This window comes from Elusimicrobiota bacterium (genome assembly GCA_041658405.1).
Classification (GTDB): Bacteria; Elusimicrobiota; UBA5214; order JBBAAG01; family JBBAAG01; genus JBBAAG01.
In genome coordinates, this window is sequence record JBBAAG010000011.1 from 1 (window position 1) to 51,201 (window position 51,201).

The 51,201-nt window shown below is 43.0% G+C and carries 36 protein-coding genes, 2 tRNA genes, 3 rRNA genes and 1 riboswitch; of the genes, 38 read left to right on the forward strand and 3 right to left on the reverse strand.

The genetic code is table 11. From position 1 onward, the window contains the following. The 14 genes from WC955_03585 to WC955_03650 form a co-directional block, all read left to right on the forward strand. A partial coding sequence (locus WC955_03585) for an alpha/beta hydrolase (protein ID MFA5858130.1) occupies positions 1–818 on the forward strand: 818 nt, incomplete at its 5' end. Positions 819–822: 4 nt separating this feature from the next. Then, a complete protein-coding gene (locus WC955_03590) occupies positions 823–1,020 on the forward strand; it encodes a DUF6485 family protein (protein ID MFA5858131.1) in 198 nt (65 codons plus the stop codon). Positions 1,021–1,059: 39 nt separating this feature from the next. Beyond that, positions 1,060–1,464 carry a VanZ family protein gene (locus tag WC955_03595; protein MFA5858132.1) on the forward strand — a complete coding sequence of 135 codons (405 nt, stop codon included), beginning with the start codon at positions 1,060–1,062 and terminating at the stop codon, positions 1,462–1,464. 3 nt (positions 1,465–1,467) lie between these two features. Beyond that, positions 1,468–2,412 carry a hypothetical protein gene (locus WC955_03600; protein ID MFA5858133.1) on the forward strand — a complete coding sequence of 315 codons (945 nt, stop codon included), beginning with the start codon at positions 1,468–1,470 and terminating at the stop codon, positions 2,410–2,412. Between the two features lie 91 nt (positions 2,413–2,503). Then, positions 2,504–3,019: a hypothetical protein gene (locus WC955_03605; protein MFA5858134.1), complete on the forward strand. Its 516-nt coding sequence runs from the start codon at positions 2,504–2,506 to the stop codon at positions 3,017–3,019. Beyond that, positions 3,012–3,827 (forward strand): Tad domain-containing protein, encoded by an 816-nt coding sequence (locus WC955_03610; protein ID MFA5858135.1) that lies wholly within the window; start codon positions 3,012–3,014, stop codon positions 3,825–3,827. Before WC955_03605 ends, WC955_03610 begins: the two co-directional genes overlap by 8 nt. Beyond that, positions 3,827–4,237, forward strand: a complete 411-nt coding sequence (locus tag WC955_03615; GenBank protein MFA5858136.1) for a hypothetical protein — start codon at positions 3,827–3,829, stop codon at positions 4,235–4,237. Before WC955_03610 ends, WC955_03615 begins: the two co-directional genes overlap by 1 nt. Before the next feature lie 47 nt (positions 4,238–4,284). Continuing rightward, on the forward strand, positions 4,285–4,548 hold the full coding sequence (locus tag WC955_03620; GenBank protein ID MFA5858137.1) for a Flp family type IVb pilin: 264 nt from the start codon (positions 4,285–4,287) through the stop codon (positions 4,546–4,548). Between the two features lie 41 nt (positions 4,549–4,589). Then, complete coding sequence (locus tag WC955_03625; GenBank protein MFA5858138.1) at positions 4,590–5,114, forward strand: hypothetical protein; 525 nt, start codon at positions 4,590–4,592, stop codon at positions 5,112–5,114. Then, the gene (gene cpaB / locus WC955_03630; GenBank protein ID MFA5858139.1) at positions 5,104–5,925 is read left to right on the forward strand and encodes a Flp pilus assembly protein CpaB; all 822 of its coding nucleotides are present in this window, start codon (positions 5,104–5,106) and stop codon (positions 5,923–5,925) included. Before WC955_03625 ends, cpaB begins: the two co-directional genes overlap by 11 nt. Before the next feature lie 29 nt (positions 5,926–5,954). After that, positions 5,955–6,737 (forward strand): type II and III secretion system protein, encoded by a 783-nt coding sequence (locus WC955_03635; GenBank protein MFA5858140.1) that lies wholly within the window; start codon positions 5,955–5,957, stop codon positions 6,735–6,737. An 18-nt stretch (positions 6,738–6,755) separates the two neighbouring features. Next, complete coding sequence (locus WC955_03640; GenBank protein MFA5858141.1) at positions 6,756–8,915, forward strand: CpaF family protein; 2,160 nt, start codon at positions 6,756–6,758, stop codon at positions 8,913–8,915. A gap of 96 nt (positions 8,916–9,011) precedes the next feature. Further along, the gene (locus WC955_03645) at positions 9,012–11,594 is read left to right on the forward strand and encodes a glycoside hydrolase family 2 protein (protein ID MFA5858142.1); all 2,583 of its coding nucleotides are present in this window, start codon (positions 9,012–9,014) and stop codon (positions 11,592–11,594) included. A gap of 33 nt (positions 11,595–11,627) precedes the next feature. Continuing rightward, positions 11,628–12,422 carry an inositol monophosphatase family protein gene (locus tag WC955_03650; GenBank protein MFA5858143.1) on the forward strand — a complete coding sequence of 265 codons (795 nt, stop codon included), beginning with the start codon at positions 11,628–11,630 and terminating at the stop codon, positions 12,420–12,422. A gap of 15 nt (positions 12,423–12,437) precedes the next feature. On the opposite strand, the gene WC955_03655 is transcribed toward WC955_03650, so the two are convergent. Next, positions 12,438–14,453, reverse strand: a complete 2,016-nt coding sequence (locus tag WC955_03655; GenBank protein MFA5858144.1) for a cation:proton antiporter — start codon at positions 14,451–14,453, stop codon at positions 12,438–12,440. Positions 14,454–14,556: 103 nt separating this feature from the next. On the opposite strand from WC955_03655, the gene galK reads away from it, so the two are divergent. Then, positions 14,557–15,969, forward strand: coding sequence for a galactokinase (gene galK, locus WC955_03660; GenBank protein MFA5858145.1), 1,413 nt, complete (start codon positions 14,557–14,559; stop codon positions 15,967–15,969). A 9-nt stretch (positions 15,970–15,978) separates the two neighbouring features. Here galK and pflA read toward each other — a convergent pair whose 3' ends face one another. Next, positions 15,979–16,689, reverse strand: a complete 711-nt coding sequence (pflA, locus tag WC955_03665) for a pyruvate formate-lyase-activating protein (GenBank protein ID MFA5858146.1) — start codon at positions 16,687–16,689, stop codon at positions 15,979–15,981. Between the two features lie 3 nt (positions 16,690–16,692). Next, positions 16,693–18,963 carry a formate C-acetyltransferase gene (pflB, locus tag WC955_03670; GenBank protein ID MFA5858147.1) on the reverse strand — a complete coding sequence of 757 codons (2,271 nt, stop codon included), beginning with the start codon at positions 18,961–18,963 and terminating at the stop codon, positions 16,693–16,695. 44 nt (positions 18,964–19,007) lie between these two features. Beyond that, positions 19,008–19,112: riboswitch (ZMP/ZTP riboswitch) on the reverse strand. A 129-nt stretch (positions 19,113–19,241) separates the two neighbouring features. On the opposite strand from pflB, the gene WC955_03675 reads away from it, so the two are divergent. The 23 genes from WC955_03675 to WC955_03785 all read left to right on the forward strand — a co-directional run. Next, positions 19,242–20,159 carry an NAD-dependent epimerase/dehydratase family protein gene (locus tag WC955_03675; protein ID MFA5858148.1) on the forward strand — a complete coding sequence of 306 codons (918 nt, stop codon included), beginning with the start codon at positions 19,242–19,244 and terminating at the stop codon, positions 20,157–20,159. A 50-nt stretch (positions 20,160–20,209) separates the two neighbouring features. Further along, positions 20,210–21,958, forward strand: a complete 1,749-nt coding sequence (locus tag WC955_03680; GenBank protein ID MFA5858149.1) for a hypothetical protein — start codon at positions 20,210–20,212, stop codon at positions 21,956–21,958. A 68-nt stretch (positions 21,959–22,026) separates the two neighbouring features. Further along, positions 22,027–22,599, forward strand: coding sequence for a sigma-70 family RNA polymerase sigma factor (locus WC955_03685; protein ID MFA5858150.1), 573 nt, complete (start codon positions 22,027–22,029; stop codon positions 22,597–22,599). Positions 22,600–22,615: 16 nt separating this feature from the next. Beyond that, a complete protein-coding gene (locus WC955_03690; GenBank protein ID MFA5858151.1) occupies positions 22,616–23,245 on the forward strand; it encodes a zf-HC2 domain-containing protein in 630 nt (209 codons plus the stop codon). 93 nt (positions 23,246–23,338) lie between these two features. Then, on the forward strand, positions 23,339–25,966 hold the full coding sequence (locus tag WC955_03695) for a hypothetical protein (protein MFA5858152.1): 2,628 nt from the start codon (positions 23,339–23,341) through the stop codon (positions 25,964–25,966). Between the two features lie 184 nt (positions 25,967–26,150). Then, the gene (locus WC955_03700; GenBank protein ID MFA5858153.1) at positions 26,151–27,413 is read left to right on the forward strand and encodes an extracellular solute-binding protein; all 1,263 of its coding nucleotides are present in this window, start codon (positions 26,151–26,153) and stop codon (positions 27,411–27,413) included. An 11-nt stretch (positions 27,414–27,424) separates the two neighbouring features. After that, positions 27,425–28,243 carry an alpha/beta hydrolase gene (locus tag WC955_03705; protein ID MFA5858154.1) on the forward strand — a complete coding sequence of 273 codons (819 nt, stop codon included), beginning with the start codon at positions 27,425–27,427 and terminating at the stop codon, positions 28,241–28,243. A 107-nt stretch (positions 28,244–28,350) separates the two neighbouring features. After that, positions 28,351–30,189 carry a glutamine--fructose-6-phosphate transaminase (isomerizing) gene (gene glmS, locus WC955_03710; protein MFA5858155.1) on the forward strand — a complete coding sequence of 613 codons (1,839 nt, stop codon included), beginning with the start codon at positions 28,351–28,353 and terminating at the stop codon, positions 30,187–30,189. Between the two features lie 40 nt (positions 30,190–30,229). Then, positions 30,230–30,739: a hypothetical protein gene (locus WC955_03715; GenBank protein ID MFA5858156.1), complete on the forward strand. Its 510-nt coding sequence runs from the start codon at positions 30,230–30,232 to the stop codon at positions 30,737–30,739. Between the two features lie 354 nt (positions 30,740–31,093). After that, positions 31,094–32,635, forward strand: a 16S ribosomal RNA gene (locus tag WC955_03720). A 174-nt stretch (positions 32,636–32,809) separates the two neighbouring features. Next, positions 32,810–32,883: transfer RNA gene (locus tag WC955_03725), tRNA-Ile, on the forward strand. A 35-nt stretch (positions 32,884–32,918) separates the two neighbouring features. Further along, positions 32,919–32,991, forward strand: a tRNA-Ala gene (locus WC955_03730). Between the two features lie 138 nt (positions 32,992–33,129). After that, positions 33,130–36,125: ribosomal RNA gene (locus WC955_03735) — 23S ribosomal RNA — on the forward strand. A 119-nt stretch (positions 36,126–36,244) separates the two neighbouring features. Further along, a 5S ribosomal RNA gene (rrf, locus tag WC955_03740) occupies positions 36,245–36,361 on the forward strand. Together the 16S, 23S and 5S rRNA genes with 2 tRNA genes alongside form the textbook arrangement of a ribosomal RNA operon. 117 nt (positions 36,362–36,478) lie before the next feature. Further along, a complete protein-coding gene (locus WC955_03745; GenBank protein MFA5858157.1) occupies positions 36,479–37,159 on the forward strand; it encodes a hypothetical protein in 681 nt (226 codons plus the stop codon). An 11-nt stretch (positions 37,160–37,170) separates the two neighbouring features. Then, positions 37,171–37,698 carry a 50S ribosomal protein L10 gene (rplJ, locus tag WC955_03750; protein ID MFA5858158.1) on the forward strand — a complete coding sequence of 176 codons (528 nt, stop codon included), beginning with the start codon at positions 37,171–37,173 and terminating at the stop codon, positions 37,696–37,698. A 44-nt stretch (positions 37,699–37,742) separates the two neighbouring features. Beyond that, on the forward strand, positions 37,743–38,132 hold the full coding sequence (gene rplL / locus WC955_03755; protein ID MFA5858159.1) for a 50S ribosomal protein L7/L12: 390 nt from the start codon (positions 37,743–37,745) through the stop codon (positions 38,130–38,132). Positions 38,133–38,240: 108 nt separating this feature from the next. After that, a complete protein-coding gene (rpoB, locus tag WC955_03760) occupies positions 38,241–42,959 on the forward strand; it encodes a DNA-directed RNA polymerase subunit beta (protein ID MFA5858160.1) in 4,719 nt (1,572 codons plus the stop codon). A gap of 53 nt (positions 42,960–43,012) precedes the next feature. Next, positions 43,013–47,911 carry a DNA-directed RNA polymerase subunit beta' gene (gene rpoC / locus WC955_03765; GenBank protein ID MFA5858161.1) on the forward strand — a complete coding sequence of 1,633 codons (4,899 nt, stop codon included), beginning with the start codon at positions 43,013–43,015 and terminating at the stop codon, positions 47,909–47,911. 22 nt (positions 47,912–47,933) lie between these two features. Beyond that, positions 47,934–48,338 carry a 30S ribosomal protein S12 gene (gene rpsL, locus WC955_03770; protein MFA5858162.1) on the forward strand — a complete coding sequence of 135 codons (405 nt, stop codon included), beginning with the start codon at positions 47,934–47,936 and terminating at the stop codon, positions 48,336–48,338. A 63-nt stretch (positions 48,339–48,401) separates the two neighbouring features. Next, complete coding sequence (gene rpsG / locus WC955_03775) at positions 48,402–48,875, forward strand: 30S ribosomal protein S7 (protein ID MFA5858163.1); 474 nt, start codon at positions 48,402–48,404, stop codon at positions 48,873–48,875. A 59-nt stretch (positions 48,876–48,934) separates the two neighbouring features. Continuing rightward, positions 48,935–51,040 (forward strand): elongation factor G, encoded by a 2,106-nt coding sequence (fusA, locus tag WC955_03780; GenBank protein ID MFA5858164.1) that lies wholly within the window; start codon positions 48,935–48,937, stop codon positions 51,038–51,040. 41 nt (positions 51,041–51,081) lie between these two features. Then, positions 51,082–51,201 (forward strand): GTP-binding protein (locus WC955_03785; protein MFA5858165.1); only part of this gene is annotated, 120 nt, incomplete at its 3' end.

Below are 51,201 nucleotides of genomic sequence, written 5' to 3' on the forward strand. Positions count from 1 at the left end.
CTTTGCAGGACATACTTGCGCAGGATGTTACCGTGCTTACCTACGACCGTGCGGGGTATGGGTGGAGTTCCGCAGGAAAGTTTCCACGGACACCGGAACAAGTGGCAGTTGAGCTTGATGAAATACTTAATACATTAAACCTTGCACCGCCGTATATCCTTGTTGGGCATTCAATCGGTGGGTTGTATGCGCGGCAGTACGCAATGATGGCACCTGGCAAAGTTGCAGCCTGCGTGTTTCTTGATCCTATGCCGGTGGAGAATAAACGGTTTGAACAGGAACTCGGGCCTGAACTATACCGGCAATCAGGAGCGGATAAAACAGGGGCAATGAGTACGGGTAAATTTTTTGCGTCAACCGGGCTAGGGAGAGTATTAGCGCCGTTGATACAATCCGCGCCGATGTTTGCCGGGTACAAAAAACTTGGGAAAAACGTATACCCTGTAATATACGAAAATATGGTAAGGGAAGAATCGTATCCCGCAATGCTGAGCGAGTACGTATCCGCGATGGATGATACACAACTGGGATTAGTCCGCGAAAAAAGTAGGTTCCCGGATATCCCTGTAGTCGTAGTGTATCACTCACCGGAACGCGTGGTGGATGAAACTGTGCGCTGGGCTAAACTCACGAAGGAGGATGCTCAGAAAGTTGAAACGTTACGTGAAAAACTTACCCGGGAATACCTGGAATCAGGCAAGAATAAGAATAAGCCGGAATGGGTTGTTATGTCAAACTCCGGGCATTATATGCACCTAGACGAACCTGGGGTTATTGCCGGGATTATAAAAAAGTGTGCTGGGAAGGAGCGGAAATAGTTTTATGCCCAAGGAATGTAATGCTACCCGTAATAAGTCAAAGTGTAATTGTTCATACGAACCGTGCAGCAGAAAAGGTGTATGCTGCGAGTGTATTCAGTATCATCTTGCGATGGAGGAACTCCCGGCGTGTTGTTTTCCGGATGACGTTGAACGCACATATGACCGTTCTTTCTCAAGGTTTGTGAAGCTGCATAAATGACGTGTTTTAGAGTTGTTAAGTATTTAGGAAGATTGTTAGATGAATAACGGGTTTAAAAGTAATGTCAGAATATTTGTGCACTGGTTGATAGTAACAGCGTGGTGCGGGGTAATATTTTATCTTTCCAGTCGTAGCAGTATTGTTCCACAGTGGCATTTCTGGGACCAGGTATTGTCAATAATCGGGCATTTTGGTGAGTACAGCATCCTTGCATTTTTGTTTTACCGCGCTGTAAATTTGTCGTTACCCGCCCTGAAAAACGTGTGGCCGTATTTTGTGTATACATTAATATTTTGCGCAATCTACGCTGCGACGGATGAGTGGCACCAAAGTTTTGTGCCAACCCGTATAGCATCGGTGTTTGATTGGATGACGGATATAGTCGGTACCGTATGCGGTACAGCAGTGGCTGTGTTAATATATAAGTTATATATTAGGGAGTAATTGATGAAACGGTGGCAATGGTACGCTCTGGGCGGGTTATACGTTCTTATGGTACTACTGATATATCTTGTCATCCATAACGTACGGTTTTATTTTGGGTACGGTAAGGAGTTGGAGTCTAAGAAACAGGTATGGGATGCTGTGGAACAGTATGTCACCACCGCGGAAAAGTTTCCATCATCAACCGTTGCACCGGAAGCGCGGTACCGCGCAGCTGAACTTTTACGTGAGAAAGTTAAGGATTACGGCCTTGCATTGTACCAGTACGAACTTATCATCACGAGTTATCCCGAGTCAAAACACGCTAAACTTGCGGTAGGACAGCGTGAGTATTGTTACGATTTTATGCCGGTAGTGGCAGGGCATTTTTGGGCGGAAGGCGATTCTCAAACCGGTGGGCAAAACTATCGTGCGGAGATTGTTTCCGTTGGGAAGTCTAAGGTTGCTGGTCGTGATGTAGAAGTTTTACAACGCAAGGTCTTCGCCGGGAAACAGGTGGTGTCAAATACCAGGGAGTATTATTATTTTGAAGGTAAATCGTTGGTACGGCATGATACTGCGAACCCGCAGACTGTTATGATACAACCGTTATTACTTGACACTCAATGGTTTGCGCGGCAGATGGGGCAGGAAGTGGTATTCACTGTTGTAGCGCGGGGGTTAAACATTACCGTTCGTGCGGGGACGTTTACTAAATGCGCGAAGATACGGCAGGAGTATAAATCATTACCCGGATCATGGAGATACGATTACTATGCACCGGGTGTGGGGCGGATACTGACAACCACAGCAGCAGGGAAAATGCCGGAAACCAGGATGACAGAACTTCTTACCTACCGTGTACCAAAGAAGGTTGTACGTGTGATCAAACCTGTGAAGAATAAAAGTGGAAAATCACAAACACATGTTAAAAAACCTGTAAAAAAGTCTGTAAATAAAAAGAAGTAGGTTGACTTCTTCATTAGATAAAATTAAAATTTAGTTTGTTGAATTCGATATTAATATTCGTAATTGGGTTGGGTGAAGGAAAGATTCTGGTATGGGTGAACAATTGGGTGATCACGGGCAAGCATTAGTAGAAACACTGTTCTGCAGTATAATCCTTACATACGCCGTTCTGGCGGTATTACAAATACTTATTTCCGGGATAAATGTTTTTATCACTACCGATGCGGGGGTTTCGTATACCCGCTGTGTGGCGGTACGTACTGATATGTCCGGGGTTAATTCGCTTCCGGTTCTTGCGTTACTAAAACTTCCACGTAATGTTATACCCGTAAGTTTAAACTCCGTGGAACAGCAGTGCGGGTATGGTGATAAAACTGTTAAACTCGTGAATACCGAGATTAAGTACCTTGAGTGGCAGCCGGTACCTTTTATGCGGGCGCCTGTGGTACCTCCGGAAGCTGCGTTCTTATTTCCTAAAACTTACGGCCTAACCGGTGAAAATGTTGCGTCAATTCCTGTAACACTTAATATTTTGAAATATTCTATGGTGATGCCTTACGAACAAAAGTATTTTGCGGGGACAGAAAAACGGGAAGTAAATGAATAATAAAAGAATGTATACCCGCGGGCAAATCTTACCGTATTTTATAGCACTGTTTCTTGCGGGATTTATTATGTTTGCATTAATGGTAAACCTTGGAATTGTATTGGTTGAACGCGTAAAACTTCAATCCGCAGCGGATGCTGTTGCTCAAAGTGTTGCGTGTATACGTGCGCGTGCATTGAATATGCTTGGGATGAATAACGCTATGCTTGGGTTGGTGCTTACACACACAAATTTCGCGTGGGTGCCGGGTCTTACCTGTTACGATACTGCCGGAATTGTTGAGGCGTTAGCGGGGAATACTGAATTAATCCAGCGGGGGTACGGAGAGGCGTATCCGTTACTTGTAGCGGAAGATATTGCGAAACGTAACGGTGCGGAAAGTGTTTTTATTGACCCGTTTTCTGTGTTATTAGGGTTCGCTCCAAGGAAAGAACGGGTTGTTACGTTCTGGAGTACGGGTAATCTTTTTGGGGTAACGATACCGATGTTGCCGATGATACAAAAGAAGGTAAAAACTTTTCTCGTATGGCCATCTAAACCTTCCTCCGGGGGTAATCATACGGTAAAAGTGTATTTAACTAAAACTATACCTCCGGAAAAGTTGTTGTTCGGGTCTAAGTTTATGCCGGAAGGGAAGGTGACGCTTAACGCTGTAGCTGCAGCTAGGGTGTATAACCGTGACGGTAAAATGTTTCTTACTGACAATAACTCATGGGGTGTAGTGCATACCTGGGAATATATGAAAGCAATGCTTGGCGGGTGGGATGCGCAAATCGTTCCCGTTAGCATCCCGCTGGTGATGCATTGATGAAAAAACACGGGGGTCAGGCAATAATTGAACTATTAACAATATTACCGTTGATAGTATTACTCGCATACGCAGGGACGGGGTTTATCACCTGGATTACCACTGAGGTAAGGTTAATCTTACTCACACGGGATGCTGGGTTTATGATAGTCCACGGCAATTTGGAGGATAAGGAACTTAAGAATTTTGTTAATAACGGTTCTGCTGAATCACAGGTCGTGCAATTGAATATTGCTCGTGGTGATGGACTGACCGCGCCTGTGGAGGTTGAATGTTCCCGTGAACTATTATTCGGTGCCTGGACACAGTATGTTCCTGGTTTTGCCGGGAAGTGGAGGTTGAACCATAAGTTTGTGGTGTACGACGATACATGGATGATATATCCGTGCAGCGGATATTCACGGTCGTGAAGACGTTGATTATTCAGTGACAAATAAAGAGGGAGGGGAATAGCGTTATGGGTGAGAAGAATGTTTGTATTGGTATGAAGGCAAAGAATGGGTATAACGAAAAAGGGCAGACGATGGTGGAGTACGTGTTAATCATCGCGTTGATTGCGATTGCATTGATCGCGTCAATAAAACTTTTTGGTAAGAATGTTCATAAATCCTACAAAGCTGCTTCCGATAAAGTTGAGGATACCGTCGGGGTGTCGTATTACAATAGCCGGCAGCAGGCTGATAGTACCGCCGATGCACAAGTATCGCCAACAGGTGAGTGAACTTAACAAAAGAAAAAAGGTTTGAGAGGGTTGGTGTGTATATGAACAATAAAGGGCAAACTACGACAGAGTATGTGTTATTGATAGGCCTTATCGCAATTGCATTAATCGCGTCATTACGTATGTTCGGGCAGTCGGTCAACCGCGCGTTTATCGCTGCGGGGAATAAGGTTGCGGAAGTTACTAACGCAGCGCCTGTGCAGCAACAGGAGGGGGTAAGTTCTGGTAGTACCGGTACTGGTAATAGTACTACGGATGTGTTTAGTCAGCAGGATTCAGTTGAGGTACAAGAAGATAATAGTTTTGAGATGGATAGTTTTGATGGTTTAGTGGGTAACAATTTTCTTGGCGGGACTCAACAGGGTGTTGTGCAGCAGCAGCCACAGCAACAGCAGCAACCACAATCACAACAACAGGTGGCGGTACCGCAGCAACCGCAGCAGCAGGTGACACAGGCGCAGTCGACACAGGAACAATTGCAGGGGCAGTATCAGCAGTATCAGGATTATTATAACCAGGGACAGCAGGTGTATAACCAGGTGAAAGGATTATTCGGTGGGGAATAAGAAACGGGTAGCTATAGGGCTGGTGCTTGGCTTGTTAAGCGTGGTGCTGCTTAACTTTTACTTATCGTCGGTAGAGAAAAGGTTTAAGGTAACCGGTAAAACCGGTACGGTATATGTTGCAAAAAAGTATATTCCCGCAAATACGGTGGTAACCAGTCAATTAGTTGAACCTAGGGTGGTGCCGTTACAGTTCGTGCAGCCTGGTGCGTTGAAACCCGGGGTAACACTCAAAACTTTAGCTGGGAGGGATGTATATATTACAGCGGTACCTATTGCAAAGAGTGAACAGGTGGTATATACCAAACTTGTTATGGGAAATATTAAAACCGGCCTTGCGGCGTATATACCCGTGGGTTATCGTGCGGTAACGGTTCCTGTGGATGAGGTTTCAAGTGTAGCAAATCTTATCCGCCCGGGTGATTGGGTGGATATTTATGCGTCGATAGATTATGCGCAAAATGGCCTTTCCCGCGGGAAGGAAGTGTTGATGTTTCAGAAAGTAAGGGTTATCGCTGTGGGTAAACGGTTTGGTATTGGAAATAATAATGATACTAATCTTGAAGGGTATGGTACTGTAACATTTGCGATGACACCCGTTGACGCTGCGCGTATAGCGTATACGCATACCCGCGCGGTGCTGACTCTGGTATTGCGTAGTAATGCAGATGATGAAGTTGTGGAAGTACCCGAGGTTACGATGTTGTCGTTATTGACGGAGAATAATGCGGAGTTAATTCAGCCGGTAAAGTCTAAAGTGCCAATATTCCTGCGTGGGATGGAGAAACAGTTGGAGACTCAGCTTGGGAAGTAAATGACGGAAGAAGTGTTTTAGGGGGTAGGGTGAATAGTTGGTTTAAGTTGATAATAACACTTATGGTACTATCTGTGAATTGTAGCTATGCAAACATAACTTTTGCACAGGAACGCGGGGTTAGTAGTATTACCGCTGCAACACATACGGTAACGCTGGTGCAGTTATCCGTGCAGGTAGTGGAAGTACGGGTGAGTGATATTAAGAAGTACGGGCTTGAGTTTGGGAATAGTTTTGTGTTCACTGAAAAAGCCATACCAGCGGTGTTTACCCTCGGGGATATCGCAAGGGTTACACAGTTGCAGGCTACGCTCAACCTTCTTGCGCAACAGGGGCGTGCGAAAGTTTTGGCTAACCCCACATTAGTAGTGATGCCTAACCGCTCAGCGGAAGTGCGTATCGGCGGGGAGATACCTTTTATCATAACACAGGCACTGGGACAGTCGGTGGTTGAGTGGAAACCTTATGGTATTGTTTTGGAAGTAAGCCCTGTGGTGGACTACGAAAAAGGTGTTGTTACCACATCAATCCGTACAATGTTAAGTTCACCGGATTACGGTAATGCTGTGCGTATCAACGGAGCAGTGTATCCTGTCCTCAACACGCGTGAAGCACGGACTGTTGTGCAGGTACATGCAGGGAGTACCGTTGTGATTGCCGGGTTACGCCATGCGGTGGATACAAAACAGGATTCCGGTGTACCGCTTCTAGGGCAATTACCGTTAGTGGGGTATTTGTTTAAAACACGTGATGCAAGGAAGGAAGATACGGAGGTTACTATTTTTGTAACACCGTCTTTACTAAAAAACTGATGGGGTATTGTTGAGTTTATGGAAAAGTTAGGTAAAATCGTTGCGTTTATGTCGTTTAACAACGATACCCGCGAGAAAGGGTTTATCAAACGGTTTGTCCACAAACTTATCCCCGGGGGTAGTGTTGCTATAGTAGATACAGCGGATACGTTTGGGTTTAGCGTGATGGAAAAAATGTTTGGTATTCGTGAACGCAAGGATGTATCAAAGTTTTTGAGGATGAAAACAGAAGTCAGCCGGTATTTATTACACGGATATTTTAATTCCGGCCGTGAGGTGGATATTGTTGTTCCCGACAACGGTTGCTTATTACCCGAAGTTGTTGCAAGTATAGCCGGATTTTATGAGTATGTGGTGGTTAATATACAACCCGTATGCCCATGGGCGGAGGATGTCTTTAAGATCGCGGATATACTCCCTGTTTTTGTGGGGGAAGATATGCTTGATGCGTTGGATAAAGTTTATGAATTTGTTATTAAAGAAAATTGTTTAACCTCAGCGGTTAAGGTTGTTATTTTCAGTGATAACATGAATCTATTGAATGAGCTCAATGTTGGTATAAAGTTTGATATAGCGGGGATACTTTCAGGTAATGATCGCAGAGGGAATGAAAATGAAACAGAAGGCGTCGTTGCAAGTATTGTGGAAGCCGTTAAATCCGTTCCCGGGGGTAATGCCGCAAAATTTGGGGAGCTGTCCTCTTGCTCTATTCCAACAGTTAGTATGACAAAAACAATTACTATCGGGATGAGTGATAATAGAGTACATATGGATCTGTTGGAAGTTGAGTATAAAAAAAGTGTACATAATAAGGTACTGGATGCGCTTAAACGCGAAAACTTGGAAGTAACATCGTTAAATTTGAGGGATGCTGCGGTTAATAATCAAATAGTTAATACCGTACGTTCTGTAGTTGCAGAGGGTGGGACACACGGGGTTAGCCTTTCTTCCTCACAAAGAGAAGGTGTTATACAGAGAGTAGTGAATGATATCGTTGGGTACGGGCCGCTTGAGGAATTAATGGTGGATAAAACGGTGAGCGAGATTATGGTTAATGGTATCGACAGGATATATATTGAACGTAATGGCAAGATTAGTTTAGCTGCGGGAGTGAGGTTTGAGGATGAACAGCATTTACGTAACGTTATTGACCGCATAGTTGCGCAGGCAGGACGCAGGGTGGATGATGCTGTACCGCTAGCGGATGCACGGTTATTTGACGGGTCAAGGGTTAATGTTGTACTCCCGCCATTAGCGTTAAACGGGCCGGTAGTAACAATCCGCAGGTTTATGGAACACAAACTAGGTGTTGCGCAGTTGGTTAATATACAATCGTTGGATAATAATATGGCCTCGTTCTTACGCGCGTGTGTGGAACTAAAAAAAAATGTTGTGATCTCCGGAGGGACGGGAACGGGAAAAACGACTTTGTTAAACATTGTATCCTCGTTTATCCCGGAAGATGAACGGATTGTGAGTATTGAAGATTCAGCGGAACTGAAACTCCCGCATGAGCATTGGGTAAGGATGGAAGCGCGTCCCGCGAATGTTGAGGGTAAGGGTGCGGTTAGTATCCGGCAGTTGGTCGTTAATGCGTTACGTATGCGGCCGGACCGTATCGTTATTGGTGAATGCCGCGGGGGTGAGGCGTTTGATATGCTCCAGGCGATGAATACCGGGCATCAAGGGTCTTTAAGTACTTTACATGCGAATACTCCACGTGATGCTTTAGCGAGGCTTGAGACTATGGTATTAATGGCAGGGCTGGACCTTCCTTCTATAGCAATACGTGAACAAATAGTTAGTGCAGTGGATATTGTTGTGCAAATACGAAGAATGGCGGATGGTGCACGGAAGGTTGTTTGTATCACCGAAGTTGTGGGGATAGAATCCGGGACTATACAGACACAGGATATTTTTGTGTATGGTAATAACAATCACGTTTCTACGGGTATTGTCCCGGTGTTTATCGACGAGATTAAGTATAAATGTAAATGGTTTGACCTCGGGGTGTTCCGGGATAAACAAGCTGGGCAGGTGGTAACGGAGTATGTTATTGTAATGTTAGTTCTTCTGATAATCGGCCTAAGCGCGGGTGCGGTGTTTAATACTGCTGCTATAAAATTGTGGGAGATGTACACCACATACCGCACAGGGATACCTGGGCTTGCGCCATAAGAGTATAAGTGAAGTTTTAGTTCTTTATGGTATAATACTCCTGAGAAACATAATCTTTTGTGCTGTAATAATAGTCAAGGAGTTTAATTTTATACCATGAAAAAAATTGACTTAACTTTCGGATGGAAGTTTATCGGAGTTGACCACCAACCCGTTCCCTCAGCGGAACTAAAAATTCCAACCTCAACTGAAACTGGGTGGGAGGATATCTCAGTTCCCGGGGATGTTAATGCCGCGCTTGTGAACCTCAATAAAATGCCGGATCCTCACCAGGATGATAATAGTCTTAAATGTTATTGGGTTACCTCCAAAGACTGGTGGTACAAAAAAGTGTTTGACCTTTCCTCCACGGATATTCACGCAGGGAATACTGACCTGTGTTTCAACAATATCGACGGAACTGCGGAGGTGTGGTTGAATAATAAATTGTTGGGTACTGCCAAAAACTCATTCCGGAAGTACAGGTTTAACATCAAGGGTTTGCTTAATGAAAAAAAGAATGAGTTGTGTTTGCGGTTCCATTCAATTGATGCGTTAATGGGCGGGAAGCGTATTGACGATTGCCGCGGGTGGGGTACACGCCGTGCATGGGTACGGAAGCCGCAGTTTAATTTTGGGTGGGACTGGGCGTTGCCGTTACCGTCTATAGGTATAGGCGGTGATGTGTGGCTTGAGTATCAAAATGAACAGCGGTTGGTTGATTTTTCAGTGCAAACGTTTACTACAGGACGCGTAGATTTTGGGTTTGAGGTTACCAAACTTGTGAAAGAAAAGGGGTATGATGTCCGGGTTACTTTCGAAGGGTATGGCGTAAATGTTGTGGAATCCATTACCCGTAAATGTTTTAAGTCGTACCTGAGTTTGGATATTCCGGACCCGCGGGTATGGTGGCCTATAGGATATGGAGAAAGTTGTCTATACAATTATACCGTTGAACTTCTCACCGGCGGGGTGGTGGTTGATACACGTAAGGGAAAAGTTGGTTTCCGTGAATGTAATATCTATGAACGGCCGTTTACTAAATCCGCAGGGCCGGGGTATTCGTTTGAGATACAGGTAAATGGGGTAACAGTTTTTTGTAAAGGTGTTAACTGGGTGCCTCTGGAACTATGGCCGGCAATGGCTACTCATGAACAGGCGGAGTTTTATCTCAGAAAAATGCGGGATGCGGGGTTAAACATTATCCGCGTGTGGGGCGGCGGGATTTATGAACCGGACTATTTCTATGATCTCTGCGATGAACTTGGGATTATGGTATGGCAGGATTTTATGTTCGCAAGTTCCGGGTATCCCGTAAATTATTTACGTGATGAAATTATTGCTGAAGCGAATTATCAGATACGGCGGTTGAGAAACCATAGTTCGATAGTTCTATGGTGCGGGTGTAATGAAGATGTATACTCCTGGGGTTATCCCGGGCAGCAGGTGGATAAACAAGTTGATGATACTGTTGATACAACCGTTGATGTTCATTCCTCAGGGGTGGCTGAGGTTACTAAATTGCAAAGGATCAAGTGGGATCCTGAACTTTATACGATGCTGCTGCGCGGGTTGGTGAGTAAACACGGGCTTAATGTGCCGTATATTGAATCCAGCCCGCAATCAAGGGATGATGCGGGTAACCTGCCAAACTCAGGGAATGCGCATATTTCGTGTTGGAAGTATGCGTTGTTTACTGTTGCGCATGACACGTCACAGTTTCGTAAACATTTTGAGCAGGTATGCTCGTTTGATTCTGAGTTTTGCATCCAGGGGCCATGCAGTGTTGAGGCGTTCAAAAAGTTTTTGTCGCTATCCCACCACTGGCCGCCGGATGATGTGTGGACAATACATATCCAGCGCGGGCATAAAAACCTTACTCATCATGAACAGACAATGCTTATCGCTAACGGTATCTTCGGGGAAGTTAATAGTTTAGAAAAGTATGTTAAGTACGGGCAGGCAGTACACGTTGAGATGATGCGCGCAGAGTACGAAGCTGCAAGGCATGACCGGCCGAACAGCGGAGGTACAATGGTGTGGCAGTATAATGATTGCTGGCCGACTTCCAACTGGTCAATCATAGATTATTACCGTACACCAAAACCGTCGTATTACTCAGCAAAACGTGCGTGTATGCCGATACTTCCGATAATATTTGAACGCCGCGGAGTGATTGATTTTAGTATTGGTAATGATACCTTAAATAAAGTTGTGGTAACCGTTGAGTACGGGCAGGAAACGTTTGACGGAGTTAAAATATGGAACCGTGAGAAAAAAGTTGTTATCAACGAGAACAGTACCAAAATTGTAGATAAGGTTGCACGGAAAAAAGTGGAAGTTGATAATGATAGTTATTTTTATATTCACGCTATGACCGAAGACGGGAGGCAGTTTGAAAAGATTGCGTTTTTCCCGGATGGCTGGAAAAACATTGAATGGCCGGCTGAACCAAATATCAAACCTGAAATTATTGAACAAAAACAGGTGAATAACGGATGGGTGACTAAATTTAAAATTAAGGCAGATACGTTTGTGCGGTTATGCCATCTTAAAGTTAAAGACGAGGATACTGCGTGGTGGTCCGATAATTATTATGATTTACCTTCGGGATGTGAGAAAGTGGTGGAAGTGTTTACTGGAAATAAGGTGGGGATAAGTAGTATATTAATAGGACATTGGTTAGGTGAGTGGTATTGATTATTTTGTGGTTTTAGAAAGGTGTAGTGTAGTATGAAACAGTTTATGCATTCGTTAGCCGTTTCTGCAGGGAAGATTTTATTGAAGTATTTCCGTACTAATGTAGGGGTTAATTATAAGTCCAAGAATAATCCTGTAACCATCGCGGATAAGCAGTCAGAAGAAAAGATGATGAGTATGATCCGCACAAAGTTTCCTGGGGATAGGTTTATCTGCGAAGAAACGTGTGCGGTTAACGGTATAGAAAAACCGGATAGTAAGTCTAGGTACTGGATTATTGACCCGCTTGACGGGACCGTAAATTTTACGCACGGTGTGCCTATATTCACGGTGTCAATCGCGTTGATGGAAAAACAAAAGCTTAAGTATGCGATGTTATACACACCGGTTAATGGGGATACGTATTACGCGGAAAAAGGTAAGGGCGCAGAGAAAAATGGGAAACGTATACACGTATCAACCCGGAAGAACCTTGCTGACGGTTTATTAGGTACAGGGTTTCCGTATACTTTATTCCTAAAAGATCCTAAACAAGTACTTAAATTATTCGACGCGTTTATCGTCAAAGGACAGGGGATGCGGCGTCTTGGGTCCGCAGCGTTGGACCTCGGGTATGTAGCCGAAGGGTTATTTGAAGGTTTTTGGGAACACGGGCTGCAGCCATGGGATTGCGCAGCAGGTGCGTTGATGATAGAGGAAGCCGGGGGGAAAGTTACCGACTATCGTGGTGGGGATAATTACCTGTTTGGTGAACGTATTGTCGGGTCAAACGGTTTTGTACATAAAAAAATGATTGATATTATAAGAAAATCCGGTGTGGGACGGTAAAAGTTGAACCTGATACTATTTTCCGTTGTTTTCAACGCTGAATATTTGTTGTACATTAGCTAAGTCATCATCATTGCCCATTAGTATTAGTATGTCATCCGTGTTTATGCTTAGCCCGCTTTCGGGATTAGATATTATTTTGTCTCCTCGGCGTAGTGCAAGTAATGTTATCCCGTATTTTTTGCGTAAATCTATTTCCGCTAAGGTTTTACCGGTAATTTTTGCGCCAAGATGTACTCTATAAGTGTTTATCTCTACACCAGGTAGTTGGAGTTTGGCTGCGTCAAGGTTGTCTTTCAACGGTTTGCTGAGTTTACGGATCATATCATACCCATCCGACCGGAGATCAGATACAAATTGTTCAATATCTGATTGCGGGATAAAGTAGCGTTCAAGTACTCTGGCGAAGATTTCAACCGAGGCTTCATAATCTTCAACTACAACTTCGTCTGCGCCGAGTTTGCGTAATTGTTCTATCCCGTCAAGGTGTAATGCCCGGACAATGATCTGTGCTTTCGAGTTTATTGTCCTGATATTAGATGTTATCCTCTGTGTTGCTGCTGGGTCAGAGGTTGCGATGACCACAACTTTTGCGTGGTTCGCATTGACAAAATGTAAGACATGGTCGTACGTTGCGTCACCGTAGTACACAGGTTCACCATTAGCGGATTCTGTTTTCACTACTTCCGGGTTCATCTCAAGCGCTATATATTGTATATTAGCTATCTTAGCAGCACGTGCAATACTTCTACCTGTAATACCATAACCGATGATTAGTAAGTGATCCTGTAACGCAGCGGGTTTCTTGCTTCCTTTTAAATCACCTGTTGGGAAAAGGCCGTGTTTTATACGCGGGGGTAAAGGTAATCGCAAAAATGTGCTGGCAATTGACGGAGCGAGGTCTGCGATAAACGGGGTTAATGCCATGGTTAATACTGTTACCGCCAGGAATATGTTGTAAAGTTCAGGGGAGAGGATGGTGTAGTCCAATCCCGCACGGGAGAGGATAAACGAAAATTCGCCTACCTGGAATATATACAGCCCGGTGAGGAGTGCTGAACGTAATGAGTGCCCAAGTATAATTGCTGCAAAAGTTGAGATGCTTATTTTTAGGATTATTACAGCCATTAGTATCAATAGTATAAGCGGTAATTGAGAAAATAGTTGTGTGGTGTTCAACAGCATACCGACTGAAATAAAAAAGAAGCTGCTAAAGACGTCTCTCAACGGGAGTACGTTGCCAAGGATTTGATGGCTGTATTCTGACTCCGAAATTATTATCCCGGCTAAAAACGCGCCGATGGCAATTGATAAGCCTGCACTATGGGTAAGCCATGCTACTGCAAAACAAATTGTTATTGTGCTGAGTATAAAAAGTTCGCGGTTACGCGTGCGGACAATCTGTAGTAATACGTACGGGATGGCGTAGCGCGCGCCTAAAATTACCGCCGCGAGAATTACGATGCTTGTGATTAACAGCGAAAGCGCGGAGAGTAACGGTGTGTCTGCCGTAGTTGTTCCTGACAAAAACGGGGTGAATATTATTAACGGGATCACAATGATGTCTTGAAATATTAGGATTGCTAATGCTGTACTTCCATGAGGGGAATCGGTTTCCGCTTTTTCTTGTAATATTTTTAAAACTATTGCTGTGCTGCTGAGTGAAGTTAGGCATCCTATGAATAAAGACGTGGTAAAGTTTAGTCTCAGTAAGGTTAGTGTAAATGTTACCACCGCAGTTGTTAGTATTACTTGTATACCCCCCCCGAGGAGAGCAGGTTTTTTAAGACGGAATAGGTTTTTGAATGAGAATTCAATGCCGATAGTGAATAATAGTAGCGCTACGCCGATCTCGGAGAGGACGTTTACCCCCGCAATATCGTTTACTAGTTTAAACCCGTGCGGGCCGGCGAGGATGCCGGTGATCATAAATCCAACAATCGTCGGGATACGGAGTTTTGATGATAAAAATACTACGCCGATTGATAATAAAAATATTGTAATTACGTCGTTTAAAAACGGGATATTCATAATAAATTTTATAATAACATAAGTTCTAATAAAATGCAAATCCGTGTATATTTTGTGTTGGAATATGAGTATAATATTTAAAACAAAAAGGTGTGGGTTGTATATGAATATAAACATTGAACGTGAAAGTATTGAAAAAATAGTTGGTGCCGTAACAGACGCCGGGTTTACAGCTATGCAGGAACGGGTGAATAAATGCCTTGCGCGGTTTAATGAAGTATTTCCCGGGGTGGCAGATGTACAGTTGTACCGCGCACCGGGGCGCGTTAACATTATTGGTGAGCATACTGACTATAACGGCTTGCCCGTACTTCCGATTGCGATTGACCGTGATATCATTGCTGTAGTTTCCAAACGTAAAGATCATAAAATAGTTTTTGGTGATACAAAAAAAGATTTTCCTCTTACTGAGTTTGAGATCACACGTAAGATTCAACCTTTTGAAAAAGGGTTTTGGGGTAATTATATAAAAGCTGCAGTACAAACTGTGGTGGATTATGTTGACCATGCTGAACTTAAGGGTGTCAACGCAGTGCTTGATAGTACAGTACCTATTGCCGCGGGGTTGAGTTCATCAGCAGCGTTGACTGTGTTAACCTCAAAGGTTGTAACTGAACTTAATGATATTAAAATCAGCGGGTTGACTTTAGCGCAGAAAATTGCGGAAGGTGAACGCTATGTCGGGACGGATACCGGCGGGATGGACCAGGCAATATCGTTACTCGGGAAATTAGGGTATGCATTAAAAATTGATTTCAGCCCGTTGGAGATACACGCAGTGCAGTTGCCGAAGGAGTATGTGTTTGTGGTAGCTAATAGTAATGTTCATGCGGAGAAGTCCGGTGCTGCACAGATGGAGTATAACCGCCGTGTGTCGGAATGCCGGCTGGGGACGGTTATCCTTGAGAAGTACCTACAAAAAAACGGGTATCCTAACGCAAAACTTAAATGGTATGGGACTTTGCGTGAAGCGAAGTATAAGACTGTGGTTGAGAATTTTTCTGATATTTTGGAGAAAGTGTTTCACCCGGAACCTTACAGCCTAGAAGAGGTTGCAAAAACTGTGGGGTGTGATACACAAAACGTTGTAACACGGTGTCTAACATTGAAAACCGGGAAAGTGTTTGACACGCCGGTTGATGGGTTCAAAATTAAGCAGCGTGCGGTGCATGTTATTACCGAATGGCAGCGGGTGGAACGTTGTGTTGCCGCAATGGAACGCGGGGATATTGATACTGTCGGTGCGTTGATGGATATCTCGCATAAAAGTCTTGCACGGGATTATGAGGTTAGTTGTCCTGAGCTTGATCGTTTAGTCGAAGCCATGATGTCTTCCGGTGCGGTGGGGGCGCGTCTTACTGGTGCGGGGTTCGGCGGGTGCGCAATCGCTCTTGTAAAACGTGAAGAAAAAGAAGTTGTTGTCTCAAAAATAGTTGAGAAGTTTTATGGTGGTAACGCTAAACCCGGGAATATTTTTACAGTGATTCCTACCGCCGGGGCGGGCCGCGTAGTATAGCCGGCTTGTCTATCCCAGTAGTTGTTGAAGTTTATTAACCTTTTGTGGCTTTAAGTCTTTTATATTTTTAAACGCATACTTTATCCCGAGTTTTTTCCATTTATCTACTCCCATTGTATGATAAGGTAATAGTTCTGTTTTCTCGATAATTCTTTTATAGGGTTTCAGTAATGCTGCATATCCGCGGATGTCTTTTATTGTATCATTAAACTCCGGGACTATTACATGACGGATCCATACCGGGATGTTATTTTCTAAAAGGTAATCCAGGATTTTTAGTGTATGATTTAAACTTGATCCGGTTAGCCATTTATATTTCTTGTCTTCAAAATGTTTTACATCTAACAAAACCAGGTCGGTATATTTTAAACATCGTTTGACGTCAGGATTTAACATACACCCGCTGGTGTCCAGTGTTGTGTGTATTCCGTGTTGTTTACACTGATAAAAAAGCTGTGAGGCATATTTCGCTTGCGTTAAGGGTTCTCCTCCGGAAAGGGTTAATCCGCCAGTGGTGCTGAAGTATGGTTTGTATTTTATTATTGTTTTCATACTTTGAGATACTGTCATCGCGGTGCCTCCCCGGGGATTCCATGTGTCCGGATTGTGGCAGTACCTGCATCTTAATGGGCATCCTTGCAGAAAAAGTATTATACGCAAACCTGGCCCGTCGGCTGTGCCCATGGTTTCAACTGAATGCACCCGGCCTTTTATTCTCACGTTTTACTTCCCAATCTTTTTGTGGAACGTTCGTGCAATGACTTCGCGTTGCTGTGGTTTGTTTAACTTATGAAAATTGACGGCATAACCCGAGACTCTGATTGTTAGGTTAGGATATTTATCGGGATGTATCATTGCGTCTGTAAGGTCGTGTTCTTTCATTATGTTAACATTAAGATGATGCCCTTCCGATGAAAAGTAGCCGTCAAGGATTGAGGATAAATTTGTTGCTGCTATATTACTATCTTTCCCGAGGACGTCCGGGATTAACGTAAATGTATTCGAGATACCATCCCGGCAGGAACAGTAGGGTAATTTTGTTACAGAGTTCAACGATGCAAGTGCGCCAGCAGTGTCTCTGTTATGCATAGGGTTTGCTCCGGGTGCAAACGGTGCGCCTTTTTTACGGCCATCAGGCGTTGCACCGGTCATTTTGCCGTATACTATGTTTGAGGTTATAGTAAGTATTGATAATGTGTGATGCGCGTTACGGTATGCCGGGGTTTTTTCTAACGTACGCTGGAAGTCGGTTACAAGTTCACGGGCTATGGAGTCTACACGGTCATCGTCATTGCCGTACTTCGGGTATGTACCTATGGTTTTGTAGCCAGTAATAATACCCCGGTGGTCTTTGACCGGGATAACCTTTGCGTATTTGAGTGCGCTTAGTGAGTCCGTTACTACTGATAATCCTGAAATCCCAAAGGCCATATAACGTTTGATGTAGGTGTCATGTAATGCCATCTGTAACTTTTCGTATGCGTACTTGTCATGCATATAGTGTATGACGTTCATGGTATTGACGTATAAATTGCATAGCCAGTTACGGTAGAAAATGTAGCGTTTGAGGGTTTCATTGTAGTCCATAATCTTACCCGCAGGCATTGGGTCCATCTCAGGGCCGATTTGGTCACCTGTAACTTCGTCACGGCCACCGTTGATTGCCATTAATAACAATTTTGGCAGGTTGCACCTTGCGCCAAAAAATTGCATTTCTTTACCAATTGTCATCGCAGAGACACAGCATGCAATCCCGTAGTCATCGCCATATAAAGGGCGCATGAGGTCGTCATTTTCGTATTGTATGGAATTAGTTTCTATTGTTATCTTTGCGCAATAGTTTTTGAATTCCTGAGGTAAACGCGTGGACCATAGAATCGTTAGGTTGGGTTCCGGTGCGGGGCCCAGGTTTTTTAGTGTATGCAAAAAACGGTAGGTGGTTTTCGTAACCATACTCCGTCCGTCAATACCTAGGCCGCCAAGGGATTCGGTTATCCATAACGGATCTCCGGCAAAAAGTGTGTTGTACTCAGGGGTACGCAGTTGGCGTGCTAAGCGTAATTTTAGGATGAAGTCGTCAGTGATTTCCTGTGCTCCTTTTTCATCCAGCCGTCCTTCTTGTATGTCGCGTGTAAAGTATATATCTAAAAATGTGCTTATCCGTCCGAGTGACATCGCAGCGCCGTTTTGTTCCTTAATAGCGCCAAGATAGGCGTAGTAGAGCCATTGTGTGGCTTCCAGTGCGTTTACCGCAGGACGTGAGATGTTATGGCCGTACAACGCTGCCATTTTATTGAGTTTTTCAAGGAAGTCTATTTGTCTATAAAGTTCTTCGGATAAACGTATATTTTCGTCATCCATCGTGTGTTCTGCGAGTTTGTTTTTATCATACTTTTTTTGGGTAATCAAAAATGTTGTGCCATATAATGCCACACGGCGGTAGTCACCTATGATTCGTCCTCTGCCATAGGCGTCCGGTAGGCCTGTGATAATGCCGGATTTCCGCGCTTTTTTCATGTCATCCGAGTACGCACGGAAGACGCCATCGTTATGAGTGGTGCGGTAATGGAAGTATTCTTCTATTTTGTCGTCTAGTTTGTAGCCATAGGATTCACATGCGGTGCGGGCCATTCTTATTCCGCCAAACGGGTTGACTCCGCGTTTCAACGGTTTGTCGGTTTGTAACCCCACGATGAGTTCAAGGGTTTTGTCTATGTAACCGGGTTTGTACGTAAGTAATGAAGATACTGTACCGGTGTCAATGTCAAGTACGCCGCCACGCGCGTGTTCTTGTTTTAATATCTTTTCTGTTATTGCACAAAGTTTGAGGGTGCGTTCTGTCGGCGGGGATAAGAAGTCAGTTCTACCGTCATATGGATTATAATTTTTTTGAATAAACCCGCGGACATCGATTGTTGTTTGCCAGGTACCCGGGTTAAAACCGCGCCAGGGGTGTTGCACCTTTTTGTCGGTATGCTTGGGGTTGCGTGTCATACAGTAATACCGCTCCTATGTAATAAAATTATTCTGTTCCTACTAAGTATTACCCAGGCGGGCGGTACTGTCTACTCTTGCTTAACCGATTCACCATGGTTCAACTATTTGTTCCCATGTATTTTATGCCGCCAGTTTCGGTCAAGCTCACACTACTACAACGGGTAATTATAAGTTTATGCTCCGCTGGTTGTCAATATAATCACTGAAGAAAGTTTTTTTGTATTTTGTATAATGTTTGTTTAGTTGAAATCAAAAGAAAGGTGTTTGAGAATATCATGAAGATTGTAGTTACCGGTGGGGCGGGGTTTATCGGCTCTCATGTAGTTGAGCATTATTGCCGTGATGCTCGGAATAAGGTTGTTGTTTTGGATAATCTACGGTCGGGCTACCGGAAGAATCTTATTAGCCTAACTCATGAATTTATTGAAGCAAGTGTTACTGACCTTACTGCGGTAGAACGGTGTATCGACGGGGCAGAGTATGTGTTCCACCTCGCTGCATTGGTGAGTGTGCCGGAATCGATGAAGGAGCCGAAACTTACTGAAGATATTAATGTCGGGGGTACGTTGAATATCCTATCCGCAGCGGTTAAGTATCATGTAAAAAAGGTTGTATTCATTTCTTCCGCTGCGGTGTATGGTACAAATCCGGTTGTCCCTAAGACTGAGGATATGTTGCCGGAGCCGCGGAGCCCGTATGCTGTTACCAAACTCGCGGGGGAGTATTATTGCAATATTTATGCTCAGGAATATGGGTTGCCGGTGGTAGCTGCGAGGTTCTTTAATGTATTCGGGCCAAGGCAGGATCCAAGGTCGCAGTATGCCGCTGCAATTCCTATCTTCACATCAAAAGCGGTGAAAAACGAACTCATCACAATTTATGGGGATGGTGAACAAACACGGGATTTTGTGTATGTAAAGGATGTAGTTAACGCGTTAACTTGTGTTGTTGCAAACGGTAATGGAGTTTATAATATCGGGCTGGGGAAAGGGACGAGTGTTAATTCATTGGTAAAGAAAATTGTTGAACTAACAAATTCGCAGTCAAAGATTATATATGCCGAGCCGCGGGTTGGGGATGTAAAATTTTCAGTTGCTGATATTACCCGTTTAAAAAACGCGGGGTTTAAGAGTAATGTGGCGTTTGAAGATGGGTTGAGTGATACGGTAAAATATTTTGGGTTATGCGTATAATACGTAACCCCCCGTGCTTTATAACTATTTTTCTTGGTATTGCCATTAGTTTGTTTGCCTACACAAATGCTTTTTCTGTGTCTGAACCTTCCATCATTATAATAAGTCCGGATGATGAAGAAGTTATCGAAGATATTATGCCGCAGGTGTCCGTAATGTTTGAAGGACAGGTGGATGTTACTACCGTGAAAATAAAGGTTGATGGCGTGGATGTAACACCGCAATGCGATATCGCGCCGGAATATCTTCTCTATGTTCCGCAGATGGCTATGAGTGAAGGTTCTCATCAGGTTATCGTTACCGCTAAGGATACTTGGGGACAAGATATTATGCCGGCAGTGTGGGTGTTCATAACAGTTATACGTCTTGAGGGTGAAGGTGCTGTGGTGTCTGATACAGAAACCGTGAGTTTTGAGGGAGAACTCGGGGGGGTTGAGGATACAAAACAGTCGGTCGGGATGGTTAATGGAACTTTGTCTGTTGGTTGGCAAAACGCGTGGACTGATAATACACAAGCGGATTATTATACTGTTACTTTATCTACCCTTGTAGCAATGGATAGTTATTTTTACGGGCAAATATTAGGAGTTAATTTCAGTGGGTGGTATAACCGTAACCAGGAGTATAAGCCGTATGAACAGTTCGCTATTGATGTGTACAGTGATTATCTTGACCTAACCGCCGGATATTTTTTCCCGTACTTCAGTGAACTTTCCTTAAATGATTTTAATGCCTTGGGGAGTAAGGCATATATTAAAATCGGGGAGACTAAGCTCGGATTAGTGGGTGCACGGATACGTGAGCCTGAAGAAGGTACTGAAGAAGGATGGGGTACCTACGCGCGGTATGTCACAGGGGTAAAGCCGGAGTTTGAGTTTGGAGAGAATTTGCTTGTTTCATTAATTTATGTTCGTGCATGGGATGAGATTTCGTCATTAAAAACGCCGGGGTATGCTGTGCCAATAAAAGGTTCCACGGTTGAATTGTTCACGAATTATACGATGCTTGAAAAGTATAATCTCGTGGCTGAACTTTCAAGTAATGAGTATTACGAGAATGCGTTGTTGAGTAATGCCAGGCCGTTAACTGATTCTGCGTGGGTGGTAAGTTTTGGTGCGGTTTTGGATTCCGGGAAGGTTAATCTAGGGTATCGCAGGGTGGGCTCAAACTATTATCCCGTAGCGAGTTCAATGATTGAATCTGATCGTATGGGGCCTGAGTTTAGTGCTGAGTATACTATCCCGGGGATTTTTACGACTGTTTCTGCGGAGACGGATTATTATCAGAACCTGGTGTCGACAACCTATGCAAAAGCGTATCGCGATGATTATAAGACATATTATGTTCGCGCGTATTTAAATGTTCCGGAAAAACCGTCATTATCGATTTCATGGAGGGATACCGTATATTTTAATGAGCAACGGAATGTTAGTACCACGCTTAATTTCGGGTTTTTTAATAATAAACTGAATTATTCGGTGAGTGCAAGTCAAAGTAGTAGTTACGCAGACAATATAGAGACTGTGTATCAGAATATAAACGCGTATTTTTCGGTTAAAATGCTTGATGGTAAACTCTTACCGTCGGTGAGTTATAATTATTATAAAGGGTTCACTAAGAGCGTGCCGGTGACCTATGAAAAGGTGCAGAATACGCGGACTGTGGAGGTTGCATATAATATTTTTAATGGGCATACGCTGACACTAAAATATTTTAATGTTTATAGTGTGGATGAGGTTACGTTTGCTAATACTAACCTTGAGGAAGTGGTGTATGCTAAGTATAGTTTTAATTTTTAGGTGGGCGTAGGGAACTTTTTTTGGTGCTGAGTTGTTATTTTTTGTAGAAGGGGTTTTGGAATTTGGTGGTGAAGAACGGTGGTTTCAGCGAAGATGATGCGGTGCTTATTGCTAAGGTAAAAAAAGGTGATACCCAGGCATTTGAGGAGTTAATGTTGAAATACGAGGATGGGGTGTATAACGTTGTGGCTGGGATTGTTGGGAGTTATCACGATGCGAGTGATGTTGTGCAGGAAGCGTTCTTTAAAGCGTATGTTAATATCCGAAAACTTAAGGGTGAGAAAAAATTCGCGGCATGGGTTTATACTATCGCAGTGAATTGCGCGAAGAATAGGTATAAACAACAGAAACGTGAAGAAAAACGTGATGGAGGGAGTGAGGATAGTAATGCCGGTTCTGTGAGGGATGACAGTATGCAGGTTGAGGGAGTGGCTGAAAATAATGAAACCACCGAGTTTGTCGCACAAAGTATCGGGAAGTTGTCTCCGGAGCATCGCGCGGTGTTGATCCTACGGCATATGCAGGGGATGGGATACGATGAGATAGCTAAGGTAATGAAGTGCTCATTAGGAACTGTAAAGTCAAGAATTGCACGGGCACGGGAGAGTCTGGCGGTAGTTATTAGAGATAAAATAAATTGAGTATAAAGAGGGTGTTATGAAAAAACAGGATTGTCAGAAAATCAGAAGCAGTATAAACGCGTATATCGATGGAATGGATGATAGATGTAATCGCGAAGAGGTTGAAATGCATTTGCGTGCCTGCGTGGAGTGCCGGCGTATGGTTGAATTAAGTAAATCCGCGGGTGAGTTTATGAAACAAAATGTCCGGAAAATGCCACGGGAAGTTCATGATAATACGATGAGGATTGTGCGGAATTACGGTGTGCAGGTTCAACCCGTGTTTTATCAGTCATGGGTGGGGTATACTGTTGCGGGTTTTATTGCGGTATGTTTGATTATAGGATTAATACCGCAGGTGGTAGTTAATAGTTCCGGGAAAAAGGTTGGGGTTGAGATTCTAACCCCAGAAGCCGGGGCTGTAGTGTATGATAGTAAAACCGATGTATGTGCAAGAGTCAAGGTAAAGGTTAAAGGCGCTACTGTACGGGTATATGTTGATAAACAGGATGTTACTTCCACAACAGAGTTTGTGGATGATTATCTTTGGTATCGCCCTATAAAGCCGTTAAAGGATGGGTATCATAGTATTGATATTCAAACTGTTGACCGTAAAGGCGAAATTGTTGCTGAGACAGAGTTTTCGTTTATTATGGTGTCAAAGTAGGATTATTGTTTTAATAGGGAACTTTTTAGGTGGTCAGATTGTTACTTATTAGTAGAAAGTATTCAAAGTTATAGGAAAGGGGAACGGAAGGTTATGTTTAAAACATTCCTTAAGGCAGTTGTTAGTTTTGCGTTAGTATTTGTGTCAGTGGGACCGATTATGGCAGTAGCAGGTGGGGATGCACAAAAAATTGTGGTCACAGTGACACCGGCGGATGTTACGCTTGAAGCCGGAGCTTCACAAAAGTTTATTGCTGAGATCAAAGATGAAGCCGGGAAAGTTGTTACCGGTGATATCGAATGGCAGGTAGCGGGTAATGTCGGCGAAATTGATGCGGCTGGCATTTTTACCGCTGGTAAAGTTGCTGGTCAGGGATTGATCGTCGCGAAGGCACGGACGGATAATGGAAATTCTAATGGGCATGCGAGAGTTATTGTAAAATCTGCGGTTGTTACTCCAGCACCAACACCCACTCCTACGCCTACACCTACACCAACGCCAACTCCAACTCCTGCACCCTCACCGATTCCTACGCCGGTTATGAAAGTTATAGTAAAAGTGTTACCTTCAAATGTTATGGTGAAAGCTGGGACAAGTCAGAAGTTTGAAGCGAAAGTTATCGCTAATGGGGTAGAAATTAAGACAGCAGTTGTAAAATGGGCTGCAACAAAAACGATAGGGACGATCGAAGAAAACGGGTTGTTCAAAGCCGCGGATAAGCCTGCGAGAGGGATAGTTAAGGCTGTGGCAAAAGTTGGTTCCGTTATTGGTACAGGTGCGGCAATGGTTACCGTCGGGCCTGCAAATCCTCCGCAAAAACTGGATGTCCGCGTGATTGTTATGCCCCGTGAAAAGGTTGTGAAGAAGGGCGAGAAAGTGCAGTATAAAGCTGAAGTACGGGATGAAAACGGGAAGCCCGTGGATGCTGCAAAGATTAAATGGGCAGTAAGTGATAAGATTGGAAGTATTAGTGATACCGGATTGTTAACCGCGGGGGATGATGCTGCAAAAGGTGTTGTTTCTGCGATGGTTATCACTGAAGATAAAGAGGTTGGGCGTGGGCATGCGTATATCGCGGTAGTTGTGCCTGTGAAACCTCAACCTGTCCCGCAGCCGGTGGAACGTGTTATAGTGAAGTTGACACCGAGGTTAGCGGAAGTTGAAAAAAATGAGATTGTAAAATTTAAGCTCGTAGTTGTTGATCCTGATACAAAGAAGGAAATTAAAGATTATAAGGCGGTATGGAAAGTAAACGAGGATATCGGGACTATAAACGATAACGGAGTGTTTATTGCCGGGAAGAAAAAAGGTAAAGGCGAAGTGGTTGTTACCGTAAAAGCGAAGGCGGGAATTGGCCGTGCAATGGCGGTGGTTGTTGTTGAAAAAGATAAGGAAAATAATAACAATAAACCGCAGCCGGTTGAGAAACGTATCCTCCTTCTTCCGAAAAGTGCAAAGGTAAAACTAGGCGGGTCGTTACAGTTTCGTGCGAAGATCGTGGATAATAAGATTGAGTACCAGGTTTTTGATGATAAAGATGATAATAGCCCGCGTGCGTTAAAAGATAATGATCAGTTTAAGTGGCATGTTACTGAAGGTATAGGTTCAATCAGTGATAAAGGGTTGTTTAAGGCTGATAAAAAGGCAGGGAAAGGCGGTATTTTTGTCCAGGCAAAGGTCGGGGATAAAATGCTGAAAGAAGAAGCTGTGATCGAAGTTGTGGAAGCTGTGGTTGTGCCTCAGCCGTTGTTAGTAAAAATTCAACCGAAGAATGTTACTGTGAAACCTGGTGGTGCACAACAGTTTAAGCTTGAAGTTTATACCCGTGCAGGGAAACCGGTTACGGATTATAAGGTTGAATGGAAGACTCGGGATAATATGGGGTCGATCAATTCTAACGGGATGTTTATCGCTGGTAAGACTATAGGTCATACCGTTGTGGTTGCGTTGGTGAAAGCTGGGAACGGTATTGGTACAGAAGAAGCATATGTTAACATTGCATTACCGGAACAGCCGGTAGTGACGCCGTTGGTGGTAACGCCGTTCTTCGTGACGGTTACCGTAGGGAAAACGGTGCAGTTTACAGCAAAGTCGGCAGTGGTTGTTACTGAACAAAATACAGCGGTAAAAATTCCTGAAGTAAAATGGGATGTTAAAAGTGAACTCGGGATAGGTACTATCTCTGAGACAGGGTTGTTCACTGCAACTAAGGCTGGTGATGGTGTCATCATCGCGGTTGCTGGGGAACTTAAAGGTATAGCAAGAGTTAGAGTTGTTGCGCCGATAGTGGATCCTACACCAACGCCGACGCCAACTCCTACGCCCACACCGACTCCCACTCCAACACCGACTCCTACACCAACGCCAACGCCGGTAGCACCAAAGATCGTAGGGGTACAAGTAGTACCCGCGCAGACACGGCTCGCTGTAGGGGCTACGTTGAAGTATATTGCTAGAGGGGTTACTTCTACGGGTACCATAGTACCGGTAACAGTCTCATGGAAAGTTGATCCTGCAATGGCAATTTATGGGAAGATTGAAAGTTCTACTGGATTGTTTACCGCACTAAAAGCTACCCCGCAGTATACACCTGTGCGTGTAGTTGCGTATATGGCAGGGTCGAGTACACAGATGCCGCTCGTAGGGCATGCTGCAGTAATTATCGGCGGGTTGTCTACGTCACCAATCGTAATAGATGGCGGTACGACAATTGCAAAGTAAAGTATAGTCGTAGGTTGTTAATACAAAAAAAAGCAGGAGAGGTGGGTATCACAAAATATCTGCCTCTCTTGGTTTATTTATGGATATTATGAAATATTACTTGTAAATACTCACGGATTTTTGGTAATATAATCTCTAAAATGTGAAATAATGTTTTTATAAGTTCGGAGGGAGGAAATTGTACATGACGTTGACATCAAAAAAAGTTTGTGCAGCTATTGTGATTGCGTTCATGGTCTTAGGTACGGGACTAACAGTGTTATCTGCGGAAAATGTGGCTGCGCCGGCAGCGGCATCAGCTGTGAATCTTACTTTTTGGCATTTCTGGGGTGATCCTACCCGTCAGGAAGCCGTAGATTCTGTTATCCGCGAGTTTGAGAAACAAAGTCAGGCGAAAGTTACTACCAAAATTCTCTCTTGGACTACCGGGCGGGATGAGTTGCTTGCTGCATTGAAAGCTGGGACGGGGCCGGATTTGTTCGAACTAGGGTCGGATATGATCGCGGAATTTTATGCCGGTGCGTATCTTTATGATATGGCAGCGGAAGTTAATGAGTTAAAACAGAGATACAATGCATGGGAGCCTGTTGAATACGGGACTGAAATTGTTGGGGTACCGTGGATTCTTGACTCAAGGGTGGTGTTTTATAACAAAGAAATGTTGAAAGCCGCGGGGTTTGATGAGAATATGCCGCCAAAGACCTGGGAACAGCTTAAGGTTATGGCAAAAAAAATTCATGCACCTGAGAAAGGTGTGTACGGGTTTGGGATGAACGGTAGGGATCCAAATGTCCTTTACAAAAAAGTGTTGCCGTTTGTGTGGTCTAATGGTGGAAATGTTCTTAGTCTCGACGGAAAAAGTTGTGTTATTAATACAAAACAAGTTAAGGAAGCGATAGATTTTTATGTGTCCTTAAAACCGTTCAGTATTGTTGATAACCAGGCGAACCTAGATAGAATGTTTGCTGAAGGAAAAATTGCGTTTTGGATTTCCGGATCGTGGTTGATTTCAAGAATTGAGCGTGTATCTCCAAATATGCCGTTTGGTGTATCAATGATCCCTGTTCCCGGGAAAAAAGGGAAGAGCGTGTCATTTGCGGGTGGGGATTATGTTGTGGTAAATAAAAAAAGTGTAAGTACAAAAGTCGCAGCGGAGCTCGCTAAGTTTATGTGCCGCGAAGATAATAGTTTTTATCTCTGCCAGGTGCTTGATATGTTTGTTCCTGCAGCGAAGTTGCAATTTAGCGAGAAGTATTATGAAAATAGGCCGCAGGAAAAGGTTATAGTAAAACAGTTGGAACATTCGTATGCTGCACCAAAGCATCAAAAGTGGGTTGAGATTCAGAAGGTGTTGGAAGAAAAGATTGCAGATGCTATCGAAGGTAAAATTGTGGTTGATAAAGCGTTGTCGGAAGCTACGGTAGAAATAAACGAACTCGTTAAGTAATTTAATTTCTCATGGAAGTATTGACTAGATATCTTGATATACCAATGGTTATCCATCGGGCGGTGGATATAACAGCTCCTTCATCTAAAAAAGAGGTTAAACACGTAGCTATTTTTTATGTTCATGGTGGCGGATGGCGCGGGGGTGCGCGGGATGGATTTCACCGGCATATGGACCGGTATGTTGAGAAAGGGTATGTCAGCGCGTCAGCAGGATATCGGTTGGCATCCGATAATGTTAAACTAAGGGTTCAGATGTTGGATCTAGCACAAGCATATGACACCTTTGTATCTTACCTGAAACAAAGAAAGTCTAGTATCAACAAAATTGTTGTTGCGGGAAGTTCAGCGGGGGCGCATCTTGCGTCGTTGCTTGCGTTAACAAATCCTAAAGTGTTTAATCCTGGTATTAAATTAAGGAACACATGGGTGAAGCCATGGGCGTGTGTATCCGTCAACGGGCCTGGGACGTTTGAAAAATGGGAGAATATGGGGCCAATACAGAAATCAATGGGGTTCATTATCGGTGCGTCGTATACAAGATCTTACCGCCGTGATATTGAATTGTTTAAAAAAGCGTCGCCAATATTGTATGTTAACGAAACGTCGCCAGGGTTTTTGTTTATACTTGCAGGACTCGAGCATCTATTCCCGCATTATCTTATCTATCAGATGGCGGAAAAACTTAGGAAACACGGGAAATATGCTAAGTCAGTAGTGGTAAAAAATGCAAAACATGGGTTTTTTTATGGGGTGAATACACCCGAACAAAAATGTGCCTTAAAGGTGATGGATAGGTTCCTTTTAGATATCGGGAATGGGAAAGTGTGAGTCTCAGCTGGGTTTTTTGTTGTTGACACGCTGTAAATCTTTTTTGTAATATTTTCTATCTTATTTTTATCAAACAAAAGGGTTATTGTTGAAAGGAGTAAAGGAATATGTGTGGTATTGTAGGGTATATTGGGGAAAAGGAAGTGTGGCCGATTCTTATCGAAGGGCTTAAACGTTTGGAGTATCGCGGGTATGATTCCGCGGGAGTTGCTATTGTTGCCGATAATAAAATACAGTTACGGAAAAAGTTGGGTAAATTAAAAGTCATGGAAGCATCCCTAAAAGAGGATCCTATCCACGGGACAACCGGAATCGGGCATACACGGTGGGCAACACATGGTGTACCTTCGGAAGTTAACTCGCATCCGCATGCGGATTGTACCGGGCGGCTAGTAGTTGTGCATAATGGAATTATTGAAAATTTTCATGAGCTCCGTGAAGAGCTTACAAAAGAAGGGCATAAGTTTGTTTCCCAGACTGATACAGAAGTTGTGGCGCATCTGATTGAACGTCAGTTAAAAAAGGGTGCGAAAAAGTTGGAAGACGCCGTGAAGCTCGCTCTTAAAGAAGTGGAAGGCGCGTATGCACTTGGAATTTATAGCCTTGATGATCCTGATAAAATGGTTGCTGCGCGGAATGGTAGCCCGTTGGTTGTTGGATTGGGAAAAGGTGAGAATTTTATTGCGTCTGATGTTCCAGCTATTCTTAAGCATACCCGTGATGTGATGTATCTTGATGATAAGGAAATTATTATAATTACGAAAGAAAAGGTTGTTGTTACTGATCTCGACGGTAATGTAAAGAATAAGCCGGTTAAGAGGATTGATTGGGATTCAGAAGCTGCTGAAAAAGAAGGGTATCCTCATTTTATGTTGAAAGAGATTTATCAGCAGCCTAAGGTTATACGCGATGCGTTACGTGGGAGAATTTCAAAGGATCGTAAGAGAATTCTTTTGGAAGATATGAACATCAGCGAGGATGAACTTAAGAAAATTAAGAAGATCTTTATAGTTGCCTGCGGGACTGCGTTCTACGCTGGGTTTACCGGTAAGTATTTTATCGAAGAGTGCGTGGGTTTACCCGTAGAAGTTGATCTTGCATCGGAATTCCGGTATCGCAGTCCTAAGGTCGGAGCGGATACGCTTGTGATGAGCGTTACACAATCCGGGGAAACTGCGGATACTCTTGCGTCAATTAGGTACGCACGGCAGATGGGGTCAAAGGTTGTGTCAGTATGTAACGTTGTCGGGAGTACTATAGCGCGTGAGTCAGATGGGGTTATTTATACTCAGGCAGGGCCAGAGATCGGGGTGGCATCAACTAAAGCGTATACGTCACAACTGACTGCGTTTTATTTATTCACAATTTATATGGGTAAACTGCGGGGGACTATCTCTGATTTAAAGGCTGAAGGGATGATAAAGGAACTTGAACAATTGCCGGATATCGTGGATAGGGTTATCAAGGATCAAAAAGAGTTAATGACGGTTGTTGATAAGTTCTATAACTCTAAGAACGCGTTGTTCCTCGGGCGGAGTTATAATTATCCTAATGCTCTTGAAGGTGCATTGAAGTTAAAAGAAATATCTTATATTCATGCAGAAGGGTATGCCGCTGGTGAGATGAAGCACGGGCCGATCGCGTTAATCGATGAAGAGATGCTGGTTGTGTGTATAGCAGTTGACGGGCCGGTATATGATAAGATGATCAGCAATATACAGGAAGTACGTGCGCGGAAAGGGCGTGTAGTAATCATTGTTACCGAAGGAAATAATGATGCAGCACGGTATGCTGAATACTTGATTCATATACCTAAGACATCGGAGATTTTCTCGCCTATCGTTGCGGTGACACCCTTACAATTGTTTGCGTATCATGTTGCGGTAAAACGCGGTTGTGATGTTGATCAGCCGAGAAATCTTGCGAAGTCAGTGACGGTTGAGTAATTTTTGTGTTTATATCGTTTAATAGGGTATTCTTAGAATAATGATTGGTAATTATAAACGTGTTACCGAAGTTCTGAGAAATACAAGGTTTAGTTTTGTTCTTTGGGGTTGTTTGTTAATCCTGTTTATTGATTGTGAAGGTTGGACTGCCGGACTTGCATCAAGGTTGCCGTCAGTGGTGATTGAGGGTGTTGTTCCTGGGGGTAAGTATAGGGTTTCTAAGGTTGTCGGGAAGAAGTTTGATATATACAATCTTAGCCAGGATACTGTCACAGTAAGGTTTATGGTGGTCGTACCACAAAGCATAAAAGCTGGGTATGAGCCTGTTACTGATACTTCGTGGGTTAAAGTAAGTACCACTGCATTAACAGTTCTACCGGGAAAGTCTGGTGGAACGGAGATCGAACTAAACGTGCCGGATGAAGAAGCGTATCTCGGAAAAAAAATGCAGGTTAATGTATGGGGTTATGCATCACGAAAAAATTCGGTAGTGGCGCTGGGATTAACAACAAAAGTGTTTTTGAATTTTGCGCAGAAGAATAAAAAGTAAAATATTTATTAGATGCTTGGCTTGGGATTTGTCGTGCATATTTTATGCGCGGGCGCGGTGATTAAAAAAATATTTTAAAATTGTGCTTGACAAAATAAGTGCTTTTGTTTAATAATGTATAAAGTAGTTTAAAACTTTAATATAGTTTGAATTATAACCTCCTAAGAGAGATAGTGGAGTTTACGCTCTCTCAAATAGGAGTTGTGTTCTTTGAAAACTGTTCAATATTTGAGTCTTTATTCAGTAAACCTATTCGGCGTTCTAGGTAATAGATGCCGGATTTGTTTCACCTTGCTTAACAATAGTAGTTTGTTACGTAAGTGTTGTTTTTAGGTAATAACCTTACATATATTTTTTATGGAGGGTTTGATCCTGGCTCAGAGTGAACGTTGGCGGCGTGCTTAACACATGCAAGTCGTGCGGTTTTACGAAATCCAAGGGGGTAACCCCAAGGAGTTCGTGAAATAGCGGCAAACGGGTGAGTAACACATGGATAACCTTCCTCTAAGAAGGGGATAACCCCGGGAAACCGGAGCTAATACCCTATACCGTTGTAATGTGAAATTCGTTACAATGAAATCCCTAACCGGGCTTAGAGATGGGTCTGTGGTCTATCAGGTTGTTGGTAGGGTAATGGCCTACCAAGCCTATGACGGATATCCCGACTGAGAGGTTTTTGGGACACAATGGAACTGAGACACGGTCCATACTCCTACGGGAGGCAGCAGTGAGGAATTTTGCGCAATGGGCGAAAGCCTGACGCAGCGACGCCGCGTGAAGGATGAAGTTCTTCGGAATGTAAACTTCTTTTAGAGGGGACGAAACCCTTGCTTGTCAAGGTTGACGGTACTCTCAGAAAAAGCCCCGGCTAACTACGTGCCAGCAGCCGCGGTAATACGTAGGGGGCAAACGTTACTCGGATTTACTGGGTGTAAAGAGTGAGCAGGTGGGAAGAATAGTCGCTGGTGAAATCCCTAAGCTTAACTTAGGGCAGTCTAGCGAAACTTTCTTTCTTGAGTGTGGGAGGGGAGATTGGAATTCCTGGTGTAGCGGTGAAATGCGTAGATATCAGGAGGAACACCGATGGCGAAGGCGAATCTCTGGACCATTACTGACACTGAGTCACGAAGGCTAGGGGAGCAAACAGGATTAGATACCCTGGTAGTCCTAGCTGTAAATGGTGCTTACTTGGTATGGTGGGTGTCGACCCCTGCCGTGCCGGAGCTAACGCGTTAAGTAAGCCACCTGGGAAGTACGGCCGCAAGGTTGAAACTCAAAGGAATTGACGGGGGCCCGCACAAGCAGTGGAGCATGTGGTTCAATTCGACGCAACGCGAAGAACCTTACCTGGGCTTGAACTGTTAGTGGTATCTCGGTAGAAACATTGGGAGACCCGCAAGGGAGCTAACAGAGGTGCTGCATGGTTGTCGTCAGCTCGTGTCGTGAGATGTTGGGTTAAGTCCCGCAACGAGCGCAACCCTTATCTTATGTTGCCACTCCGATTCGTCGGAAGCACTCTTAAGAAACTGCCCCGGATAACGGGGAGGAAGGTGGGGATGACGTCAAATCAGCATGGCCTTTATGTCCAGGGCTACACACGTGCTACAATGGCCGATACAATGAGAAGCGAAACCGTAAGGCGGAGCAAAACTCAAAAAATCGGCCTCAGTTCAGATCGTGGGCTGAAATTCGCTCACGTGAAGGCGGAATTGCTAGTAATCGCTGATCAGCAGGCAGCGGTGAATACGTTCCCGGGCCTTGTACACACCGCCCGTCACACCACGAAAGTCAGGTGTAACAGAAGTCCTCTTTTAGAGGCCCAAGTTATGACTGGTAATTGGGGTGAAGTCGTAACAAGGTAGCCGTACGGGAACGTGCGGCTGGATCACCTCCTTTCTAAGGAGAAAGATCTCTTAGATCGATAGTAAGGTGAAACAATGTCCGGTATCTTTTTCCTGACGTTGGATAGGTTAAATAAAGTTCTCAGGTATTAAAACGCCTACGTCATTTGTTTTTTTGAAATGACAGAAATTTGTTTTGTCTTTTAAAAAATGCTCTTTTAATAGTGACGGGCGATTAGCTCAGGTAGATAGAGCACACGCCTGATAAGCGTGAGGTCCCGGGTGCAAGTCCTGGATCGCCCAGGTCTTGCGAGTTCTTGGGAGTTGCTTAACTACTTGGGGGCGTAGCTCAATTGGGAGAGCGTCTGGTTTGCAACCAGAAGGTCGCCGGTTCAACTCCGGTCGCCTCCATGTTGAATGAATAAGTTTTTGATATTAATTAGTTTCTATATATAAACTAATTTGTTCTTTGAAAATGTTAGTTAATAGTTAGTAATGTTAAGGTGTTATAAGTTGTAAGCGTCTGTTTTTAGGAAGATGAAATGATGTGGTCAAGTTATGAAGGGCGCACAGAGGATGCCTTGGCAGAAGTCAGCGATGAAGGACGTGGTAAGCTGCGATAAGTCCCGGTGAGGTGCAAACAACCTTTGATCCGGGAGTTTCCGAATGAGGCAACTCTTCACGGTGAAAGCCGTGAAATCGTAGCGTGAATACATAGCGTTACGAAGCAAACCCGGGGAACTGAAACATCTTAGTACCCGGTGGAAAATAAAAAGACATTTATTCCCTAAGTAGTGGCGAGCGAACGGGGAGAAGCCTAAACCAGTAATGGCTATGACAAGAGAGTCGTTCTGCGAAAGTGGAACGTGTTATTGCTGGTGTTGTGGGATGAGTTGGTTCGCGGTCTCTTCCGCGAGGAAAAGTTACAAAAGTTTTTTTTAGGTGAACAGCCTGGAAAGGTTGACCAAAGAAGGTGAAAGTCCTGTAACCGAAAGAAAAAGCTCTTTTCGCGATTTGTCCCGAGTACTGTCGGACACGTGGAATCCGGCAAGAATCCGGCCAGACCACTGGCTAAGGCTAAATATGTACTTCTGACCGATAGTGAACTAGTACTGTGAAGGAAAGGTGAAAAGAACCCCTGACGGGGAGTGAAAAGAACCTGAAACTGTGTGTCTACAATCAGTCGAAGCTCTATGCTCCAGCGTAAGTTGGAGAATGAGCGACGATGTGCCTGTTGAAGAATGATCCGGCGAGTTATCGACACAAGTAAGGTTAATTCTGTTATTTACGTAACGGAAGAAGCCGAAGCGAAAGCAAGTCTTAATAGGGCGATTAATTTGTGTCGTTAGACCCGAAACCAAGTGATCTATGCCTGGCCAGGGTGAACCCCGATTGAACTCGGGGGGAGGCCCGAACTAATTGTTGTTGCAAAAACTTTAGATGAGTTGGGTATAGGGGTGAAAGGCCAATCTAACTTGGTTATAGCTGGTTCTCCCCGAAATAGTTTTAGGACTAGCCCAGTATGTTTCTTAATGGTGATAGAGCACTGGATGGACTAGTGGTTCGTAACCCGGACCGCAAATCCAACCAAACTCCGAATGCTGTTAGGTAAGAGTACTGGAGTCAGTGCGTGAGGGATAAGCTTCATGCGCGAAAGGGAAACAGCCCAGACCATCTGTTAAGGTCCCTAAATATAGGTTAAGTGCTAAAGGATGTGGAACCACTTAGACAGCCAGGATGTTGGCTTAGAAGCAGCCATTCATTTAAAGAGTGCGTAACAGCTCACTGGTCAAGTAGTTCTGCGCCGAAAATGGCCGGGACTAAAACCTATTACCGAAACAATGGATTTTTAGCTTTTAGCTAAGAGTGGTAGGGGAGCGTTCTGATCTAGTTGAAGGTATACCGTAAGGAATGCTGGATGGATCAGAAGCGAGGAAGTCGGAATGAGTAGCGATAAATCCGGTGAGAATCCGGATCGCCGAAAACCTAAGGTTTCCTAGAGCAATGTTCGTCAGCTCAGGGTTAGTCGGTCCTAAGCCGAGGCCGAAAGGCGTACGCGAAGGACATGCCGTTAATATTCGGCTACCATCTGGGCAACGTTATCATCGAGCAGGAATGTATTAGATTGTACTATCCCCACATTGGTTGTTGGGGTTTAATTCCGTCGCGAGGCGGAAGAATACGATTCTGTCGTAAGACAGGAGAAGTAGTAGATTCTGGTACCAAGAAAAACCTGTTTCGAGAGTTGTCCGGTTGACCGTACCGCAGACCAACACAGGTAGGTGGGGTGAATATCCTAAGGCGCGCGAGGTAACTCTCGTTAAGGAACTCGGCAAAATTGCCCCGTAACTTCGGAAGAAGGGGTCCCCGACTTCGGTCGGGGCGCAGTGAATTGGCTTTTGTGACTGTTTAACAAAAACACAGGACTCTGCTTAAAACGCAAGTTGAAGTATAGGGTCTGACGCCTGCCCGGTGCTGGAAGGTTACGGAGAGGGGTTAGCCGCAAGGCGAAGCTCTGAACCTAAGCCCCAGTAAACGGCGGCCGTAACTATAACGGTCCTAAGGTAGCGAAATTCCTTGTCGGGTAAGTTCCGACCTGCACGAATGGCGTAACAAAAGAAGCGCTGTCTCAACGAGAGGCTCGGCGAAATTGTGCTGTAAGTGAAGACGCTTACTACCCGCAGTGGGACGGAAAGACCCCGTGGAGCTTTACTGTAACTTTACTTTGAATTAGGGGATAACCTGCGTAGGATAGGTGGGAGGCTTTGAAGTCCTGGTTCTGGCTGGGACTGAGCCAACGTTGAAATACCACCCTGGTTGTCTTTTGATTCTAATCTTATGTTTTGAATCAAGCAGAGAGACAGAGTGAGGCGGGCAGTTTAACTGGGGCGGTTGCCTCCTAAAATGTAACGGAGGCGCCCATAAGGTTCCCTCAGTCCGAATAAAAGTCGGACGTCGAGTGTAAGAGCAGAAGGGAGCTTGACTGCGAGACCGACAGGTCGAGCAGAAACGAAAGTTGGGTCTAGTGATCCGGTGGTTCTGTGTGGAAAGGCCATCGCTCAACGGATAAAAGCTACCCCGGGGATAACAGGCTTATCGGGCCCGAGAGTCCATATCGACGGCCCGGTTTGGCACCTCGATGTCGGCTCATCGCATCCTGGGGCTGAAGCAGGTCCCAAGGGTTTGGCTGTTCGCCAATTAAAGCGGTACGTGAGCTGGGTTCAGTACGTCGTGAGACAGTACGGTCCCTATCTACTGTGGGTGTAGGAAACTTGAAGGGTCCTGTCCTTAGTACGAGAGGATCAGGACGGACGCACCTCTGGTGTACCAGTTGTTCCGCCAGGAGCATTGCTGGGTAGCTATGTGCGGAAGGGATAACCGCTGAAAGCATCTAAGCGGGAAGCCCACCCTAAAACAAGGTTTCCCTTCCCGGTGTTGAACCGGGACTAAAGGTCCCCAGAAGACTACTGGGTATATAGGTCTCAGGTGTAAGTTCTGTGAAGGATTGAGCCAAGAGATACTAATCGACCGTGTGCCTTGGCCACATCTTTTGATCTTCTACAACATTGACCTTTGAATACAATTTATAACATTAAACAAGAATTAATAAAGTATCTGCTATGATGAAGTAAACAATACTTGTTTTACTAACTAAATAAAAAATCCTGGTGGTTATTCCAGTAGGGAAACACCCAGCTCCATTCCGAACCTGGTAGTTAAGCCTACTAGGGCCGATGGTACTGTCTTCGTAGTGAGGCGGGAGAGTAGGTCGCTGCCAGGGTTTTTTAAATATTCTCATCTCTAAAAAAGGTGTATTTTAAAAAAGTATGTGAACAAACTGCAATCGCGCGTCTTGGTTATTATACTATTAACTATACTAACGCAATGTACAGTACTGTTGTCTGAAATGGTTGGGACAGCTAATGTTATACGTGATGAAAAAATATTAGCGTCATTCGGTTATAACATAAAAGATTCTAGGCAAGAAATAAAAATCGCGGGGAATGTGTTTAATTCAGAAATGAATCGTAACAACACAGCAGTGCGGATTGCGTATTATAAGAAACCGCGGATAGAGTTGTATTTACAGTCAGGTGTTGGGAATTCGGGTTTTGTCATAAATTCAACAACACTTACATACAACTATGCGTCGGAAGGAGTTAAAGTTAATGCGTTTGCTGGAAGTATCGGCGTAAAATATGGTTTGATGCCGGATACAATAGCTTCTCCTGCGCTTGCGGTAGACATTAAAGTATTTGCAGAATGGTTTAGCACTGACAAATTGAAGGTTGAAAACCAAACGTTTGATATCAAAGCTTTATATCATTCAACTGGGATAGAAACGGCTTTGGTTGTCAGTAAGAAAGTTAATAGATATATAGAACCAAGAATTGGAATTGTAGTATCTGCAATAACCGGAAAATTTGAAACGGTGAATAAAACTGCGGACACTACAATGTCAATGTTGTCGGGATTTATAGGTTTGGATGCTATTATCGCTAAAAGAATGAGTGTTATAACAGAAATTGAGTTTGGAACGGAAACGTCGGTAAATATAGGGATAAGGGCGGGATTTTAGGAAAAACAATTATGTTAAGAAAACAAGACAAAGAAAGATTAGTACTTGAATTAGAAGACAAGCTTGGTAAGAGTAAGAGTTTGTTTTTTGCACATTACAAAGGTATGAAAGTGTCTGAGATGTACGATCTGCGTGTAAAATTGAGGACGTTAAGCGCAGAGTACAAGGTTACAAAACATACGTTAACAAAAATTGTATTAAAGAAAAAAAATATACAGGAACCCGAGAAGGTATTTAGTGCACCTACCGGTATAGTGTTTTGTTATGATGACAACGTAACTGAAGTATGCAAACTTCTCGCGAGTTACAGCAAAGAACATGATAAATTTAAGATGCACAGTGGTTATACCGAAGGTCAGTCGTTGACATTAAAAGATATCGGCGAACTAGCAAAAATACCGTCGAAACAGGCATTGTACGGTTCGATAACAGGAGTGTTCAACAGCTTGTTGTTCCAGTTGACTTACGTATTAAATGCGCCTGTAATGCAGGTTGTACAGAGTTTGGAATACCGCAGTAAGAACGAAAAAAGTAATTAGTTTTGTATATGGAATGTAAATTATAAATTTTGTGGAGGTGGAAAATGACGGAAAAACTTGGTAAAGACGCAATTGTAGAAGCAATCTCTGGATTGTCAGTAATTGAACTCGTTGACCTGGTGAAAACTTTGCAGGAAAAGTTTAATATACCGGCGATGGGTGCAATGATGGCAGCCCCGGCAGCGGGAGCAGCAGCGGGTGGCGCGGCAGTAGCGGAAGAAAAAACGGACTTTAGCGTTGTTCTTACGAATGCCGGTGCGCAAAAAATTCAAGTAATCAAAGCTGTCCGCGAGATTACCGGTTTAGGGTTGAAGGAAGCAAAAGATTTAGTTGATGGTGCTCCGAAGGCCATAAAAGAAGGCATTCCGAAGGATCAAGCTGAAGAGCTTAAGAAAAAACTTACGGAAGCCGGTGCAACAGTTGAAATTAAATAACCTTAAGACAACCGTTTGTAAGTTTAGCGAAAAGATCGGTTGCGTAATTTTTTTAGCATCTTTGATTATGCGGAAATCTAATATTTACGAGGTTTAATTATAAACAATATGTCAGAAAGAATAGTCTTAGGAGATCATAACTTTAAGGAAAAAGAACTGCCAAACTTGGTGGAATTACAGAAAGCGTCATATGACAGTTTTTTACAGGCTGATGTAGTCCCTGAGGCAAGGAAAAACCAGGGGCTGCAGTCCGTTTTTATTGACATTTTCGGGGATTATAGAAAAGACGATTTTGTAAAAGAAAACGGTTTAGAAAGTTTGCATTTTGAATCTGATGACGGTACATATACATGGGTACTGCAGTTTCTTAATTATACCGTCTACAAACCTAAGTATGACTATCTTGAATCACTTGTGCGTGATGAAACTTATGAAATCGCAATTAAAGCGAATTTTCGGCTGTTAAAAATAGCGGTTAACAGTAAAGATAAAAAACCTGAACTTGTATTGACACAAGAAGTTCCTATATGCGAACTTCCCAAGATGACGGATAATGCAACATTTGTGATTAACGGGTATGAACGTATAATAGTAAGTCAGTTACACCGTTCTCCCGGCGTTATTTTTGAGGAAAGTGAAGAAAAACAGTTGTCTTCTTATGGAAAAAGATTATTTGCTGCGCGTTTGATTCCATACCGCGGTGCGTGGGTTGAGTTCGAGTTTGACATTGAGAACGTATTATTTGCTAAACTTGACCGCAAGAAAAAGATCCCAGCGACAATGATCTTACGCGCATTAGGGTTAGAAAAAAATGAAGACATTCTAAAAATCTTTTATACTTTGGAAACTGTTAATGTATCTACAATAAATCCGCAAGAACTTATCGGCAGGATTTTGGCAAAAGATATTTTTGAATCTGATAAAAAAGGTAAACTTTTTACAGAACCGTTATATGAAGCTAATTTTCATTTGGATAAAGAAAATGTTGAAAAATTTGTTGATACCCTGAAGCAGCATGGAATAACTGGAGTCTCTTTTGTTAAAACGAACAAGAAAAATATGGTTATCCATGACACGTTGGCAAAAGATAAAGAATATGAAAAAACGACAGCGTTTGACCTTACCCGCCGTAGTTCACAGGAAATGGTTGAAAGTTGTCTTATAGAAGATATTGTAGATAAAAAAACAGGTGAAGTAGTTTTTGATAAAGGTACCAAAATTAATGATAAGCAGGAGAGTAGTCATAACTATAAAAAAGTGTATGACAAATGTCGTGAGCTGGGTTTAACTAAAATAAAGATTAGTATACCCAAAAGCAAACAAGCGGTGTTAAAGATTTATCAAATCCAGACAAAATCTATGAATTTTGCAAGCAGTAAGGTAACATCATTTGTTGAAGATCTTATCCTTAAACCCCGCCGGTATGACTTGAGTCCAATCGGTCGGTATAAGATAAACAAAAAGTTAAGGCGTATATACGGCGAATTTTTTAAACGTAAGTACAAAACATATAATCCGTTTGATATTCCGGAACATTTTCGTAGTTTTGTGGGAGTATTCGATCCAAAAGAAGCTACAAACGGGTTGAAGGTTGAACTTGAGCAATTAGATTGGTGGAAGAGCCCGCTAGGCGAAAAAGATGTTAATGATTTACTGGCAAATAAGTGCATCAGTAAAGACGATTATAAGAAAGAAGATGTAAAAGAAGATATTTCGAAAAACCGCGTGTTGTCTATCGAAGATATTGTCGTAACAATTCAGTATCTGCTCAATTTAAATAATAATATCAACTTGGCTTTACCGGGAAAAGAAAATGAAAATACAATGCAGCTCGAAGATTTGTATCGCAGCACAGATGATATTGACCATCTGGGCAACCGCCGTGTGCGTTCAGTCGGCGAGTTGTTGGAAAACCAAATAAGGATCGGGTTAGTAAGAATTGTCGGGCGTTTGAATAATGTGCAAGACAAAAATATTGTTACTCCACGGACGTTAATCAACGCTAAATCAATTGGCAATTTTGTTCAAGGCTTTTTTGGTACATCCCAACTATCACAGTTTATGGATCAAACCAATCCATTATCAGAACTTACGCATAAACGGCGTCTGTCAGCTTTAGGGCCCGGTGGATTAAACCGTAAACGCGCAGGGTTTGAAGTACGTGATGTACACCACACTCATTATGGGCGTATATGCCCGATTGAAACACCTGAAGGCGCGAACATCGGGTTAATAACGTCCTTAGCTTGTCACGCGAGGATTAATAATTATGGATTAATCGAAACGCCATATCGCAAGGTTGAGAACAGTAAAGTAACACAGGAAATGGAATACTTAACTGCCGATCGTGAAGACGAATACAAAATCGCGCAGGCAAATACACCAGTTGACAACAATAATAGGCTTCCGGTAGGAAATTTGATCAGCTGCCGTTACCGCGGTGACTTCCCATTTGTTGATCCGGTTGAAATAAAGTATATGGATATCTCGCCGTTACAGGTGGTAAGTATTTCCGCAGCACTGATTCCGTTTTTGGAACATGATGACGTTAACCGTGCATTGATGGGCTCAAATATGCAACGCCAGTCAGTTGCGCTGGTAAATACCGAATCGCCGTTAGTAGGAACTGGTATTGAACAAAAAGTTGCGAAAGATTCCGGTTCGGTCATAGTAGCAAGGAATTCAGGTGAAGTAATAAGCGTAACAGCTAATAGAATAATTGTTTGGAATGCAGATAAGAATGTTTATGATACTTATGACCTCAAAAAATACTTACCGTCAAACCAGGATACATGCCTGAACCAGATACCTTCGGTTTCTGTGGGTGATACAGTAAAAACCGGGCAGATAATTGCTGATGGGCCATGTACCAATAATGGTGAACTTGCGTTAGGGCGGAACTTATTGGTTGCATTCATGCCGTGGGAAGGGTATAACTTCGAAGACGCTGTTATTATTAGTCAAAGAGTTGTAAAAGAAGATATTCTAACTTCAGTTCATATAAAAGAATTTGTTACAGAAGTTCGGGAGACCAAACTTGGGCCGGAAGAAGTTACACGTGATATTCCACATACTAGCGCGGAAGACTTGGCAAACCTGGATGAAGAAGGTGTTATCCGTCTTGGTGCAGCAGTAGAACCCGGCAGTATTTTAATTGGTAAAGTTCAACCACGGGCGGAGCAGCAGGTAACTCCGGAAGAACGGTTACTCCGTGTGATATTCGGTAAGAAAGCTGAAGACGTGATTGACGTATCTTTAAAAGTTCCTGCTGGCACTCGGGGAAAAGTTATTGAAGCACGTAGGTTTAAACGCAGTGATATCGAAAATACGAAAGATGTTAAGCACAGGATAGAAGAATTTATTGAAGTATTCGCATTAATAACAACATACGAAGCAAATAAGTTGTGTTTAATTTTAGAACAATTGAAAGATCAGTATAAAACATCACCGCAGGAACTTAAAAAACAAACCGGGATAGTGACAGAACTGTTTGAACGGGATTTTCGCAAGATTGAGTTTTTTATTAATGTCATTCTTGACAGCAATTTGAATGAGAGAGTTTTTACACTAGAGAATGTTGAGGGTTTAGAAGAGAAAGTTACGCCGTTGATGAAAAAATATTCTTCTAAAACATATGCGGAACTGTTTACTAAAACCCCGGTACCAATTGCAAAGGATATTATTGATACTTTCAGGAATGATAAAACTTCTGGTAAAAATGATGAGGTAAACAAGGATCTTGATGCGTATAAAGCTAACCAGGTAGATAGTACCTTGAAAGAGTTAATACAAAAAATTAAGGGCGGTAAGCGTGAAAAAGATACCGTCAATAAGTTAAGGGAATATTTGGTTACTCGCGAAGAAATAGTGAGAGATGATCCTATTAAGTTAATACATGACTTAAGACTAGAATTTTTCTGTTTACAGGAGGAGTTTGAAAGCAATAAGTTGTCGTTGACTTCTGAAGCAGTGCGTCACGCATGTTCTTATATGAATAAGAGTGGTATAGGAACGATGAATGTTAAGGAAATAGTAAGAATATATGTTGCTAGTCGCAGAAAAGTGCAGGTTGGTGATAAAATAGCTGGACGTCACGGGAACAAAGGTGTTATCGCGAGAATTGTGCCGGAAGCGGATATGCCGTACCTTCCTGATGGTACACCGATTGATGTTGTGTTGTCTCCGTTGTCTGTTCCATCACGTATGAATGTCGGGCAGTTACTTGAAACAATGCTTGGTTGGGCGGCACATATGCTTGATGCAAAGTTTGCATGTCCTGTGTTTTCAGGGGCTAATGAAAAGTATATACATGAATGGATTGCAAAAGCTAAAACTGAACTCAAGAAAAAGGGTATTCCTGAAAAATATCTGCCAACTGACGATTGCCGGATACAATTATATGACGGCCGTACGGGTGAACCATTTCAGGAAAAGATTACAATTGGATATATGTACATTATGAAACTCGTACATTTAGCAGAAGATAAAATACATGCGCGTGCAACTGGGCCATATTCTTTAGTGACCCGTCAACCTCTTGGAGGTAAAGCGCAGTTCGGAGGACAGAGATTCGGTGAAATGGAAGTATGGGCGCTTGAAGGTTACGGTGCAAGTCATTTACTACAGGAATTCCTTACTGTAAAAAGTGACGATGTGTCCGGACGGACTAAGATTTACGAATCTATTATTAAGGGAGAATCCTTGTCACACCGGGGCGTACCGGAATCGTTCAAGGTGTTGGTTAACGAACTTAAAGCGTTAGGATTGAATATGCAACTCTTAAATAGTGAAGATACAAAAAAACCGGAAAAGATAAAGAAAATATAAACGGGGGTAATGAAAAAGTGACAATACGCGTAAAAGAGCCAACCGTTCCTTTGATGCAACAGAAGTACCGTCACCAGGTGCCGGTCCCGAATTATAATAATTTTGATCATGTGAGGATAACACTTGCGTCTCCGCAGCATATACGTGATTGGTCGTATGGAGAAGTAAAAAAAGCGGAAACAATTAACTATCGTACGTTTAAACCTGAACGGGATGGATTGTTCTGTGAACGCATATTCGGTCCTGTACGGGACTGGGAGTGTAATTGCGGTAAGTATAAGTATATTCGTCACAAAGGGATTATTTGTGACCGTTGTGGAGTTGAAGTCACTGAATCGCGTGTCCGCCGGGAAAGAATGGGGCATATAGAACTTGCAGTTCCTGTTGCGCATATATGGTTCTGGAAAAAACTTCCTTCTAAACTTGGCTTGTTGTTAGACATCGGGCAGCGTAATGTCGAAAAAGTTGTGTATTATCAGCAAAGAGTGTTGCTCAATAATTTAGTTGATTCTAAAGGCAAGTTCTGTGAAGCAGTTGTAAATAGCGGTGATAGCACTGGACAGTCTGCCATTAGGATTCCGTGTTTAAAGTATCAACAGATTTCAAATGATCAGTATAGTATTTTACAAAAAACATCAATCCATGAATTGCTGGTTGAGTATAATTGGGAACGCTCAAGATCTAATAAAGATGAGTTAGATCCAGAAGCTACTGTCGGAACCGGCGCAGGTGCTATTCATGAACTTCTTGCAAGAATGGACCTTGAACTGGAACGCGATATTTATATGACCGCAGCGGAGATAAAGAGCGCGTCTGATGATTATTTGTGGTATAAATTTTTTGTGTTATTGTTGAAAAAATATATCCGCGATTCAATCGGCCCGGCAGAATTTAATAAAGATAAAAATGAATTAATACAACTAATTAGCAGCGAAAAATTGGCGGTGGAATTACAAAAAGTGGTGAAAGAAATAGTTATACCGTCAAGGTTTGACCGTCGTTCAAAAAAGAAGGAAAGTAAACAGAGGGAAGAATTACAAGAATCTTTAAGTAAAAAGATTATAGAAATTAAAAATGCGGAATTCACGAAATATGTTGAGTTAATAATGTGGTTTGCGCAGGGATGGTGGACTCGTGAATGGAATGCGCGTAATGAATCACATAACCGTCAACGCGCTATGCCGCCGTTATCTGACAACTCATTAGTTGAAGTAATGCGTATTGTACGTTTGATAAATTCTTTTATCTCATCGAAGGATGCCAATAATCCGAGATACATGATAATGACAGTTTTGCCTGTACTACCTCCGGGCTTGCGCCCATTGGTACCGTTGGAAGGAGGGCGATTTGCGTCTTCTGACCTAAACGATTTGTACCGCAGGATAATTAACCGTAATAATCGTTTGCGTCATATGATAGGGTTGAAAGCGCCCGAAGTGATGATTCATAATGAGAAACGGTTACTGCAGGAAGCTGTAGATGCGTTGATAGAGAATGGTACCAGGGGAAGAGTGGTAACCGGTGCTGGCGGAAGGCCGTTAAAATCTTTCTCTGATGTATTAAAAGGAAAACAGGGTCGGTTCCGTCAAAATTTACTTGGTAAACGTGTGGATTATTCCGGCCGCGCGGTAGTAGTTGTTGGACCTAACCTTAAACTTCATCAATGCGGGTTGCCAAAAGAAATGGCGCTTGAACTGTTCAAACCGTTTATTTTACGTGAACTCATACAATTACATAAGGTTACATTGAAAGCAGCGAAGCGTATGCTTGAGCATACCACACCGGAAGTTTGGGATATATTAGAGGCTATCACGCGTCAATATCCTATACTGCTTAATCGTGCACCGACTTTGCATAGGTTGAGTATCCAAGCGTTTGAGCCGGTACTGGTGGAAGGTAAAGCTATTCAGTTACATCCGCTTACTTGTGCGGCATTTAATGCTGATTTTGATGGTGACCAAATGGCGGTGCATGTACCGTTATCTTTGGAGACACAATTGGAATCGCGGTTCCTCTTATGGGCGCCATATAATATAATGTCTCCTGCGTCAGGTAGGCCGTTGGCTACACATACACAGGATATTGTGTTGGGATTGCATTACCTTACAAAAGAAAAACTTAATGTTGAAGGCGAAGGCAAGGTTTTTTCTGATGAAGAGGATGTATTGACTGCATATCATTCAGGTATCCTTGATTTTCATGCGAGAATAAAGGTTGCACACGTACCCTTGGCAAGCGGTAGAATTTTGGGTTTTATACAAGAACCGGAGATGAAACCGGAGCAGTGGTCAAAAAAAGAAAATATTAAAAACTGGAAAAACTTTACTACAGTAGGGCGTGTAATATTTAATAATTACTTACCTAAGGAAATGCGGTATATCAACCGCACAATAAATAAACGTGACTTAGCGGATCTCGTAAAATTGTGTTATAAAGAACTTGGTTTATATCGCACAGCTGAAGTTTTGGATGATCTTAAGAAACTCGGGTTCAAGTATGCAACAGGTTCAGGGTTGTCAATTTCGGTCACTGATATGAACATACCTGAGATAAAAGAAAAATTGTTGGTTATAGCGGAACACGATGTTAAATCAGTTACAGAACAGGCAAGAAAAGGTGCTATCACGGATTTAGAACGTTATAACAAAATTGTTGATATCTGGACACACGTGACCGAAAGAGTTACCGACGGTGTATTCAAAGCTATGGAAGTAAATGATAATAAGCCTCACGTGATTGGTACTCCGAAGTTTAACTCAATCTTAATGATGGCGCGTTCCGGTGCGCGTGGCGGTTCAGAACAAACACGGCAGTTGTGTGGTATGCGCGGGTTGATGACCCGTCCAGCCCGTAAACTTACCGGACAGATGGGGGAAATCATTGAATCTCCTGTGAAGTCAAATTTCCGTGAAGGATTGACTGTGCTTGAATATTTTATATCCGCGCATGGCGGGCGTAAAGGATTAGCGGATACGGCGTTAAAAACTGCAGAAGCAGGGTATCTCACGCGTAAACTCGTAGACGTATCACATGATATTGTTATAACAGAACCTGATTGCGGGACAATTAATGGTATACGTATTACCACGTTACGTAGTGGTGATGATATTATTGAAACACTTGAAGAACGCATAAACGGCCGCGTGGCGTTAGATAATGTTGCTGACCCTATCGAAGACACTACAATTATAAAAGCCGGCGATATTATTTCACCTGACCAGGCAAAGAAAGTTGCAGAAGCTGGGATTGAGTCTATACGTATACGTTCTGTCTTGAATTGTGAAGCAAAACACGGTGTATGCGCAAAGTGTTATGGCATAAATCTTACTACAAACAAGTTGATTGAAGTAGGCGAAGCGGTTGGTATCATTGCAGCGCAGTCAATAGGTGAACCTGGAACGCAGTTAACTTTGCGTACGTTTCACGTTGGTGGTACTGCCGCGCGTGTGGTGCAGCGTACCAGTGCGAAATCTGTAAGGCCCGGAGCAGTAAGATTCAATAATTGCAATAACGATTTATTAGTAAAAACTGATGAAGGATTTATTGTCAATCTTAACCGCAATATGGTCATCAGTGTTATTGATGCAAGTAAAGAGTCAAAACGTGACCATCACCAGATACCTTACGGAGCAAAAATTAATGTTAATGACGGGCAGGTGGTTGAAGCGGGTGTAGTATTAGCAGAATTTGATCCTCACGCATTACCGATCATCAGTGAATACGAAGGATGGATTACCCTAGAAGATGTGGAAGAAGGAAAAACGTTACAGGTTGAATTCAATAAAGTCACAGGTTCTACGGAACGCAGGATTGTGCAGCATCGAATTGAAGATTTGAACCCGCGGGTTGAAGTATTGATACCGGAACGTTTTCAGCATATTTCAAAACTGCTTGTTAAGATAGAGCAGTCTGTAACAAAAGAGAAAACAGTAAAACGTGTAAATGAATTGATAGATCTTACGCAGAAGTTTGCGCAGAAGATTGATAAAGACGAAATCACAGATAAGGCTATCCAGGATTATCGTGTTCTTGTAGATCTTTTGAAAGAGTTGGAAGATGAGAAGGAAATTGCTGCTGAGCAAAAAGCGGAATTAAAAAAAGCATTTCCCCCGACTTATGTGTTACCAGTGGATACATATCTGTTATGTAAGAACCTAACAAAAGCGAAAGTTGGAGAGATGTTGGCAAAAACGCCGTTGGAAGTATCAAAGACAAAAGATATCACAGGCGGATTACCAAGAGTAGTTGAACTTTTTGAAGCGCGGAAACCTAAAAGTCCGGCAATAATTTCAGAGCTTGATGGTAATGTGCACATAAGCCCGACATCAAAAGGGTTATTGGAAGTTACTATAACGAATGAAGATACCGGAATGAAAAGGGAATATGATATTACGCAGGGCAAACATTTAGTTGTCCGCGAAGGAGATAAGATTGCGGTAGGCGAACCGCTTACCGACGGTGCGGTGAATTCTCACGATATTTTAAGGATTCTTCAGGCGAAGGGGTTGCAAGAACATTTAGTGAATGAAATTCAAGAAGTGTACAGATTACAGGGTGTTTCAATTAATGATAAGCATATAGAAATAGTTGTCCGCCAAATGTTGTCGTTTGTTCGTATCACCCGTAGTGGAGATACCGGATTACTGGTAGGCGAAACTGTGAAAAGGTCTAAACTTGAAGAAGAAAATATGAACGCCCGGAAGAATAATCCTAATGCAAAACCAGCTGATGCACAGCCGATATTGTTGGGGATTACCCGTGCAAGTTTATATAGTGATTCGTTTATTTCAGCGGCAAGTTTCCAGGAAACAACAAGGATATTGACAGAAGCTGCGGTCAATGGGGAATACGATAACCTGGTTGGGTTAAAAGAAAATGTTGTAATCGGTAAATTAATACCAGCGGGTACCGGGTTAAGTGATTTCAGTGTCGTTAACAAAAAAGAAAAGTAAATATTTAGGAGAATAACAAATTATGCCAACAGTAAATCAGTTGCTAAGGTTTGGACGGCAGAAGGTAAAATTTAAAACAAAAGCGCCGGCATTAGTTTCATGCCCACAGCGCAGGGGTGTGTGTACGCGTGTTTATACAACAACACCGAAAAAACCAAATTCAGCGTTACGCAAAGTTGCGCGTGTAAAATTGGTCTCAGGGTTTGAAGTAACGTCATATATTCCGGGTATTGGCCATAACCTGCAAGAACACTCAATAGTACTGGTGCGCGGGGGGCGTGTAAAGGACCTTCCCGGAGTGAGATATCATATTATACGAGGAACACTTGACGCTGCGGGGGTTGAAGATCGTAAACAAGCACGGTCAAAGTATGGTGCAAAACGTGTAGCCGGCGGCGGAGCAGCAGGTGCAAAAGCAGCGGCGTAGAAACATAAATTAGGGGAATTAATAATGAAGTACATAATGATAAAAGGAGATAAGAATTAAGTTATGCCACGTGATCACAGAAAAGTAGAAAAACGTGAATTGAAACCGGACTATGTATACAACAATATTGTGGTTTCGAAGGTTATAAGTAAACTGGGATTTCGCGGGAAGAAGACATTATATGAAAAAATATTTTACCGCGCAATGCAGTATATTAAAGACAAAACAAAACAGGACCCAATAAATGTTTTTAATACCGCGATTGAAAAAGCACGGCCTATGCTAGAAGTAAAACCGCGCAGAGTTGGTGGTGCGACATATCAGGTGCCGATAGAAGCAACACCGGCGCGCGGGGAAACTTTAGCAGTAAGATGGATACTCCAATATGCGCGTGCAAGAACAGGGAAACCGATACATCAAAGATTAGCGGAAGAAATTATGGAAACCGCGCGCGGGGAAGGTTCAGTAATTAAGAAACGCGAAGATACACATAAAATGGCGGAAGCAAACCGTGCATTTGCGCATTATAGATGGTAGTTTATATATATTAGAGGATTATGGAAACAACGGTTGTAAGACCCAAAGGGAAAAATAGGATGTCGATAGAGTCCGTAAATACGTTATCAACGGATCGTATACGTAATATTGGTATAATAGCGCATATAGATGCCGGAAAAACCACGACAACAGAACGTTTACTTTTTTATACAGGAAAGATACATCGTATTGGCAAAGTTGATGATGGTAATACCACAATGGATTGGATGGAACAGGAACAGGAACGCGGAATAACTATCACCGCAGCAGTAACGACTTGTTTCTGGAGAGAACATCAGATAAATATTATTGATACACCTGGCCATGTTGATTTTACGGTAGAGGTTGAGAGGTCTTTACGTGTTCTTGATGGTGCTGTAATAATTTTCTGCGGTGTTGGCGGAGTTCAGCCGCAATCGGAAACTGTCTGGCGTCAAGCAACGCGTTATAATGTTCCGCGGTTGGTGTTTGTAAACAAACTTGATAGAACTGGCAGTGATTTTTATGAAGTAGTTGATCAAATTAAAAAGAAGTTACATGTAAAACCTTTGGTATTGCAGTTACCTATCGGAAGAGAATCGGAATTTAATGGTGTCATAGATTTAATTCGTATGCGGGCGCTTACATGGGATGACAGTGTGGAAGATCCAAAATTGGGTTATCAGACGATGCCTATACCTCAGGAATATATTGATTCCGCAAAAAAGTATCATGACCAGATGCTTGAATTATTGGCGGAAGTAGATGAAAATATCATGGATAAATATGTGCACGGAAAAACTGTTGAAATAACCGAAATATTTGATGCGATAAGAAAATCTACTATACAAAACAAGTTGTTCCCGGTACTCTGCGGCGCATCGTTTAAGAATAAAGGGGTTCAGCCTTTACTTGATGGTATCGTAGATTATCTGCCATCAGGGAAAGATTTACCTCCGGTAACGGCGCATAAACCGGATACACATGAAGAATGTAAACTTAAACGCGAGAAAGAGGAAAACCTTAGCGCGTTAGTTTTTAAAATTCAGGTAGATCCGTTCGTAGGAAGATTGTGTTATGTTCGTATATATTCAGGAGAACTTAAGGCTGGTGAAACGATTTATAATGCTACCCGTAAGAAACAAGACCGTATTTCACGGTTAATCAGAATAAACGCAAATATGAGAGAAGAAATTGCATCCGCAAGCGCGGGAGATCTTGTTGGTGTTATTGGACTAAAAACAGCAGCAACCGGGGATTCGTTGTGTGAAAAAAAGAATCCATACTTACTGGAGATTATGCATTTCCCTGAACCAGTGATATTTATGGCGGTCGAACCTCAGACAAAAGCGGATGAAGAAAAGTTTATGAATGCGTTGCGACAAATGTCTAACGAAGATCCTAGTTTTAAGATAAGGGAAGATACTGAGATTAACCAAACACTTATTTCGGGAATGGGTGAGCTTCATTTGGAAGTTATAATAGAACGTATCCGCCGTGAGTTCGGCGTTAATATCAATGTTGGCAGGCCACAAGTGGCATATAAAGAAACAATTAGGAATATCGTTGAGTGTACTGGAAAATATATACGTCAAACCGGCGGGCGCGGACAATACGGGCATGTTGAGTTAAAGGTAGAACCTTTACCGCGCGGCGAGGGTGTACAGTTTGTGAATGAAATACGACAAGGGCGTATTCCTGAAGATTATTTTGGTGCAATTGAAAAAGGCGTGAATATTGGCCTGGAGATTAACGGTAAAATCGGTGTGCCGATAATTGATGTAAAAGTTACGCTCTGCGATGGTTCATTCCATGACGTGGATTCTTCAGAGTTTGCGTTTGAAATGGCTGCATCATTGGCTATCCGTAACGCTATGGAGAAAATTAAGACCGTTATTCTGGAACCTATAATGAAAATAGAAATTGTTACTCCGGAAGAGTATGTTGGTGAAGCATTGGCAGACTTAAACGCTCGGCGCGGACAAATTACTAGTTTAGAACCCAAGCCTGGTCAGCAGATTGTATGGGGTTTGGTTCCTTTAGCGGAAATATTTGGTTATGCTACGGTATTAAGATCACTGACTCAAGGCCGGGCGATTTATAATATGGAGCCTTTTGAATACCGTCCGGCACCGCAAGAAGTTGTAGTTAAGTTGTTAGAACGTTATGGTAACAATAATAAGTAAGATGTTTTTTATTATTAAAATTAGGAAGGGGCAGTTAGCAAATGGCAAAAGCAAAGTTTGAACGAACAAAACCGCATGTGAACGTAGGGACAATCGGGCATATTGATCATGGCAAGACATCGTTGACATCGGCAATAACGAAAGTATTGTCAAAAAAAGGG

Bases quoted from the DNA above. Each gene is read 5' to 3' on its own strand.
- galK (MFA5858145.1), top strand. From the start codon at position 14,557: ATGAATATAAACATTGAACGTGAAAGTATTGAAAAAATAGTTGGTGCC.
- WC955_03645 (MFA5858142.1), top strand. From the start codon at position 9,012: ATGAAAAAAATTGACTTAACTTTCGGATGGAAGTTTATCGGAGTTGAC.
- pflB (MFA5858147.1), bottom strand. From the start codon at position 18,963: ATGACACGCAACCCCAAGCATACCGACAAAAAGGTGCAACACCCCTGG.
- WC955_03655 (MFA5858144.1), bottom strand. From the start codon at position 14,453: ATGAATATCCCGTTTTTAAACGACGTAATTACAATATTTTTATTATCA.
- WC955_03650 (MFA5858143.1), top strand. From the start codon at position 11,628: ATGAAACAGTTTATGCATTCGTTAGCCGTTTCTGCAGGGAAGATTTTA.
- glmS (MFA5858155.1), top strand. From the start codon at position 28,351: ATGTGTGGTATTGTAGGGTATATTGGGGAAAAGGAAGTGTGGCCGATT.
- rpoB (MFA5858160.1), top strand. From the start codon at position 38,241: ATGTCAGAAAGAATAGTCTTAGGAGATCATAACTTTAAGGAAAAAGAA.
- rpsL (MFA5858162.1), top strand. From the start codon at position 47,934: ATGCCAACAGTAAATCAGTTGCTAAGGTTTGGACGGCAGAAGGTAAAA.
- WC955_03695 (MFA5858152.1), top strand. From the start codon at position 23,339: ATGTTTAAAACATTCCTTAAGGCAGTTGTTAGTTTTGCGTTAGTATTT.
- fusA (MFA5858164.1), top strand. From the start codon at position 48,935: ATGTCGATAGAGTCCGTAAATACGTTATCAACGGATCGTATACGTAAT.
- WC955_03715 (MFA5858156.1), top strand. From the start codon at position 30,230: ATGATTGGTAATTATAAACGTGTTACCGAAGTTCTGAGAAATACAAGG.
- WC955_03705 (MFA5858154.1), top strand. From the start codon at position 27,425: ATGGAAGTATTGACTAGATATCTTGATATACCAATGGTTATCCATCGG.
- WC955_03675 (MFA5858148.1), top strand. From the start codon at position 19,242: ATGAAGATTGTAGTTACCGGTGGGGCGGGGTTTATCGGCTCTCATGTA.
- WC955_03690 (MFA5858151.1), top strand. From the start codon at position 22,616: ATGAAAAAACAGGATTGTCAGAAAATCAGAAGCAGTATAAACGCGTAT.
- WC955_03640 (MFA5858141.1), top strand. From the start codon at position 6,756: ATGGAAAAGTTAGGTAAAATCGTTGCGTTTATGTCGTTTAACAACGAT.
- rpoC (MFA5858161.1), top strand. From the start codon at position 43,013: ATGCAACAGAAGTACCGTCACCAGGTGCCGGTCCCGAATTATAATAAT.
- rpsG (MFA5858163.1), top strand. From the start codon at position 48,402: ATGCCACGTGATCACAGAAAAGTAGAAAAACGTGAATTGAAACCGGAC.
- WC955_03700 (MFA5858153.1), top strand. From the start codon at position 26,151: ATGACGTTGACATCAAAAAAAGTTTGTGCAGCTATTGTGATTGCGTTC.
- WC955_03620 (MFA5858137.1), top strand. From the start codon at position 4,285: ATGGGTGAGAAGAATGTTTGTATTGGTATGAAGGCAAAGAATGGGTAT.
- WC955_03625 (MFA5858138.1), top strand. From the start codon at position 4,590: ATGAACAATAAAGGGCAAACTACGACAGAGTATGTGTTATTGATAGGC.
- WC955_03600 (MFA5858133.1), top strand. From the start codon at position 1,468: ATGAAACGGTGGCAATGGTACGCTCTGGGCGGGTTATACGTTCTTATG.
- rplL (MFA5858159.1), top strand. From the start codon at position 37,743: ATGACGGAAAAACTTGGTAAAGACGCAATTGTAGAAGCAATCTCTGGA.
- WC955_03605 (MFA5858134.1), top strand. From the start codon at position 2,504: ATGGGTGAACAATTGGGTGATCACGGGCAAGCATTAGTAGAAACACTG.
- WC955_03595 (MFA5858132.1), top strand. From the start codon at position 1,060: ATGAATAACGGGTTTAAAAGTAATGTCAGAATATTTGTGCACTGGTTG.
- WC955_03615 (MFA5858136.1), top strand. From the start codon at position 3,827: ATGAAAAAACACGGGGGTCAGGCAATAATTGAACTATTAACAATATTA.
- WC955_03610 (MFA5858135.1), top strand. From the start codon at position 3,012: ATGAATAATAAAAGAATGTATACCCGCGGGCAAATCTTACCGTATTTT.
- rplJ (MFA5858158.1), top strand. From the start codon at position 37,171: ATGTTAAGAAAACAAGACAAAGAAAGATTAGTACTTGAATTAGAAGAC.
- WC955_03590 (MFA5858131.1), top strand. From the start codon at position 823: ATGCCCAAGGAATGTAATGCTACCCGTAATAAGTCAAAGTGTAATTGT.